Below are 56,974 nucleotides of genomic sequence, written 5' to 3'. Positions count from 1 at the left end.
TTTTCATCATAAAAAAAGCAGTCTGAGAGACTGCTTATATTAGACTGATCAAATTCAGGAAGCTATTTTATTCAGTAAATTTTCTGAACGTTGTTGTTGTTCTGCATTGAATGCCTGCTTGTTTTTTAACAACTCACGTGCAGAATCATAGGCACCTAGTTCAATATATTGCTCTGCAAGCTCTAAATTCAGCTGTGCTTCATCTAGCTGTTGCAGATCAGGAAAAGACTGTGCCAACGGGTCATGAATCGCAATCGTTGCTGACGGTGCAGTAACAGGAGCGATCAGTTCAGGCTGTGCTTCAACTGCTGCAGCTGGTTCTGCAAGGCCAAATGAAAATGCTGTCGTTTCAACTGGCGCAGGTTGTTCAGTTTTTTCAACGCTAGGTTCAAAATTAAAATCTAAGCTTGGCGCCGCTTCTTCTACAGGTGCTTTTTCTTCGACGGGCTGAGATGCAAGCTCTAAATGAGTAAAGTTAAAGTCAAGTTCTGGTTTTGAGTCTTCAACTTTTGTTTCTTCAATGCTTGGTGGTGTTGGTTCTAAGTTGAACGAAAACTCAAGCGGCTGCGGTTGTTCTTTGCTCTCAGGTGTTGCAACTGGAGCAGGAGCTGGTACCGCTTCATCGGTAGGTTTTTGTTCAAAGGAGAAATTAAAGTCTAAAGGTTGAACTTCAGGTGCAGCTTCGACAGGCTGTGCTTCTTCTGCTGGTACAGTATATTCTGATTGCAAGTCATCAAATGATTGTGCAGTAGGTGTTTGAACCAGTGCATCAAAGTCTGCAGTATTGCTTTGAACCTGTGGCTCAGATGTAGGTGTTTGCTGAAAACTATGGGATGCTAAATTAAATTCAATCGAATCAGGCTGTTTATTCTGCTCGTATTCACGATGCTTCGCTTCTGCTGCTTGTGCAATATCTTCCAGTTTTAAGGCATGAATATGTTTGATCAATTGATCAATCGCCAAATCATCTTTTTGCTTTAAATGAATATCCAGTAAAAACAAATACAATTCATGTTGAGAATTGTCTTGTTTTAAAGCTTGATTGATTTGTGCTTCGGCAGATTGAAAATTACCGCTTTGAATTTGTTGTTCAAGCTTTTGGCGCAAACTTTCAGAGATATCTGTCGTGGTAGGAGGGGCATACTCCTGTTCCTCACGGGCTAATGTAGTTCGTGAGGCAGATCGTGTCGCTGCTTTTTTTGTGGTCTTGCTGGCACCTTTTTTCGGTGCAGGATTGGCTTGATTGCTTTCTCGTTTTTTTAAAACGATGGCTACAATCAGTACAATGACCAGCAGTACAATGATTATCGTTGACATGATCTATACCCCTTAAAGATAGTGCCGCTTTTATGCAAATTTATGAGAATATTCTCGTAACCTAGCGTGTTGGCTTTTTAGTGTCCTGTTGCGCTTTCAACTGATCTTGCAGTTCGGCAAGCCGAGCATTTAACAGCTGAATACGTTGTTCCTTCTGACGTAGTGCCAATTCTAACTGTGTTACGTTTCTTTGTAATGTAACGGTTTTTTCTCGTGCTGTCATAACTTTTAATGATAAATCGGCACTGGTTTTTTGCTGTAATGTGTCTTTTTTGGCACTTCCCGTACTGGAATCTTGATTACTCTCAGCCACCAAAGACATTTCAGCTTGTTGTAAACGATATTTGGCTTTTCCTATGGCTGGACGCTGTGTTTGTTCCGCAATTTGATGGGTGTTTTTATTTTGCTGTGCTGACGTTGCCGTAAGATTAAAGTTTAAATGTGAGCCCTGTCTGAGGCGGTTGGCGTTACCGCCAATAAAGGCATGTTCATTTTGTGCTTTGATCTGATTCATGACCTGAGCAACAGGCTGCTGGGTTTGCCCAGAAATACGTTGCGCAATACTCCATAAGGACTCATTGCGTTGCACCACATGCTGTTGCGCTTTGTCATTGTTTGCAGTTGTATCTGCAGCGAGTTTCTTTTTGACCGTTTGAGCTGTTTCTCTGACGGGGGTTGGTGCTTTCGCTTTTTCTTTGCTCTCAATCGGTTTAAGTTCAGTTGCCTTTAGTTCTTCATCCCATGCAGCATCTTGCTTGGTATTGATTGCAGCATTCGCGGTTTGAGTATTTTCCTGTTTGAGCGAGGGAGTTGCTGGCTGCGGTGGTACTTTTTCTGTAACTGGTGTAGCTGACTGTGGCACTGGGGTCGTCGCTGCCGCTGTTGTTGTTTCTACGTTCACGGGTGCAGCGATTGAAACTGCACTAGCTGCTGTTGTTGTACTTGGCTTTGATGTTTCTAAGACTGGCGGCAGAGTAAAAGGTGCATTGAGCAATTTTTCTTGTTTTAAATTCGGTGTCTGCGGGTTTGAGTTCGCAACATTGAAGCGCGTACTTTCTGGTAGGTTTAAGGCAATATCTTTTTCACTGACAATAAATTTAGGGCTGAGTGATTGTTCATTGGCATTCTTTGTAACCGGTGCTTTTGCGATTTGACGCATCGGTTGGCGGATATGCTTTAAATGAGCCGCACCCCCTTCCTGAATTTTTAAAATAATATTTAACTCAGCATCCGTCATGGGACGTGATGAGGTGATGACAATGACACCTTCACCTTGATTATTTCGACGCGTAAAAAAATTCAGGCTAGATGGCGGCTGATGCGCAGCGCCAAGCATCAATAAATCTTCAGGTGTGGCTAAGCTGACGTCTATTTTGGCGTTGGCATCGGCTTGGTGGAAACTCATTTCTGCATAGAGTAGTTCACCAGGTGCAGACTGGATTTGAATTGGATCAAGCGTAATTGCATAAAGGTGTTGCGAAGAAATGATGGCTAAAATGGCAATTTTTAATTTGTTATAAACAGTCATCTCGATCCATGAAAAAGTGATGTTATCGTCTGGAAAAAGTATACATTACCGTGATGTAAATGAATTGTAAATTATTCATCGTTCATCGCAATAAAAAAGCCGATCAAATGTGATCGGCTTTTGATTTTTAGGGATTTTTGCTTAAGCGTTCTTGTATTCGACCAGAATACGAAGCATACGACGTAGAGGCTCAGCCGCGCCCCAAAGCAATTGGTCACCCACAGTAAATGCGCCGAGGTATTCTTTACCCATATTCAGTTTGCGTAAACGGCCAACAGGAACAGTTAAAGTCCCTGTGACTGCAACAGGAGTCAGATCAGTCATTGACGCTTCGCGGGTATTTGGAACCACTTTTGCCCATTGGCTCGAGTTGCGAATCATGTCTTCGATTTCATCCAGCGCAACATCTTTTTTCAATTTCAAGGTAATTGCTTGAGAGTGGCAACGCATTGCACCGATACGAACACAGTGACCATCAATCGGAACGATTTGCTGGTTACCCAAGATCTTGTTGGTTTCAACCTGACCTTTCCATTCTTCTTTCGATTGACCGCTTTCAAGTTGTTTGTCGATATACGGAATCAATGAACCCGCCAATGGCACGCCAAAGTTTGCTTTCGGGAAGCCTTCGCCACGTTGTAATTCTGCGATTTGGCGGTCAATATCAAGAATTGCAGATTTAGGGTCATCCAATAAGGTTTTGGTATTGTTATACAAATAACCCATACCTGTGATCAGCTCACGCATGTTTTGTGCACCTGCACCAGACGCTGCCTGATAAGTCATTGACGTTGCCCATTCCACTAAATTATTTTGGAACAGTGAGCCTAGGCCCATCAACATCAATGAAACGGTACAGTTACCGCCAACGAAGGTTTTAGTACCGTTGACTAAACCATCTTTAATCACGTTTAAGTTGACTGGATCAAGAACGATGATTGCATCATCTGCCATACGCAGCGTAGATGCGGCATCAATCCAATAACCATCCCAACCTTCAGCTTTAAGCTTAGGGAAAACTTCAGAGGTATAATCACCACCTTGGCAGGTTAAAATGACATCCATTTGCTTCAGACTGTTAATGTCTGTTGCATCCATAAGTGCTGGGGCAGTCTTACCACCAAATGAAGGTGCTTCGCCACCTGCATTACTGGTAGAGAAATAGAATGGCTCGATATGAGCAAAATCATTCTCTTCAACCATACGTTGCATGAGGACGGAACCAACCATCCCACGCCAACCGACCAGACCTACTTTCATGTCATTGTGCCTCGGTATGTAAAAATTTTTAAAGGGGTTTGAGTGTATCAAAAGTGCCCACAACTGCAAGCTTTACTGAAATAAAACAGTGCGTTTATTGAGTGGAATAACTTGTTTATATTAGATAGAAAATTGATAAAGCGGGAACTTTATTGTAAATCTATATGATCCCTAAGAGAAAATGAACATGATATGGATTCAGATTTGCGCAGCAGTGGTGATATGGCTTTCATTTTGGTCTTTGATCCCTCGAGATGAATGGTGGTTTAGGGGAGCAGACTTTCCTCGATTACAGATTTTGGCATTGGGCATCATCACATTTTTTATGATGTTATTTGTGCTTTCGGATTGGACTTTGAGTACCGAGTTACTGTTTACGGGTCTGCTGGCTGCAATTGCCTATCAGCTTAAAATGGTATTGCCTTATACCCCGTTATGGCTCAAGCAAGTGAAAAAGGTTAAAAAGGCGCAACTCAATCCAGAGCAACAAATTTCTTTATTGGTGGCAAATGTACTGACACCTAATCACAAATATCACTTGCTGCTTGAACAGATCGAAATTTTAAAGCCGGATTTGGTGCTTACGCTGGAGTCGAATGCTGAATGGCAGCAAGCGTTGAGCCCAATTGAAGCAGATTATCCCTTTCGTGTCCCGGTACCTTTAGAAAATCTATATGGTATGCATCTTTATAGCCGTTTACCCTTAACAGATACTGAAGTTAAATTTATTTTGAGTGATGAAATTCCATCGATTCATACCGCAGTAACTTTAGCTTCTGGCGTGCAAGTGCAACTGTATTGTTTACATCCCAAACCACCGAGTCCAACCGAAGCCAAAGACTCGACTTTAAGAGATGCAGAATTGCTGATTGTGGGGGATCAGATTAAAGATATTGATCAGAGCTGTATCGTCATGGGCGATTTAAATGACGTAGCATGGTCAAGAACAACCCGTTTGTTTCAGCGCATTAGTGGTTTGCTTGATCCACGGGTGGGGCGCTATTTTATGAATACCTTCCATGCGGATTATCCTTTATTAAGATGGTCGCTGGATCATATCTTTCATAGTACTGATTTTGGTTTAGTCAAGATGAAGCGCCTGCCACATATTGGTTCAGATCATTTCCCAGTGTATGTCGTCTTACAAACAGGACGGGTGTTTGAACAGCAGCAACAATCTTTGCAACAGACAGCTGAGGATGAACAAGAAGCCCAAGAAGCGATACAGGATGGCATTGAGAAGGCTGAGCAAGAAGAGAAGGCGGTGACTGATCCTATAGCTCAACCACATAAGTAGCCAATGCAAAACTGATGCGACAGCAGAAGGACTTGTGCAATGACTTTATTTTAAAGTTTAACTAATTAATGTACGTTATTTCGTACATAGATTTAAGTCTGCAACGAATAGTACAGTATCGGTAAAAGGTTTATTCTAAATACATCAGCACAAGGACGCAGGAATGGATTTCCGCTTAAGGATAGCGACGCTGAGATGGAAAAGTCATCATGGATATGATGCATGCGATGGACGCAGGATAATAAAAGTAGTTTGAAAGCACAACCTCATTTGCCCGAGTTTTGCAGGATGCAGAACTCGGGTTTTAATTTTTTAGCCTGATTGTAGATGGCTTATTGTTGTGGCTTTCCGCCAGAGGATGGTTCGTTAAGATCTGGCTTTGATGGTGGTAATTTATGATCTGATTTAGGGATCAGTTGTTGGGTGACTGGAACATGAATGTCTAAAGTTGGGCAACTGCTCCAATGGGTTGGGGCATCGGGCAAATTAGATGAATATTGTGTTGGGTAACGAAGTAATAAAGTGTCATCACCTTGTGGAATTTTAAAATCAAACTCATAGGTTTTAACTTCATAAGGTTGTAAAACCTGCACAGTATATTGCTCTGCCGAACATCTTAAATATTGATCGGGAAGGAGGAGTGCTTTCCCAGACATTGCCCAAAATTGTATTGGATGACATTGAGAAATTTTTTCAAATATATAATTTGGCGTTGTATTTTTAATGTTGATTTGAATGGTTTGTGAGGGAGTACTTTGCTGAGTTCCAGCAATCTGAGGATGCTTTGTCCCTGCATCAATAAAATACATGCTTCGTTGTACGCCAGTGCATTCATCACTTACTGCTTCTGGGAAGGTAACAAAATAATCATATTGTTCTTCCTCATCATCTTTGCCTTTATCGCCAGTGACGGGGGGATTTCCTCCACCAGGCAATGGTTTTTGGGTACCTGAGCCACTGCCACCTAAACTCACGTTGGCAACAGAAAAGTTTTCTCCACAAGCGGTTAAAACAACCACTGAAATGAAAGAAACTGTTGCGAGTAATACGCTTCTCATTGTTATTTATCCTTAAAAATATAAGGCACTTGTAGTTTTATCTGAGTATCGTATTGGTAGACACCAAAGCGAAATTGATAATGTGCATCGTCTTTTTCTTGGTCTTGATCACAATGTTGAATCGCGGCATTTAAGAGTTGTTTTGCCATGTCTTGCCACAGTTCGATACTCAACTTTCGAAGTGCTTCAACTGAATCGGCTGTTAATTTTTCGGCATGTACAGCTTGTTCGAGATGGGTAAAGGGTTTTTCACTAATAAAGTTATCAATTCCTGCAGCCAAATGGTCACTGAGATTGGCTGAAAAGAGCGCTTTACTTTCTTGCATTTGGTTATCAGGGGTAAAGCTATGTTGTTGTAATACGACTTCTTGATCGATTTGCACAACCACACCTAAGCGCTGTAGTTCAAATAAAATCGAGCGTGGATGCTTTTCTGTTGAAATATGTTTGACCAAGGCTTCAAAACTGTTTTCTTCACCAGAAACAGGAATTTGATGGGGGAGATCAAGGGCAATCCAGCGGGCAATGACCCGAGCAGGAACGCTAATCGCAAAATTAGGAGCTTCATTATTGATTTGATTGGCTTGCTGTCTAAAGGCACTGACATCTTTGCGATGCAGTCCTGATAATAAACTCACAGCCGAATCGGTTTTGTTCTGTTTGATTCGTTCTAATTCAACCAAGGCTTGCTCATAAAAAATCGGTTTTAATGCAGCCACAAAATCGGTATAGCCAACACCTGAATGGATTAACCAACGCGCGATATGCTGCATCATTGGATAAATGCTATCCAATGTGGTTTCTGCATCTTGTGGAATCACACCTTGTGTATTCGATGCAGATGATTCGATATTCAGGAAAACTTGATCTGTTGGTTTTACCATTAAAGCACCTTAAGAACGGATTCGATTACGCGATTAGCTGACATAATTTTTAATGCCCCCTTGGAGATGGAAAGGATTCGGCCCCCGTATTATCAATCTTAAAATGAGTAAAAGAAACACTGATAGAGGTATCCAAACTCTCGACACAATGCCACCAGCCTAGGGGAATGAATAAGGCGTCCCCTTCGTTCAGGATACATTCGATTTTGCTGCTGTGGGCAAAATCTGGGAATGACTCAAGGATGTCCGGATGATCAGGATCGGCAATTTTACTAAACACAGCCACATCATTATAGAGATGAGGCGTTTGCATTGCAGGAATCAGCGTGACTTTTTTCCGTCCATAAATTTGCACCAAAATATTATTGGTTAAATCATGATGCAAGGGGGTAAAGGCACCTTTGGGACCAAACCAGATGAAACTACGATCATAAACCTGAGTATGGTCTGTATAGCTATGAAAATGATCAATATCTTGAAATAAAACAGCCAAACTGGATTGACTGGCTTTGGCATTGTTTGCCGTCATATAAAAATTATTGGAATGCTCCGTTTGCTCAATTAAATCCACAAAATCATTCATCAGCATTTTGGTTTTATGTTGAATCGAGTTACGTTCAAATAAAGCATCTTGTTCACGATTGAACTGAACTTCAATTTCTTGTGTACCGACAGCCTGTTTGAAATATTGTGGTGACCATTTGTGTAAAGCAGGCCAATGCTGGATGGCATCTGTCAAAATCACAGCTAAGTTTCGGCTATAATAATGTTGAATAAAATGAGAAAACTCCGGTTTTGAAATTCGCTTAATTTGCTGATAATCAGGATTTAAACGGGCAAAATGATCGAGAGTGTTGAGTAACCAATTGCGTTTTTTGAGCAGGAAATGTTGCTCTTGGGCAATTTGAAAATAAGGATGTTGTTTTAATTGTACCCATTCGAGGGCAATATCAATTTCACTTAAGCCCTGTTTCACCAATGAATAATAAATTTCGGCTTTGCTTACACCATCCAGTACCGCCTGAGCCAACCATTTTTTTTGTTCTGGTGTAAATTTACTGCTGAGTTGCGTCTGCTTTTCTGCTGCGACTTTCTCAAGTGTTTGATAGTGTTGTTCTTCAGCCTGTGTCTGAGCAGAAAAATTTTTATTCAGATCAATCAAACCTTCACGCAGCAAAATGTTCGCCAAATCGACTGGATTACAGCCACGATCTAGATTTTCTTCGAGCCATGTCTGCCATTCTTTCGGTAAAGCATTGAATTGTCTTGCTAAGCTTTCTTGAGCATCCATACCTTCCAACCATCCATAAAAAATGATTTTGACCTTTCGTTATTAATTTACGCATAAACATATTTGCACTCAAGCATAAAAGTGTTAAATTTTCACATACACAATATGTGAAAAATTCACACAGAGGGTGATGCAATGAAAAATATATGGACTCAACTAGCACTTAGCGTAACTTGCGCAATCTTGGTTGGCTGTGGATCTGATAATGATCGGGATCCAACCCCAACGCCTACGCCGACACCACCAACCCCAACACCACCTACACCTACGCCGCCAACTCCAACACCACCGACCCCAACACCGCCTACGCCAACACCGCCCACTCCAACCCCAGTTGTGGCTGATCGTTTTGTGGGGTCTTGGTTGGGAGGATTCTGTCATAAGGGAGCACGAACCAATTTAACGGTACATAAAGCGTCCGAAAACAGTGTTCGCTTTACTATTGAAACCCGTCAATTTGAAAAAGAGGATTGTACCGGTGCTGTGATTAAAAATTACGATGTTGCATCGGATGATGCACTGATTAGCGAGATTGCAGCGACTGAAACCAGTGGTACAACCACGGCAAATCGAGTGAAATATAGTGATCGCTATCGACCAAATGGGATTGCTTCAGCTTATGCCTTTAAAGGCGATGGCATGTGTGCAGTGAGTGAAACAGCGAGTATCAAAGATATTCAAACGTATATGGACTCAGTCGATCCATCTAAAGTTGTTACTTGTTATACCCGTACCAATGTCGAAGGCTATAGCTTATTGAAACCGACTGTGAGTAAAGCAACGGCAAGTTATCGTTTACTCGATAATCAAACGTCTTGGGCCAATTTCTTGGCGCAAGCCAATGAGCAGGGGAGTCAAGGTTTTGCCTTAGCGGGTAGTTCTTTGGATGTGAAAAAAGCCAATAGTGATTTCCCTGAACCTAAAAACTTATATATCAAAAACAATGCTTCAACCGATACCTATAGCTATAAAATTGCAGATATCACCACCAATGTGATTGCAAATAGATATGTGCTCAAATTAGCTGAAATGAAAAAGCAAGGTGAGTCTGGCTTTGTTTATAAATCGTTCTTGAGCGAGGATCCAAGCAATACCTATAAATATTTATTTGTGAAAAATGATAAGAAACCCGCAACCTATACTTATGACAATCGCTTTTTAACCAATAAAACCAGAGCAAGTATTCTTGCTGCATTTAATGAGCTCGGTGCACAAGGTTGTAAATTAATCTTTGCGGGTGAAGACTTCACAACCAATGGTACCAAGAATGACATGTATTACATCCCAACTTGTGTAAATAGCAGTACCCATAATGGGACCTATAGCTATCGTTATGTTGAGATGCCAAAAACAGAAGCAGGGTTCTATGATGACAACCCAACTAAGCTGGATTTATTACTTAAGCAACAAGCGGCTGAAGGTTATCACCTGATTGATAAAGATAATGCGATTGGGTTCTTTAATACCAAAGGCTATTTATTTGAACGTGATAGTGAAAGTACAGCAAACATTGAATCAAAAGTCTTTAAAGAAGATGCGATTTATAAGCTTGATCTACCGAGCGAGATTCAAAACCGTTTACAAGATCAAGGTAACTTAGGTTGGTTCATTAATGTTAAATTGGGCTCAGTGTATAGCAATACCCCAACTTATTTTGATTTAAATACGGGTGTGATTTTCCCGAACTAATGGTTGTTATTTTTTAGTAAACAGCCGCTTTATTGATAAATAAGGCGGCTTTTTTAGCTTAATAAACTTTGTCGTAACCTTCGGCACGGGTTTTAAAACGGCGATGGAACCACATCCATTGTGTCGGGGCGATACGAAGTTGAGCTTCAATAATATTATTTACCCGAATCGCATCATTGACTTCATCTTCGCTTGGCATATTGTCCACAACTGGCTCAATCAGTACTTTATATTGTGGATTGCGAACATCACCATAGCGATAGAAATATAAGGGAATTGCAACTGCTTTCGAGATTTTGAGTAAACGACGATGTGCAGTCACGGTAGCCGCTGGAACACCAAAGAAGGGCGCCATCACGCCTTGTTTTAAACCAAAGTCCTGATCGGGGCTATACCAAATCGCACCGCCATCTTTGAGGCGACGGATCAAACCACGCATATCATCGTGGTCAATTTGATGTTGATAAATGGTGGCACGGCAGCGATAAATCAGCATATCCAGCAGTGGATTGTTTTGTGGGCGATAGACCACATCGGGTTCGAAATATTGAGCACAAATATAACCGCCCGCATCCAGTAAGGTACTGTGTGTGCCCAGTAATAATACGCCTTTGCCTTGTGCTTTTGCATCGGTGATGTGTTCTAAGCCTTCAATACTATGGCGACCTTTAAACCACTTCGGGCAGTACCACGCATTGAGGGTTTCAAATACACCAAGCATCATATCGACAAACACTTGTTTGGCTTGAGCCTCAACCTCAGCAGGCGACCATTCAGGGAAACACAGCTCTAAATTCCGCAGCGTGGTTTTACGGCGTGATTTAAGCAAGCGCCAACATAAGGCTGCCAGACCATGGGCCAAACGCCACTGAATTGCCCAAGGTAAGACGGCCAATAACATTAAGAAGGTAATGGCGATCCAGATTTTCCAATATTTGGGCAATAAAAAAGCCCATTGAAACTCGCCAGGGATATAAGGCTGTTTTTGACTCATAAATTCGAAAAATGAATAACGTTGAATTTTGCAGCAGTGTAGCATGAAGTGTATCGTGACTTTAAATGTCGTATTAAATGAAGTTTGTTTTTATAAATGTCTATCTAAAATAGAAGGAGAAAAGATTGAAAAGCATAAATATTATAAAAGCTGATATTACTCAATTGGTCGTAGATGCGATCATTAATGCAGCGAATACTTCACTATTAGGCGGTGGTGGCGTCGATGGTGCAATTCATCGTCAAGGAGGGGCTGCGATTTTGGCTGATTGTCAGAAGATTCGTGCTAAGCAAGGAGGTTGTGCTGTTGGAGAAGCGGTCGTGACCACGGCTGGGAATTTACCTGCAAAATATGTGATTCATACAGTTGGACCAACATGGGTAGATGGACAACATCAGGAAGCCAAATTACTCGAAAATGCATATCGGAATTGCTTTAAATTGGCAGAGAAGTTGAAATTAGAGTGTGTTGCCTTTCCAAATATTTCAACAGGAATCTATCGGTTCCCTAAGCAACTCGCTGCTCAAATTGCCTTAACCACAATCAGTAAAGAGTTAAATCGTAGCCAGTCTGTAAAAGAAGTAATTTTTGTTTGTTTTGATGATGAAAACTTTAATATTTACCAGAAGCTTAAAGAAGATTTTAATTTGAACTGAATTGAGTATCTGAAGTAGGAGCATTTACCCTCGAAAGGATAAATGCTCAATCAACTTAGTTGCCTTTCGACATATTTTCTAAAATGTCCCAACGTTCCAGCTTTTCTAGCAATACTTCTTCAATTTCAGCTAGGCGTTGGCTGGCTGCAGTTGCTGCATTGGCATCACTGACAAACCATGAACCATCCGCCAATTTCGCGGACAACTCTGCTTGCTCGGTTTCCAGTTTCTCAATTTCAGCAGGCAGTTGCTCAAGCTCACGTTGATCTTTATAACTGAGCTTGACCTTCTTTGGTGTTGATGCTGCGGCAGCCGCTGCTTCAGCTTTGGCTTGTGCTTTTTTCACATCACTTTTCTGATCAACGACTTTTTGGTCAGGACGTTGTTCCAAGTAATCTTGATAGCCGCCGATGTATTCATCAATCTGACCTTTACCATCGAATACCCATGTCGAGGTCACGACATTGTCCATAAAGGCACGGTCATGCGAGATCAACAGCAAAGTACCTTTATAGTCAGACAGCATTTCTTCAAGCAACTCAAGTGTCACCATATCCAAGTCATTGGTTGGCTCATCCATCACGATCAAGTTTGAGGGCTTGAGTAACAATTTTGCTAACAGGATACGGTTTCTCTCGCCACCAGAAAGGGCTTTTACTGGCGTGCGCGCACGTTCTGGCGAGAATAAAAAGTCTTGTAGATAACTATAGATATGACGACGGTTACCATTCACATCGACAAAGTCAGAACCTTCAGACACGTTGGCCATCACGGTTTTTTCCAAGTCGAGTGCATTACGCAACTGGTCAAAATAAGCCACTTCCAGTTGAGTACCGGTTTTCACAGACCCGTCGTGTTCGATCTCGCCTAAAATGGCTTTGATCAAGGTGGTTTTACCGACACCGTTGTCACCGACTAAACCGATACGGTCGCCACGTAACACAATTGCAGAAAAATCATTAATCAGTACTTTGCTGTCGTAGCCGACACTTAAGTTTTCGATCTCGAACACCAACTTACCAGAGCGGTTGGCTTCTTGCGTTGCCATGCTGACTTTGCCCTGTTGTGAACGACGTGCTTTAGACTGTTCACGTAAGTCTTTTAAGGCACGGACACGGCCTTCGTTACGGGTACGACGTGCTTTAATGCCTTGACGAATCCAAGCCTCTTCTTCCGCTAACTTTTTATCAAATAAAGCATTTTGTTTTTCTTCGGCTTCCATTTGCTGCGCTTTCAGTTCGAGATAGCGCGAATAGTTACCTTCATAGCCTCGCAAAATACCTCGGTCAAGTTCGACAATGCGGGTCGCAATACTATCGACAAATGAGCGGTCATGCGAAATAAACAATAAAGTGAGATTGTTTTGATCGAGCAGGAATTTTTCTAGCCATTCGATACTTTCAACGTCCAAATGGTTGGTTGGTTCGTCCAGTAACAGCACATCTGGTTGAGTGAGCAGAGCACGCGCCAACAGTACACGGCGTTTACGGCCACCTGATAAATCGGCTAGATCAGCATTGGGATCAAGTCCCATTTTACTCAGAATCGAGTTGACCTTGTTTTCTAATGCCCAACCATCCAACTGATCGAGTTTGTGCTGTAGCATGCCCATGCGGTCACAAGCGTCCATATCACCCAAGACACAGGCATCACTCGCTTCATGGTATTCTTTCAACACAACGGCTGCTTCACCTGCACCATCGGCAACGATGTCGGCGACTTTGCCTGAGTCCATTGGCACATCTTGGGCTAACATTGAAACAGTTAAACCATTTTGAATCGAAACTTCACCGTTATCAGGTAACAAGCTTCCCTCAATCAGTTTTAATAAAGTAGACTTACCTTCTCCATTACGACCAATTAAACAGACTCGCTCGCCACGTTCTAGGTTAAAGTTCGCGCCGTCGAGTAAGGCAGGTCCGCCAAATGCGAGATGGACATCCCTTAAAGTAATATAGGCCATAATGTTTCCTAAGAGTTCAGATGAGGTCTGAAATGACTAAACCACAAAATTTTGATAATCACGCGTCATTCTCCGCACCCATTGAAGATTTGCAAGTCCGAATTGCATTTTTAGATGATTTAGTTGAACAATTGAATCAGCAACTCGCAATTCAAACGCAGGAAATTGCTGATTTAAAAAAACAAATGCAATTTTTATATCGTCGAGTTGAATCTTCAGATTTATCCGAAGGAATTGCAGCTTTTGATCCGATAAATGATAAACCACCGCATTATTAATAAATTCTCCAGCAAATGCTGAGTTGCATTACTGGAAGATCGATGTTGAATAAGCGCGTTTAAAAGCCATGTAAGACAATTTTACCTTTGGTGGTGCCGCTTTCAATTTGTTGATGTACACGTTTCAGGTTTTCTGCATTGATAGGTGAAAGGATCTGGTTCACTGTGGTTCTAATTTTCCCCGCATCAACTAAGGCGGCGACCTGATTCAAAAGTTGGCTCTGTTGGATCATATCTTCAGTCTGATACATGGAGCGCGTGAACATAAATTCCCAATGGACTGAGACAGATTTGGATTTAAAGACTTTTATGTCGAGTTGTTCTGGATCATCAATTAATCCGAAATGTCCCTGTGCTGCAATCAGTTCTGCAATATCAGCAAGATGTTGATCGGTTTGTGTGGTTGAAAACACATATAAAGGTGCACTTAAGCCGAGTTGCTGAATTTGTGGCGCTAAAGCTTGGCGATGATCCAAGACATAATCAGCACCCAACTGTTTTACCCATTCAGATGTCTCCGGTCGAGATGCGGTACTGATAATCGTAAGATTGGTTAATTGTTTGAGCAACTGAAGGGTAATTGAACCCACCCCACCAGCACCGCCAATGACAAGGATCGAAGTGTTCTCAGCGGCAGCGCGAGGAACTTGTAAGCGATCAAACAGCATTTCCCATGCGGTAAGTGCAGTCAAAGGCAGTGCCGCTGCTTCGCTTGCATCAAGTGATTGGGGTGCATGCCCGACAATACGTTCGTCAACCAATTGTAATTCACTATTACTGCCTTGTCGGTTGAGTGCACCTGCATACCAGACGTGGTCACCGATGTTGAATTGAGTGACGTGTTCGCCAATCGCTTCAACAATTCCAACGGCATCCCAGCCTAAAACCTTCCATTGATTAGCTTCAGCATTTTTATTGTTTCGGATTTTGGTATCGACTGGATTGACCGAAACCGCTTGTACGCGCACAAGTAGGTCGTGCCCTTGTGCCGTTGGTGCGTCGATTTCAATGTCAACGAGTGCATCTGCTGATGTAATGGCACCCGCATGTTGATAGGCCACAGCTTTCATGATGATGTTTCCTTTGGATTGGATTTCACTTGATTCAGGTTTCAGCATAACCTAAGCTTAATTTTAGTGACTACAGACAAATAACGCTCATAGTGTCAAAAAGGGTACTGTAAAATGGCAAAAATGCGACATTCCAGTTTTGATTGTTCTCCAGGCTGTTCGGTTGAAGCTGCCATCAGTTTGATTGACGGTAAGTGGAAATGCGTGATTCTCTGGCATTTATTCAAAGAAGGTACTTTGCGTTTCAATGAAATTCGCAAGCGTGTCCCAAGTATTACCCAGAGAATGCTGACCAATCAGCTGCGTGAACTCGAACAGGATGGCATTTTGCATCGAGAGGTTTATCCTCAGGTCCCGCCAAAAGTTGAATATTGCTTAACAGATTTAGGTCGTAGTCTGGAACAGATTATTGTTGCATTAAAGGATTGGGGCGATAGACATCTGGACCAATTCGGAAAACTCGCGCTTGCTGAATAAAATAAGTGGTTGACAGCATTTTAATTTTTCGCCTTTTGGCTGTATGAAAAAGGTATGTTTTACAGCTTAGTTTGAATCTAGATTATTTTTTACGTTGTAACTTGCCTTTTGGATTCAACTTATGTAACGCTAATAAAAGGAAGTTTTGGGCGACTTTATGAGTAATATTGGAATTTGGATCACGGTAGCGATTGTACTGTTTGTACTAGGCTCGATTTTTGGCTTGCGCGTCAGCCCACGAGAAAAGGCATTGGGAATGATGCGTGATCAGGCTCGTAAAATGGGATTACATCCACGCTTAATTGCCGCGCCAGAATGGACCAAGATTCCAATGGCATCGGAAAAACGTGCCAGCATGGTGGCTTATTATAGTGTGCTGATTCCAGATGCCCGTTTAGCTTTGATGCGTGCGCGGGTTGTGGATGGCAAGCTTCAGGTGGTGCAAGGTGATCAGAAATTTAATGATTTAACCATTGCATTAAAAGGAGTTTATGCTATTGATATGCAGGCAAACTGTGTCGGGCTGTATTGGGATGAAGAAACGGACCTGAAAGCCACACAGCTTGAAGATATGAAAGCTTATTTACATGAACTAGCACAGCGCTAATTTACTGATTAAACATAGGAAAAACGATTTATTATGGCGAAAACTCCACGCTCTGCTTCAGAAAGCACAGCAGCTCCCGCATCTGCTGCAAAGAAACGTGCCTTAGTGATTGTGGAGTCGCCTGCAAAAGCGAAAACAATTAATAAATATTTGGGTTCACAATATGTGGTGAAGTCATCGGTCGGTCATGTGCGTGACTTACCGACAGGAGGCGGGGCGAAATCCACAGAAAAGAAGCCCGCAACCCGTGCCAAACTCACAGATCAACAGAAAGCTGAAAAAGCTCAGTCTGCACTAATTAATCGTATGGGTGTCGATCCAGAACATGATTGGATTGCCCATTATGAAGTGCTTCCAGGCAAAGAACATGTGGTTGCCGAACTAAAAAAACTTGCCAAAGATGCTGATGCAATCTATCTCGCAACGGATTTGGATAGAGAAGGGGAAGCAATTGCTTGGCATTTAAGAGAAGTGATTGGTGGGGATGATAGTCGCTATCATCGTGTGGTGTTTAACGAAATTACCAAGAATGCCATTCAAGAAGCATTTAAACAGCCAACACGACTTGATTTAAACCGTGTTAATGCTCAACAGGCGCGTCGTTTCCTTGACCGTGTGGTGGGCTTTATGGTGTCGCCATTACTATGGGAAAAGATTGCCCGTGGTTTATCGGCAGGACGCGTGCAGTCGGTTGCTGTGAAACTGGTGGTTGAACGTGAACGTGAAATCCGTGCCTTTATCCCAGAAGAGTACTGGCAAGTTTTTGCAGATACCATTTCTAAGAAAGAAGACATACGCTTAGAAGCGGTTAAGCAAGCAGGTAAAACACTTAAACTCAAAAATAAAGCCGAAACTGATGCCTTACTCAGCGTATTGAAAGATGCTGAATATAAAGTGGCATTGCGTGAAGATAAACCAACCAAAGTTAATCCAAGTGCACCGTATATCACTTCAACCTTACAACAAGCGGCGAGTACGCGTTTAGGTTTCTCGGTAAAGAAAACCATGATGCTGGCGCAGCGTTTGTATGAAGGTGGTTTCATTACCTATATGCGTACCGACTCAACCTTTTTGAGTGATGACGCTGTAAATATGGTGCGTAACCATATTCAACAAAATTTTGGTGAAAAATATGTCCCTGCCAAGCCAAATCGCTATGGCAATAAAGCGGGTGCACAAGAAGCCCATGAAGCCATTCGTCCATCTGATGTTGGCTTGACGGGGGATAAACTTGCGGGTGTAGAACGTGATGCACAGCGTTTATATGATTTGATTTGGCGTCAATTTGTAGCCTGTCAAATGACACCAGCAGAATATTTATCATCAACCTTAACTGTTGAAGCGTCAAATGTTGAGTTGAAAGCTAAAGGCCGTACACTGGTATTTGATGGCTTTACCCGTGTCCGTGGTGCCAATAAATCGGATGATGATATTTTATTGCCTGCGGTGAAAGTCGGTGAAGTGCTCAAGTTAGAAAAGCTTGATCCGAGCCAGCATTTTACCAAACCACCTGCACGCTTTACTGAAGCATCTTTGGTCAAAGAATTAGAGAAGAAAGGCATTGGTCGTCCATCGACCTATGCTGCGATTATTTCAACCATTCAAGAACGTGGTTATGTCAAACTGGAAAACCGTCGTCTCTTTGCCGAGAAGATGGGTGAGATCGTCACTGACCGTTTGGATGAAAGTTTTAATAACCTAATGAATTATGCCTTTACCGCTGATTTAGAAGGTCAATTAGACCGAGTCGCCATGGGTGAACGGAACTGGAAAGAGTTACTGGATGCGTTCTACGGGGACTTTAAAAAGCGTTTAACCAATGCACAGGGTGAAAGCGGTATGCGCCGTAATCAACCTGTCGAAGTTGCCGATGTCTCTTGTCCTGAATGTTCACGTCCGATGCAGGTGCGTACCGGAACAACGGGGGTATTCTTAGGATGTTCAGGTTATAACTTGCCGCCGAAAGAGCGTTGTAAAGGCACACTCAACTTAACACCAGTCGAGTCTTTGGCTGCTTTGTCTGATGATGATGGTGCTGAAACTGCGGACTTGATGTCGAAACATCGTTGTCCTAAATGCGGCACCGCAATGGACAGTTATGTGGTTGACGGTGGTCGTAAGTTGCATGTCTGTGGTAATAACCCAGATTGTGATGGCTACGAAGTTGAAGAAGGCGAATTCAAGATCAAGGGCTATGATGGTCCGACCATTCCATGTGATAAATGTGATGGTGAAATGCAGTTAAAGACTGGGCGTTTTGGTCCATACTTCGCTTGTTCAAGCTGTGACAATACCCGTAAAGTATTGAAGAGCGGTCAACCTGCGCCGCCACGTGTTGATCCAATCAAAATGGAACACTTACGTTCAGCCAAGCATGATGATTTCTTCGTGTTACGTGATGGTGCAGCAGGTCTATTCTTGGCAGCCAGTAAATTTCCGAAAATCCGTGAAACGCGCGCGCCGAAAGTGGCTGAATTACGCAGCGTTGCCGAGCAGCTTGATCCAAAATATCAGTTCTTGTTAGAAGCACCTGATGTCGATCCAGAAGGTAATCCAACGGTGGTGAAATTTAGCCGTAAGAACCAAGCACAGTATGTGGGTTCTGAAACCGCTGAAGGTAAGCAAACCAAGTGGAGTCTGGTATTCCAAGATGGAAAATGGGTAGAAGCTTAATTATTTAAGCGTTAAGAAAATGCTGGCGATTGCTGGCATTTTTATTGAATAAAGAAAAACAACAATGATTCTGGGGTGGGTAAAGTTCATGTGGAAAAATATTCGAGTCGCCTGTTTGCTGTTGGTGTTATTGATCGTTGCAGTCAATGCGTACCGTGATCAAAATCAGGATTGGAATCAGCCGATTAATGTATTGCTACATCCAATTAATGCCGATGGTTTACCTACAACACAGCAGTATATTCAACAATTACAGCAAGATGACTTTACCGAGGTTAAACAATATTTAGAAAAAAACAGCCAGCAATATCGGGGGAAAAGTAGTTATTTTATGATCCAGATTGGACGTGAGTTACAACAAACCCCACCGAAAATGGCTGAGCAAGCGAATATTTTGGATAATATTCTATGGAGTTTAAAGTTCCGGTTCTATGCATGGAAACAGCATGAGTCGATTGATGGTTCACCAAGCCTAACGTTATATCTGAATTATTATGATCCGAAACTAAGTCGGGAACTCAAGCACTCAACTGCGCTGGAACGTGGACGCATTGGTTCAGTTAATCTATTTGCCTCGGCTAAACAGACACAGCAAAACAATGTGGTATTGGTACATGAGCTACTGCATGGTTTTGGCGCGACCGATAAATATAATTTGAATACTGGTGAGCCAATTTTTCCGATTGGCTATGCACAGGCAGATAAACAGCCACTCTATCCACAAACCGAAGCTGAAATTATGGGTGGACGGATTCCATTGTCCGAACACAAAAGTAAAATGCCAAACGATTTAGAGCAAACCGTGATCAGTGTGCTGACCGCACAAGAAATCGGCTGGATTAAATAAATTGTGGATAAGTTTCGACTTATCCATATCTTTAAATAATAATGATGCACCTTAAATAGATCAAAGAACCCTCCAACTTTCTGACATTCCGTCATTAATTTTCAACATGCCTTATACAGAACTCCGCGAAGAACACGATCAATATAGAGATATAACATTGATGATAAAAGAGTAAATAATGATGAAAACAGTGGGTAACGATCTAATTCGCAATCAACTGCATGCTGATCGTAAATGGTATCTGCTCTTAGGCGTATTATTGGTTATTTTTGGCTTGGTTCTTTTAGCAGCTTTACCCTTTGCAACATTATCTGCTGTGTTGTTGTTCGGTGTGTTGATGATGTTGGGGGGTATCTTGCATTTTGTAGCTGCATTTATGGTATTTAAAGGGGGTACACGTTGGTTATGGGCCTTGTTTGGTGTGCTGTATTTGGTAGCGGGTTACTTTGCTTTTACCACACCCGTGATTACTGCCGTGGTACTCACCAGTTTCTTAGCGATTGCATTAATTATTGCGGGGATGATCCGTAGCGTGAATGCCTTTATCCTTAGACCAATTTCAGGTTGGGGATGGGTGCTGTTTTCAGGCATATTAACCCTATTAACCGGGATTCTGATCTTGTCATCACCTGATTCACCGTTCTGGGTGTTGGGGATGTTTCTTGCGATTGATATTTTATTCCAAGGGATTAACTATTTGACCTTTGCAGGGGCGATTAAACAGTTACCGCATAGTTCAACCACAGTTTAAGTGATGATGTGAAACAAAAGCGCATGTATTTAGATGCGCTTTTGTTTTTGTAGCGGAAAACATCTCTACCGCCTTAGTCTGCTAAAATAGCGTTTCATTTCTAATTGACCGATTGTATGACGCTTGCCAAGCTAATTGATGAACTGAATCCACAACAAAAACAAGCAGCCACAACGACAGCACAAAACTGTCTGGTCTTGGCAGGAGCAGGTTGTGGTAAAACCAAAACCATCGTGGCAAGAGCAGCATATTTAATTGATCAGGGCGTGCCGGCGCAGCAGATCCAGATTCCGACCTTTACCCGACGTTCAGCCAGTGAAATCGTGACACGGGTTGAGCAGCATATGGGGACGCAGGCCAAGGGCTTACGTGCTTCAACTTTTCATACGTTTTGTATGTATCTATTACGTCGTAATCCGCGTGCTTTTGGCCTGACTCAGTTCAGTATTATTGATCGTGATGATCAATTATTGATGTTCCGCTTACTGCGTGGCAAAGATAAGGGTAATGTATTGCCGAAGGCTGCGGAGTTATGTGATCTGTATTCTTATGCGCGGAATACTAAAACCAAACTCTCGGATGCTTTGGTTGAACAACTGCCCCAAGCGGTTGAGTACAAAGCTCAAATTACCGAGCTGATGAAAGCCTATGAGCAGCGCAAGCAAGAACGAAATTTTCTGGATTACGATGACATCTTGGCGATTGTTGCAGTACATCTACAGAATTCACCTGAATTGGTGAAGTGGGTGACTGGCTTTTGTTCGGCGCTATTGGTCGATGAAATGCAGGATACCAACCCGTTGCAATGGGCTTTATTACAGCCATTGGTGGGTAAGGTCAAACTGTTTTGTGTCGGAGATGATGCACAATCCATTTATGGCTTCCGTGGTGCCGATTTTGAAAATATTCATCACTTTAAAGAACGTGTGCCTGATGCCGAAGTGCTGACTTTGGAAATGAATTATCGTTCTACTCAGGGTATTTTGGATTTATCCAATTGGTTGCTGGATCAAAGCCAAATTGAGTATGACAAACATCTACAGGCTTATCGGGGCAAAGGTTTAAAGCCACAACTGCATATCCTGAGTAACGAGTTTGAAGAAGCCAATTGGATTATTCAGGATTTGAATCGTCGCCATAGGCAAGGTGCAGCTTGGGCAGAACATATGGTGCTGCTGCGCTCAGGTTTTAGTGGGCGCTATTTGGAAGGTGCATTGATTGCAGCCAATATCCCTTATCGTTTTGTGGGTGGGGTAAAACTGCTTGAGTCTGCACATGTGAAAGATGTATTGAGCTTACTTCGGGTCAGCGTTAACCCACAAGATGATTTAGCCTGGATGCGTTTCCTGACGCTTTGGGACGGTGTGGGCGATGTGGGTGCCAGTAAATTGGCGCAAGAACTGATTCAACTGCCAGATATTGAAGCACGTTGTCAGCGATTAGAGCGCCATGGCAAAGTACCACAACAAGCAATTCTGATTTTGATGCAACTGGATGTGTTGCAGCAGCATGTTGAAGCCTGTATCGGTTTGGCACTGGATGCTTTGAATGAGCAATTGGAAAATAACTATAAAACCAAAGATTGGACACGTCGTATTAAAGACTTTGATCTAGTTAAGCAACTGGCACGCAAACATAGCTCACTCGGAGAGTTTTTGGAGGAATATGTGCTTGATCCAATTTCAGTGTCGGAAATTGATAAAACCCCAGATCAGGATCTGGTCACACTGATTACCATTCACTCAGCCAAAGGGGCGGAACAAAAAGTCTGTTATGTCCCACATGTCTCTCCAAACCAGTACCCACATGCACGCGCACAAGGGGATTTTGATGATGTTGAAGAAGAGCGCCGTGTCCTATATGTTGCTTTAACGCGGGCTGAAGATGAGTTGATTTTGACCAAACAGAATTTAAATCTCTGGTCACATGATCAGTATGATGAACTGGGCCGAAAAATAGAAAGCTACTTCCTCAATGATTTGCCCCAACATTTAGTCGAGACTCAGATCCATCGAGATGTTCCACGTGCTTATGCACAAGCCAACCGTTCGCGTTCAACTGCAATCAATTTAGGTTTTGGCATTGATTTCGATTAGACTAAGCAGATTCAATTTCTTGATTCATGTTGTTGTGGGGTAAATACAGCACCGTCCTGTGACAGAATGAATCATCTTTTAGGTTTTAGCATGAAAATTTTAGTTCGTAATTTAGATCGCAGCGTGACCGATGCAGAGATTCTCGATTTATTCAAAGCCTATGGCAAAGTCGAGTCTTGTGTCGTGGTCAAAGATGCTGAAACTGGTAAATCCAAAGGTTTTGGCTTTGTTGAAATGCCAAATCCACGTGAAGCGATCAAAGCGGTGAAAGGTCTAAATACCTTGAAAGTCAAAGGTTATGGGATTCGTGTGAAAATAGCGGAAGATAACGCCTAAGCCCAGATGTCCACGCAATATACGGCTTTATCGATTGTTGCGCCGAGTGCTGAGCGGATTGTACAAGGACTAAAAACCCTTGAGATTCGCTCATGGCGTCCTGAGACATTGCCCTTAAAAGATGTGGTGATTGTCGAAAACCAAAATTTTTTGTTGCAGGATGGCGATGAAGAATCCGGTTTGGCCGTTGCCTTGGTCGATATTGAAACCGTGCATGCTTGGCGAGTGGATGAGGTTGAAGCCGCTTGTGCATCGCATTGGGCTGAAGGCTATTTCTCTTGGGCGATTGCCAATGTCCGCCCATTCGACCAACCAGTTCAAGTCATGGCGAAGCGAAAACTTTATCTGCTTGAGTTGGACCTTGAGTAACTTGTCTCCGCCTTATTTACCCCATGTTTGTCCCCAACCCTGACACGGGTTGATGAAATAGCCATAGATATTGTTGATTTCTTGTTGGTCGATTAAGCCATTATGATCTTGATCAAGTGCTTTAAAAATTTTCATTCGTTTGGGGTCAATTGCGAATACTTGTTTCTGCCAAACAACGGGTTGGTCTTTTAAATGAATTAGTTGCTTCCATTCATTTTGATCAATCATTTGATCACGATTGAGATCGTAATCGGCATAGAGCTTTTCCCAGTCTAAACCAGCGGGTTCGCAGCTATAAGCGATGGGAATGGACATACAGCATATTAAGCTCAGTATGGCTTGTTGAATATGACGCATGGACAGGCTCAAAAGATATTGATTTTATCATTAAAGCATTTAATCTTAAGCTATCCAAGCGAAAGGATCTTGAAGGAAAATATTATGTCTCGTGTTGCTCGTTATCATGCTGATCGCACCAATCAAAAACTGTATTTTGCTCGTCTCGCATGTCAACAAGCGGAGCAAACTGAACATATTCAGCAGGCACAGGCTTATCGTGAGGCAGCAGTGTTTCATTTGCACGGCGCAATTTTAGCTTTCTTACAGGAATTGGTCCGTTATTACCGTCTCAATGATTTACAGCCTACCTTTAAGTCGATTGAAGAACATATGGCGGATAAAGGGCAGGTTTCACCTGAAGTGTTGGTGTTACAGCAACTGGCAAAAGATGGTTTTGTGGCAGAGTTAAAGCGTGCATACCGTATGTGTCAATACGCCCCTGAGCCAACAGCACCCGAACCTGAAAATGAAACTTCTTCAAACCTGATCATCAAGGTCACTCAAAGCCCGCAGGCGTGGTTACCTGATGCTAAAATTCTACGTGAATGGCACCGTGAGTTAAGTCATTTAATTGATGGTTTTCGTAATGAAATGGTGGAGTTCTAAGTCAAATCTTGAAGATGACTTGAAATCTTTGCCAACAGTACTTATATAAATAAGACGTGAGCGCAAAATACTTTGCCACCATGTTGAAGCATGGAGAAAATTTATGTCAATGCAACAGTTAAAAGAATTATTTGGTAATCAAGAAGCCGTTCTTGAATTGGTTCAACTCGAAGGTGGTGAGCTTGCTTTGCGCAATGCGGGTTCTGAAGAACATGAACCTTTAGTCAAGATTCAGTTTAGTGACGAAGTAAAAGCAATTCTAGGCGATCAGACCCCAACGGTTGCACAACACATGATTCAGGCAGCTTTGTTTGGTCTGTTAGAAAAACAGATGAATCAGTGGCAAGCAGAAGTGCTAGATGAACAGCCGACGCATTTAAGCTAATCTCAAACACAAAAAAGCGTACTTGAAGTACGCTTTTTTGTGTTTTCAAACCAGTTAATGAGCTTCAGACTGATGTGCCAATTCGATTTGGCTTAGGATATGATGACTCATATTCTTGGCCATTTCTTCTTTGGCGTAGAACACTTCACCAATATTTTCTTCACGAATTACCACAGCTTCTTCTTTGCTTTCTGCACAGATCAAGACCTGAATTTCAGGGTTGAGTTGTTTGGAAATATCCACAATACGGTGAATATCTAAAATATCCATCGGTGAAATCACCAGTAAGCGGGCATGTTGAATATGTGCTTGAATCAACACATTCGGTTCAGTCGCTTCACCACTCACAGCAGCAATGCCTTGAGCACGTAGTTTTTCTACGATTTCGCGATTTTCTTCCGCAATCACGACTTTTATGTTTTGCTGCATCAGATTTTCACTGATACGACGTCCAACGCCACCATAGCCGATAATCACCACCTGATCACGCAGGTAAGCCTGATCAACCTCATCTGGCAACATGGCCAGTGGGTCACCACTACGTTCTAACATACGCGCCAAATGCGAGCGCTCACGAATCCAGCGTTGTACTGGCTCAATCGCAGAGAACACAAATGAGTTGAGGGTAATCGAGAACAATGCACCTGCAAGAATCAAGTTTTGTGCATCAGGCGTCAATAAACCTAACGATAAGCCGAGTGTTGCCAAGATAAAGGAAAACTCACCAATTTGCGCCAAACTGGCGCCTACGGTTAAGGCGGTATTGATTGGGTAACGGAAGAACAGCACCAGTGCCATTGCAGCAAGTGTTTTGCCGACCATGATGATGGCAACCACGGCTAAAATACGTAATGGTTCTTCAACGAGGATACTTGGGTCAAACAGCATGCCGACCGAAACAAAGAACAAAATCGAGAAGATTTCACGTAAGGGGAGGGTTTCTTCTTCGGCACGGTGACTAAAGTCGGACTCTTTTACCACCATCCCTGCGAAGAATGCACCAAGTGCCATTGATACCCCAAACACGGCATAAGAGCCATAAGCAATCGATACCGCGGCGGCAACGACAGTCAGGGTGAACAGCTCACGTGAACCTAAACGTGCCACGAATTGCATGATCATTGGTACTAAACGTTTACCAATAATCAGCATAAAGGCGATAAAACCAGTGACTTTAAGTAGAGTAATGCCGATGGTAATCCAGATACTTTGTGAGGTATCGGTACCTGGCAATGCCTGACCGCCGAGCAACACGGCTGTTGCAGGTAGCAGTACCAAGGCCAAAACCATGACCAAATCTTCAACCAAAAGCCAGCCGACCGCAATTTTTCCGTTGACGGAATCAAGTAAACCGCGATCACCTAATGCTTTCAGGAGCACTACGGTGCTGGCACACGATAAGCTTAGGCCGAAGATCAGCGCTGCCCCGAAACTCCAACCCCAGAACATGGATACTGCAATACCAAGTAAAGTTGCGACCGCAATTTGTAAAATTGCACCAGGAAGGGCGATACGGCGTACTTGCAGTAAATCTTTAAGCGAAAAATGCATCCCCACGCCAAACATGAGGAACATCACCCCGAGTTCGGCTAACTGATTGGCAAGTTGAATATCGCCGACCACACCAGGCGTATTTGGACTAATAATAATGCCTGCAACTAAATAACCAATCAAAGGAGGTAAGCGTAAACGAGCTGCGATATAGCCAAAAATAAGGGCCATACCAAAACCAACAGCAAGTAATATAATTAAATCAACATCATGTGGCATTTGAGTTCCTTAATCGTTGCGGTTAAGGTAGAAATAAATGAGCATAAAGCATGCCAAGAAAACAACAAATAAAGTGTAACAACTAAAATCGAATTTGTTGATGACAATTTTTTTATTTATCAAAAAAAATCATGTAAATCGCTTTCCCATTTTTATATAGGCTTTTTTAGGCAAAAAAAACGACTTCAAATGAAGCCGTTTTTCTTAAAGAACTAAAATTATTTAATTTTAGCTTCTTTGAAAATGACGTGTTGACGGATTTTTGGATCAAATTTTTTGATTTCCATTTTTTCCGGCATAGTACGTTTGTTCTTAGTAGTGGTATAGAAATAACCAGTACCAGCTGTAGAAACGAGGCGAATCTTATCACGCATTGTTCAGACTCCTTAGATCTTTTGACCTTGAGCACGGAGATCAGCAACAACTTTCTCGATACCCAATTTATCAATAATACGCATACCTTTAGTGGTTAGACGAAGACGTACAAAACGCTTTTCGCTTTCTAACCAAAAACGGTGGTGGTGCAGGTTCGGCTCGAACCGGCGTTTGGTTTTGTTGTTTGCGTGCGATACGTTGTTACCAACGATAGGACGCTTGCCGGTAACTTGGCAAACCTTAGACATGGTGAACTCCATTGCTAGTTTATACAGCACAATTTCGTGCAACTAGCCATTCAAGTAAACGGATGAAATCATTCAAGGGGCGTTTTATACCAAAAATACGATTAAAAGACAAGCGAATTTGGTAAAAACAAGGCATGAACTGGTGTGATAGCTCATGCCTTAACCAGCTTAGCGAAATAGTGTTTTCAAAAGCAGTTTGTGCGTTGCTTTATTATACGGCGGAAGGATGAATTTTAAACTGTAAAGTTTAGGGCTGACAGGATTCGACATCATTGAACGTTCATGCGAGAAGCTAAAGAAGCCTTCTTTACCATGGTATTTACCCATACCAGATGCACCAATACCACCAAATGGCAGGTCATCCTGTGCCACATGGGTCAACGTCTGGTTAATGCCGAAGTGCCCTGAGTGAGTGCGGCTGGCAACATAGTCCGCACGTGCACTATCAATATCGAAGTAATAGAACGCCAATGGACGTGGGCGGCTATTGATGAATTGCAGCGCATCTTCAATATGTTCATACTCTAAAATAGGCAAAATTGGACCGAAGATTTCATTACGCATGATCTCCATCTCTGTCGTCACACCTGTTAATAAGGTTGGTGCAATTTTACGAACCTCAGTTAAAGACTCATTCTTGGCATTCAGTTCAACAATCGTCGCGCCTTGATCGCGAGCATCTTCCAAATAGCCTTGCAGACGGTTGTACTGCTTGTCATTCACAATTGAAGTGTAGTCTTTATTGTCACGCAAAGTCGGATACATGGTGGTCGCAAAGTCATTATAGTGCTTGGTGAACTCTGCTGTTTTGCCTTTAGGCAAGAACATATAGTCAGGTGCAACACAAGTTTGACCTGCATTCCAGAGTTTGCCCACCGCAATACGTTGTGCCACATCACGAATGTTCATGGCTGAATGAACCAGTGCAGGGGATTTGCCACCTAATTCTAAAATCACTGGGACAAGATTCTCTGCTGCCGCAGCCATCACAGTTTTACCCACCGAGGTTGAACCTGTGAAAATCATTTTATCGAATGCCAGATGGCTGAATGCATCTGAAATCACACCACCGCCGTTAACAACAGCGACCAATTCTTGAGGAAAGGCTTCAGCCAATGCATTTTCAAGAACATAACCAAAGTTAGATGATGCACTTGAGATTTTGATCATGGCATGGTTACCCGCTGCCAAGGCACAGATCAGTGGGCCAACAGAAAGTAATAAAGGATAGTTCCACGGCGCAATCACCCCAATAACACCGAGTGGCTGATATTCTACCCACCCTTTTGCTGGTTGGTGTAACATGCTGATATGGCGTTTAGATGGTTTCATCCATTCAGTTAGGTTCTTGCTATAGTATTTAATATGCTCTAGACAAGTCAGAACTTCGCCGATTTTGGTTTCCATTATGGCGCGATTGCCGTAGTCTTGACTAATTGCGTTAGCAAATTGATCTTGATATTTTACCAAGATATTTTTAAGTCGGGCTAAGCGTTCAATACGTTCTTTGGCGCTTGGAACAGGATGACGTTGGTAAGCTGCTTTTTGCTGTTCAAGCAAATCATGCAGCCGTTTTACATCAACATGAGGTGTCATAGCGGTTGTTTTTGTTTGACTGTTCATAGGAGTAGACCAAAAGAAAGCTTATTATTTTTTAATTTTTAGAGTAAATACTCTAAAGTGTCAAGTCGCTTTATAGGTTTGTTTTATAACCTATTGATAATGTTATAGATGGTTAAACTCAATGTCGCACGCTAAACCGAACAAAACAAAAGATAGAATTTTGCAAATCAGTTTGCAGCTGTTTAATGAGCGTGGAGAACGTTCGGTCACAACCAATCACATTGCGGCTGAGTTGGGGATTAGCCCTGGCAATCTGTATTATCACTTCCGTAATAAACAGGAAATTATTAAGGAACTGGCGCAACAGTATCAGGCGGAAACCTTGGAAATGTTGGCCTTGCCAACCGACCGTCCTTTAAATGCCAACGATAAAATCAGTTATTTCCAAGTGCTGAGTAACCAGCTTTGGGCCTACCGCTTTATTCACCGTGATGTTTATCATCTGGTTGAAAATAATGAAGACTTTCGCAAAATCTATCCACGTTTTGCTGGGCAGGTGATGCAGCAAGGGCAAAAAATTTATCGTGCCTTCGTCGATGCGGGTCTGATGAAAATGACCGATTCAGAAATTGAAGCCTTGATTATTAACTTGTGGATTGTGCTGACCAACTGGACCAACTTCTTATATATGTCGGGGCATATCAGCGATAACAATCGTCTGGAAGAAAAGTGGGTTTGGCAGGCTTTACGCCAAATGGTGTTTCTGGAAGGTCCGTATTTAATGGGTGAAAGTCGCCAAACCTATGAGCAATTACTGAAATCACTGGGACCATCAGATTTGTTTGCCAGCTTATCGAATCTTAAAAATGATGATGAATAGATCGACAGCAGCTATTTAGTCAACCGCAAAAAAGGGTTAGAATGCTCGGCTTGATTTTAATTTGATTCGAATAAGTGATATTAACCAAATGAACACGACTACAGCCCACACAGCACGATTACTGATTACTTGTGAAGACAAGCCGGGGATTGTGCAAGCCGTATCGAGCTTTTTGTATCATCAGGGAGCAAACATTACCGCACTTGATCAGTACGCAACAGAAGCTCAAGGCGGGCGTTATTTCATGCGTGTTGAGTTTGAGCTTGATCATTTGCAATCGCGTAAAGAAGCATTGATGCAGACGTTTGCTGCGAATGTGGCGGAACGCTACAACATGCAATGGAAATTGAATTTCGTTGGTGAATTGAAAAAAGTCGGTATTCTGGTTTCTAAAGTCGATCATGCGTTATTAGAGTTGTTATGGCGTCATGCGCGTGGTTCTTTGCCGTGTGAAATTACCCAAGTGATTTCTAATCATCCGGATTTGCGTGAATCGGTTGAGAACTTTGGTATTCCGTTCCATGTGGTGCCAGTGAATAAAGACAATAAAGTCGAAGCTTATGCACAGATTAATGAGATGATGCAAGGCAATGACCTGTTGATCTTGGCGCGTTATATGCAGATTCTCAGTGAAGATTTTGTGTCGCAATGGGAAATGAAGATCATCAATATTCACCACTCATTCTTACCAGCTTTCGTGGGCGCGAATCCGTATAAGCAAGCCTATGAGAAAGGGGTGAAGTTGATTGGGGCGACTGCACATTATGTGACGGCTGATCTGGATCAAGGCCCAATCATCGAGCAAGATGTTGAGCGTGTGAGTCACGATTATAACGTCGAGCAATTGCGCGAGTTGGGTGAGGATGTTGAGCGCAATGTCTTGGCACGTGCAGTCAAATGGCACTTGGAAGATCGTATCATTGTTGATGGCAACAAAACCGTAGTTTTCTAAGAAACGCTCTTGTTCCATTGCATAAAAAGGACATGCCGTCAGGCATGTTTTTTTATGCCTATTTTTCAAAGCTTAGCAAATATACAAGAAAAAATGGTTGCAAATGAAAACACTTCTCATTTATTATTACGGCACTTTCATTGTTCTATCCGATGAGTGAAATCGATTTTTTGAAGGTTTGACCATCTATTAGGTACTTAGATTCTTATGAGTCAATCTCCTGCTACATTCAACACGCCACACCCGATGAAAAAGAAAATCATCGCTGCTTTAGTTGCAGTTGTGATTGGACATGTAGGCGTTCTGTGGGCGGTGAGCCACATGAAAACGATTGAGTTAAGACCAATCGAGAAAGAGCCGCTTAAGGTGAAGTTCGTTAAAATTAAAGAACCACCAAAACCTGAACCACCGAAACCGAAAGAACAGCCAAAACCTGAACCTAAAAAAGAAGTGAAGGAAGTTAAAGTTGTTGAAAAACCTTTACCTCCACCGAAAAAAATTGAAAAAGTTCAACAGGTGAAAGAAGCACCAAAACCAGTGTTGCAAAAAACTGAACCTAAAGTTGAACCAAAAGTTGAAACGACAGTGGTTACGACTAAAGTGACCGAAAAAGTTGTAGAAAAACCACAACCTGTTCAGGAAGTTACGAAACCACAGCCTGCTGCTGACCCATCACCGAAACGTGTATCGATTGGCGGTTCTGGCGTTCAGTGGAGTCGTTCACCAAAATTATCTGTAACAGCCAAAGATCTGGATAACCAAACACGTTCAGTAATGGTACTGATTGAAGCGGATGAAAAAGGTAAAATTACCAATGCACGTATTACCCGCAGCAGTGGTCTACCGAATTTAGATGAAAAAGTTTTACGTGCTGTCAGAAGTGCGAAATTTAAACCGTATATGGAAAATGGTGTTGCTTACCCGATTCGAGCAGAGCAGCCGTTTGATCTTAGTCCTTAATAAATTTGAGTCCTTGCGACAGATTAAATCAGGAGTTCGTATATGAACTTTTCAGTTTATTGGCAACATGCAGATGCAGTAAGCAAAACACTGTATTTCATCCTTTTAGCAATGTCGATTGCGACGTGGACTATTTTCATTCTGCGCCTATTAGGAACACGCCAATTAAAACAACAAGCTTATACTCAACTTGTTCAAGCTTTGGCTACGCTTAAATCAAAGTTACAGCCGTTATCGTTTGAACAACGTAAAGCTGTCGCTGAGCAAGCATTGCTTCGCCAAATCTCTGCTGAAAAATCTCAAGCAGAAAAAGGTGTTTCAGTGCTTGGAACAATCGCCTCATTAGCACCGTTTGTGGGTTTATTCGGTACAGTATGGGGGATTTTCCATGCGCTTGTTGCCGTGGGTAAAAGCGGACAAGCTGGATTGGCTCAGGTGGCAACACCAGTAGGCGAAGCCTTGATCATGACCGGTCTTGGTCTTGCTGTGGCGATTCCTGCAGTTATGGCTTATAACATTTGTGTACGTTTCAACCGTGGCTTGGCACATGATTTACAAGATCAAGCCCATAGTCTGTTAATCGATACCATGTTGCAGCAAGAAACAGCGGCAAAAACAGAAACTAAAGCGACTCAACAAAGTTTAGTTGGAGGTCAAGCTTAAGATGGGCTTTCAATTGGGTGAAGACCACGACAGTGGCATGAATGAGATGAATCTCATTCCTCTGATCGATATTATGTTGGTATTGATGATTATCTTTTTAGTCACAGCAACGGTTGCTAACCCATCAATTCCACTAAGTTTACCAAAGACGACTGCTGAAATTGTCGATCCACCGCCAAAAGCGATTACGATTAGTATTAATGAGAAAGGTGAGGTGGCTTGGGATGCGCAGATTATTAGCTTAGACGAGCTAGAGAAACGTTTCCAAGAAGCGGGTCAAGCAGAGACGAAACCGACGGTACAGTTACGTGCAGATAAAGAATCCAAATATGATACGGTTGCACAAGTCATGTCTCGTGCCAGTGAAGCAGGTTTAAGTGATATTGCGTTCGTCAGTGAAAACTAAGACAGCACGCGATACCAAGAAAAAAGCAACTCATTGAGTTGCTTTTTTTGTGCTTAGGCATCTTTGAGTAGATCAAGATATTTGGCACGTAATTTAGACAGCTTAGGCGGGATGCTAAAGTTGCAGTAGCCTTGTGAGGGATTACGTGCAAAGAAGTTCTGATGATACTCTTCTGCAGGGTAGAAGGTCGGTACTGGGCTGAGCTCAGTGACGATATTCAGTCCTTCATCTTCCAGACTGTGGATGACTTGTTCAGCTTGCTGCTTTTGCTCTTCATTGAAGTAATACACCACAGAGCGATATTGCGTGCCAATATCATTGCCTTGACGATTGAGCGTAGTTGGGTCATGCGTGGTAAAGAACACGTTTAACAGTTGGGTATAGCTGATCTGTTGCTCATCAAAATCAATCAGAACCACTTCAGCATGTTGAGTCGTACCTTGGCAGACCTGTTCATAAGTCGGGTTTTGACTAATTCCACCTGCATAACCACTCACCACCTTCTCTACACCTTTAAGTTGTAGAAATACGGCTTCGACACACCAAAAACATCCACCACCAAATAGTGCTTGTTGCATAAAACTCCCCAATTTTTAATTTTAAGAATGTTACTAAAGTAAACGAAGTGCTCACAAAGTAAAAGCCCGTGTTTGCAACGAGCTTTTACTTTTTTGTGATCTATAAATTACGGAAGTGGCTGAATCACCGTGACGAAACTCAGCAGAACTTTGCCTGATGCGTCCATGAATTTAAGCTCATGGCCTTTGAGTTCATAGTTGGTGGTGCTTGCCAATGCATTGCTATATTGACGTGAGAGCGCACTGTTATCTTGTCCAATACACGCCATCATGGTTGAAGCAATTGGGCCGAGGCGTAAGATAGAACCTTGGCTTTCAAAGCTACCTTGAATTTGGTTGCAGCCATCTGCACCAAAGAAACGTTTGCCTTTGGCATCAAATTGAATTGCAGGGCGCTTGCCAGAAAGATCATTGCTTTTGACCTCGACACCATTGATATGAGTAGCAATCCAGTTACGGCCATAGAGGTTGATGCTTTCTTTTTGAGACGCGTTCGGTGAAGTCTGAAGAGATTCGGTGGCTGCACAACCCGTCATTGCTACGGCGATTGCCAAAGTACATGTTGTTAAAAAAGGTTTTAACATAAAATTTAAGTCCAAATCATTGTGTTTCTATGCTCAGTATTAGAGTAAAACAACATGGAGTGGAGCAGGATATTGCGTATCCTTTTGTAAATGTTCAGGTGTTTTTAATAAAATGAGTGGAAAAATCACTCAGTCTTGGGAAGGCCTGTACGAATGACATCCGAAAAATATTCACTGCTTTGGTTCGGCTGTTGTTCATATTGTTCGGCACGTGGATTGATGTGTGCCAAGCGATACCATTCATTCATGCTGTAATTTTGATTGAGGGCTTTTAGATCGTAGAGATAGTTCGGTAAATAACCTGAGGCCAATAGGCGGTAATCTTTGGGTAAGCGCTGCGGATTAATTGCCTGAACCATATCAAAGACCAGTGTGGTGCAGTTACTGGTCAGCGTGTTATACCATTTGGCTTCTGCACGGAGTTCATCTGCTTTATGCAGATATTCAATAAACAGGGCTTTGCGCTCAGTTGCAGGCATTCTAATCGGGAATAAATAGACTTGTTCATGACGAACATTACTGCGCGTATAGATCAGATCCTTTTCATCGGAAGCGACTAAACTGAGTTCGTATTTACGGAAAAAGCCACCAATTGCAGAAAAGTCTTCGCCTTTTTCCTTACGGATTTCAATCGAGAACACCAACGGTTTTTGATCAGAAAAATCGAAACTCACTAAGGTGTGGGCAATTTGTGGACCCATCCAGTAGGAGGTAATGACATTGATGCCCGTAATTTTATTCAGATCAATGCTGCGATCTTCCCAATGAATGTCATAACTGCCATCGGCATGCCAGTCAAAATTTCGCACATTATGCAGCTTGACCAGATCCCCATTCTTTTCATAACTCAGTTGTTCTGCAACTTCAGGATTCCAATCCCGATCTTGTCTTGCCTCTAAGGAAAAATACCAGACTAAGGCGCACGCAAAGGCGACACAATAAATAATGATATCGGTGCGGCGACTCACTAGATGGCCGCTGACATAGACGCCAATTAAGCTGAGTGCGAACAGACTCCACAGAATAATACTGACTCGGCTAAAGAAGGTGCCGAGTGGCTGTTGAATCCATAAGGCTAGAAAGAGCCAGACACTTGAAAGAACCACGAATAAAGTAAATAGGCTATGTAAAAGCCCGACGCCTAAAGCGATGAAAAACTCTCGTGATCCAATATTATGCATGGCCGATGCAATCCATTTTTATTTTTGATAGGTGGCAAACTCAAAAGCGATACCAGACTTTTCATCAGTATGTTGCTCTGCGTTTACTTTACGAAAATCTTCACTGATTTTTGGATAGTGTGCATCGCCTTGAACATCCAGATCCACATGAGTTAACTCGAGGCGGTCGGCAATAGCCAGTGTCTGAGTAAAGATCTCTCCACCTCCAATAATAAATAAGGCGGCTTTTTCTGAATGTTGCACGTCTGTAAGTGCGGCATTGAGTGCATCTTCGATACTATGTGCGATCTTAACCCCGTCAAAATGCCATTCAGGGTCACGCGTGATCACCCAATTGACACGATTCGGTAAGGTACGTCCCATCGATTCAAGGGTTTTACGCCCCATAATCACCACACCACCTTGGGTGATGGCTTTAAAGTGTTTCAGGTCAGCCGAGATATGCCACGGCAAAGCATTGCCTTTACCGATACAGTGATTTTTATCCATTGCGACTACGTGGACAACTTCAGTGCCTTGCCATGCCATTTTATATGCTCTCTAATGATCTATTTAAACTGCGACGGGTGCTTTGATTGCAGGGTGCGATTCATAACCAACAATCTCAATATCTTCAAATTTAAAATCGAAGATATCGGTAATCTCAGGATTGAGTTTTAACTGACACAACGGTAATGGTTCACGGCTCAGCTGTAACTGCGCCTGTTCAAAGTGATTGGCATATAAATGCGTATCGCCACCTGTCCAGACAAAGTCACCGACACCTAAACCACAGACTTGTGCAATCATATGAGTCAGCAGGGCATAGCTGGCAATATTAAAGGGTACACCTAAAAATACGTCAGCACTGCGTTGATAGAGCTGGCATGACAGTTTATTGTCTTGTACAAAAAACTGGAACAAGGTATGGCAAGGTGGTAAGGCGACCTTACCTGCTTCATTCGGGTTCCAGCCAGACACGATCAAACGGCGGGAATTGGGATTGGTCTTGATTTCATTGATCAACCATTTGATCTGATCAAAACCATTTTGCCGATAGCTGCCATCTTCATTTTGAGTCGCGCCAAAGTTACGCCATTGATGACCATAGACGGGGCCAAGTTCACCTTCTGGACGACCAAAACGTGCTGTTTGTTCTGCGGTAGCCCATTCATCCCAAATGGAAACTTTATTGTCTTTGAGATACTGAACATTGGTATCGCCTTTAAGGAACCAAAGCAACTCAATCACAATCGAACGAAAGTGGACTTTCTTGGTGGTGAGCAGTGGAAAGCCTTTGGAAAGATCAAAACGCATCTGATGACCAAATACTGAACGTGTACCTGTGCCTGTGCGGTCACCCTTGTCGCCGCCATTGTCAAGGATATGTTGTAAAAGGTCTAAATATGTACGCATTGTCATTCCTACCGCAGATTTTGCCTGGGCTCATCTTATCAGAATTTATGTCAGAAATAATGCTGCAATTGAGCGTCAGTTATTGTCGCAGAAGGATGTTTAACCGCTATCTGAATTTATTTACTTGTTTTATATTGCATTCTATAAATAAGTAGAGGGATAACCAACAGAATGAATTTTAAACCAGAAACTTTGCCGAACAGTGTGCAGCCATACCTAGAAAAAATCTCGGCGACTGTTCTGCCAACCGTCACCATGCAACTGACCTCCAGTGATGAATTAACTTTATGGCAAAGTAAAATTGGGGGAGTGCCTTATTTGCCTTTGGATGTGACGTATCCAGTCGACTCGAATGGCAATCCGTTGGCTTTATTGGCGCAATTAAATTTTGCTGAAATCCCCAAGTTACCTGATTTTCCCAATCAGGGAATTTTACAGTTCTACATCGCGGCTGATGATTTGTACGGGATGAACTTTGATGACCAACAGCAGCAATCGGGTTTTAAAGTGTTGTACTTTGATCAAGTGCTTGAGGATGCATCACAATTAAAACAAGACTTCTCTGAAGTTCAGTTGGGCGAAGATGATTATTTGCCATTTACAGGGCAATACGCGATTGAATTTAATCTCACTTCTCAGCCAATTAGCCTTGGTGATTTTGCCTTTGCACCGAAGATTTTAGGGGTTGAAGATATTTATGACTTTGAAGATCAATTTGAAGGTGGCGATTTCGAAGATGATTTTATCGAACCTTATGATGAAGTTGCTTCGGCGAGTGGGCATCGTTTAGGTGGCTATCCGTATTTTACCCAAACTGATCCACGTCAATATAATGAAAAAGTTCAAGATTATGTGCTGCTTTTTCAGTTGGATACCGATGATGCGGAAAACGAGATTATGTGGGGTGATTCAGGTGTAGGGAATTTCTTTATTCATCCAGAAGATCTAAAGAAACGAGACTTTTCCAAAGTGTTGTATAACTGGGATTGTTGTTAAATAAAAAAAGCGGATGATTTCTCATCCGCTTTTTTTTCTGAGTGTTAAATCTTATTCAGTAACAAAAGTAACTTTGCCATCTTCCAAAGATTTAACACGTGCTAACGACTCAACACGATAGCCTTTTTCCAGCAATACATCACGGCCTGGCTGGAATGATTTTTCAATCACGATACCGACACCAACCACTTCAGCTTTGGCTTGATGAATCAAGTCGATTAAGCCTAGTGCTGCCTGACCATTGGCCAAGAAGTCATCAATTACTAGCGCTTTATCGCTTGAACTGATGTGCTTGTTGGAAATCGCAATGGTACTTTCAGTTTGTTTGGTAAACGAGAACACTTTAGAACGGTAAAGGTCGTCTTTCAATGTTAATGACTGATATTTGCGCGCAAAAATAACAGGAACGCCAAGTTCTAATCCTGCCATGATTGCAGGTGCAATACCTGAAGCTTCGATGGTAATAATTTTAGTAATACCTGCATCTTTAAAGCGAGCGGCAAACTCTTTACCAATCAGCTGCATTAACACAGGATCGATTTGGTGGTTTAAGAAAGCATCAACTTTCAAAACCTGATCAGATAGAACGATACCTTCATTTAAGATTTTCTGTTCTAAAGCGTACACGGGAGAATCCTCTAAACGGATGCTTGTTCAAGCAAAGGCATATTTTAAAAAGCATCAAAAAAAATGCAAGCCAAAATTGACCAGATGCTTAGTTTGTTTTACCTGAATAGCCTGTTAAAAGCAGACCGTATGATGATTTACCATCGTTATGCGCCATTTTGACGGGTAAATAGTCAAGTTTTGGTGCTAACCAGAATACGGTATTGCGTTCAGGTTTATCATGCTGCATCACCACTTTAATGGCACTGAATGTTCCATAAGGGGTTTTGACATTTTCAGTGCCTTGTTTCACAAAGCGACGTTCATCCAATGCTTTGGCATCTGCAATCAGATATTTGGTCTTCAATGCATTACTTTTTAAATCTTCACGGATTTGCAATTCTGCATTGAGTTCATCCAAGGCACCGGCTTGCCATGCAAATGAACGAGCCGTGTCATCTTTTTTGGTGTTCACAACCTTACTATTCGGATTGAAGTTAATACTCATGGTATTGTTGTGAATCAAGATTTTACTGCTACGACTAAATTTCTGTGAGTTGATTTTGTTGTCAGCAAAACTAAATTGACTGGTTTCAGATGCAGAAGCAATACCACCTGCTTTGGCACTGAATTGATAGGTCCAGTTGTTACCTTGTTGAGAAAGGGTACGTGTTGCTGAACCTAGGTTTTTATTGTTGTAGCTGAATTGATAGCTGGCTTGGAAAGGCGCCATTGCCAAGGCATGACTAGAGATGCTCGCACTGAAAATGGCAGCCGAAGTAAGACCTAATACTTTCAATAATTTCTTTGTCATAACACTATATCCTTTGAGCAATACTGAATTGAATCGCTCATTTATCATTACGATTTAAAGATATTATGCCTGTAGATTATGAAGAAAAGATCAGGTTTTTTACTAAGCGCTTGTTAATTTTTCGTATAAATCATGAAGATGTGTGTTTTAGGTAGCATCTCATGACAAGCGGCATGCTACCTCAATTTAAACGTATTTATTTTTTACGGTCTTTTTGCTGAATCGGAGTGACTTCGCTGTCGTTGAGATCGTCTTCTTCAAACTCATCTTCATTGGAAGGCGATAAAATTGCGGCGAGATTGACATTGCCCCAAACAATCAGCTCCGCAGGGCGGACCCGTGCACGATTGACATGTACTTTACTTAAAGTTTCGATAATGCTGGCTTTTTTACCTAACCAACGATTTAAATCGAGATACAGTAAATCATCTTGAACTTTGACCACTTCAAAATGTTCTAAGATTTTACCAAGCGGATCTTCTTCACGGAATTTCTGGTAATACCAGATCGCCACATAAAAGCCCCATTTTTGAAAGATATTTTTGAATTTAGCTTCAATTACTTGGGTATTGCTGATTTGCTCGAACACCATCAGTTGTACATTTTGATTCATTTCCATTTGAATCAACTTTAAATCCACTGATAAGGTGGTGTGCAGGCCTTTCACATCAAGTGTGGTGTATAAGCGTAACCAACCATCATAAAGGTCGGCGTGAAGGTCTTGCATAATGCCGACATTTTCGGTGACATAACGTTCCATGGTGGCATTCACAAAAACTTGTGAAAGTGAAAATTCTCTTTCTTCTTCGATGAATTCTTCTGCTTTTTGGTAAACTTTACGTAGACGTTTAACAACGGATGAAATTAGCGTTTGCATAAAAGTTGTTCCAGAAAGTGAATTGATAAGTACAGCAATGCCACAATCTTTGTATTCACTAAAAAAATAAAAATAAATTTCTGACTTGCAGTGTAGCAAAATTAATTGCTACATTTTCATAAAATGATGGTATGGAAACACTGTAACTATAAGTGGATCACATTTTTGTAAAAATTTGAATATTGGTTGGGTTTTTATACGGTGCTACCGTTGGGGATGGGACATTTTTTGTCGCTTAAATGCCATGTTGAATAAAATAAATTTTCGTTCAGAACTGTCTCCTTATTGGTGGCAAGATCCAATTTTTGTCGGGGCTGTGGCTCTGGCGATGCTGCTGCATGGCGCTGTACTGGCGATTCAATTTACCATGCCATCACCCTCTGACACCTCCACCAAAGAAATTGCGGTCACCGTTCGTCCAAGTACAGAAAAAGTTAAAGATGCAGACTTTTTGGCGCAAGCGGATCAAAAAGGTTCAGGTGACTTCCGCGAAGCACATCGGATGTCGAGTGATTTGCCCGCACCGATGCAAGCCGATGCGACCACAGGTGAAAAAGAGTTAGAAAGTCTGGAAAAAATTCAGCAAAAGCGTGAACTCAAATTTGAAGAAAAAGTGCTCATGACGGTTTTGAGTTGGCAAAAACAGGCAGAACAAAGCGAACGTAAAAAGACCTTGGATGATCTACAAAGTCAGTTTCAAGCCAAAGCTGCCATGGTGGCGAGCTTAGAAGCGCAATATTTACAACGCCAACAAAATTTTAGCCGTAAACAACGCATTAAAACGGTTGATGGGATTCAGGCTAAACAAGACGCGTCTGCTGCTTACTTAGATAAATTTCGCCAAAAAGTCGAGTTATACGGGAATCGCTATTATCCCGATCAAGCCAAACAACAACGCTTGGCGGGTGAAGTACGCTTGATGGTGATTTTGAATGCTGAAGGAGGAATCCGAGCGATTCGTCTCATTGAAAGTTCTGGGCATGCAATCTTGGATGAGGCAGCCAAAGCATCGGTTCGCCGTGGTGCACCTTTTGGCGCATTTGATGCCAACATGAAAAAAGAAATCTCTGAGTTACGCATCATTCGGACATGGCGTTTTGATCCGGTCGATGCTGAATTTGAAGTGCACTAATTAAGGTGTACTTCTTATTGGGGAATAATAATGAATAAAATAGAAATTAAATATTTATAAAAATCATTTAATTATTTTTTAAAAATCTTAAATATATTTTTAAATTCAATAAAAACAGTTAACTAAATTTATTGCTTAAAACTTGAATTGATAATAAAAACAATTATCATTTGCAATGTGTTTTTAGTTAACTCTCCTTTTGAAAATGAATGCATCCTTCTTAAAATTTATCGGGGGAATGAGATGCATGTTTTCAAGACCGCTCCCTTGCAATAAGGACATATTTCATGCATCAACCTTCAACTTTAAACCTGTTTAAAGCCCGCCCACTGGTCTTGGCAATGGCTGCAATCCTGTTACCTACATGGGTATTTGCAGAAGACGACGCTAAAGAAAATGCAAAATTGCCAACGATTACAGTAAAAGCAGAACAAGGGACTTTGGCTGTAACGGAAGGAAAGAAAAGTTATACCGCTAAAAGTACCAATACCTCGACCAAACTCAATTTATCGCTTCGAGAAACGCCTCAATCGGTCAAAGTTCTCACCCGTGAGTATTTGGATGATGCCAATATTACATCGTTTCAGGATTTGTTAAATAACGTTACAGGCGTGACTGTGAATCAGTGGGATGAACGTCAGTACCCAACAGCGCGTGGTTTTGATGTCGATTATTACCTGTTTGATGGTGTTCCAAGCAATGTAGGGATGGACGCCAATGATCCTGATTTAACCATGTACGATCGGGTTGAACTGGTTAAAGGCGCGAATGGTTTGATGACAGGTGCTGGGAATCCTGCAATTGCAATTAACATGATTCGAAAACATGCCAATGCGAAAGAGTTGACAGGGAATGTCAGCACTTCTTTGGGCTCATGGAATGCATGGTCAAGTTCAGCAGATATTTCAACACCATTAAATGCCGATGGCAGTGTCCGTGGTCGTATCGTCGTGAAGCACGAGGATACGGATTCTTATATGGATAGCTACGAAAAAACCAATAATGTTGTCTACGCGGTTGTGGATGCAGATATTACGGATAAGACTTACCTTTCAGTCGGTGCAGGCTATCAGAATCTAGAGCGAGATGGGGTTCGTTGGGGAGGACTACCTGCATTTTACACGGATGGTACGCGAACTAATTTCGATCGGTCTAAATCGGTGAGTTCGGATTGGACATACTGGAATACCGATACCACCACGGCGTTTGCGACATTGAAACAGAATCTATTCAACGATATCAATTTAAATGTGAACTACGCTTATCGAGAAGTAAAACAAGACACGGCTTTGCTCTATTCATGGGGTAAGTTGGATAGAGCAACCAACACACTCGACTCTTTCATGACCTGGTCTGATGCCACCCAGACTAAAGAAAATAATATTGATACTTATCTCTCAGCGCCCTTTACTTTGGGTGGTTTAAAGCAGGAAATTGTTGCAGGTTTTATGTATAACCAAAGCAAGAAAGATAAGTGGTACTCAGGAACGCCTCCGATTGCCTCAGGTGCTGTGCTCGATTTTGATCATCCAAATATTCCATTAATTGGTGCAATTCAGAATAATAACTTGTATCAACCTCCAAATAAAACCACACAAACAGGCGCTTATCTTGCAGGCAAGTTCAGCTTATTGGAGCCATTGAAGTTAATTACAGGCGTGCGTTTATCAAACTGGAAGTATGAAAGTGATAATGGTGAAGGTAATCGGGAATTTAATAATGAAGTCACGCCGTATGCAGGCTTAGTTTTTGATTTTCTGGATCAATACTCTTGGTATGCCAGTTATACCAGTATCTTTAAGCCAGAAGATAAACGAGATGCAAATCGCCAATATCTTGATCCAAGAGAAGGGAAAAGCTATGAAACTGGCTTAAAAGGTGAGTTTTTAGACGGTAAATTGAATGCAGCTTTATCGGTATTTAAAACCCAGCAGGATAATGTTGCAGAAGAGATTGATGGTGTTTTTGTACCTGATGTCAATGGTAACCCAACGACTGAAAAAGCCTACCGTAGTGTAGATGGCGTTGAAAGCAAAGGGGTTGAGTTTGAATTAGATGGGGAAATTAGAGACAACTGGAACCTGAGTTTCGGTGTTGCACATTTCAATGCCAAAGATGCAAAAGGGAATGAAGTTCAAACTATGTCTTCAAGAACCAGTGCCAATCTCTTTACCAAATACACGCTGGATAAATGGAGTGTTGGTGGTGGGCTAAACTATAAGAGTAAATTTTATACTGGAGAAGGTAGCCAACGAATTAATCAAGATGCGTATGCTTTAGCAAACTTAATGGTGGGCTATGATATTGATTCAAATATCAAAGCACAGATTAATTTGAATAATGTATTTGATAAAAAATATTATTCAGGCATCGGGAATAACAGTATGGTTTATGGATCACCTCGCAATGTCACTTTGACGCTACGTTATCAGTTCTAAACAATAAGAAATAAAAAACGGCTGCATTCAGCCGTTTTTTTATTGAGTATGTGGATAAGTTTGCGCTTATTCACAAGCCATTTTGGTTTGAATAAGCACGTTCAACTGTACAGATTTCCACACTAAAATCCTGATACCATTTTTCTTTACCCAAACGCTGGGCAACCAAATGTTCTGCATCGCGTTGCCAAAGTTTGATATCTTCAAGACTGTTCCAGTAAGACAGTGCTATTTCAAAACCATTTTCACTACACGCTTCAAGCTTGATGCAGTTAAATTGGTTCAAGGCTTTATTTCTCAGCTTTTGTACCATTTCTGAATACGTCGCATCAAGTTGTTTGATGGTGGCTTTAAAAATAACGATATACATAGGACCTTGGATTAGCTTTCATCGGCTTGGTAAGGATTGGCGATACCCAATTTTTTCAGAATCTCAATTTCTAAAGCTTCCATTTCTTCAGCTTCAGTTTCACTGGTTTCATGGTCGAAGCCAAGCAAATGTAGAACGCCGTGAACCAGTAAATGGGTGAAATGGTCGCTTGGTGTTTTTTGTTGTTCTGCCGCTTCTTGTAAAACCACGGGAATACAAATCACCAAGTCACCTAAAGGTTCTGCATCGAGTAAGCTGAGCATTTCCTCAGGAATATCACTTGGGAAAGACAGCACATTGGTCGGTTTGTCTTTTTCGCGGTATTGCAGATTGAGTTCATGGCTTTCAGCTAGATCAACACAGGCAATCCCGATTTCACAATTGGCATCAAAACCGACATGGCGTAGTGCAGTTTCGATATTTTTTTTGATTTGACCACGTTTGAGTGGCAATTCCGCAGCTTGAAAGTCTTGTTGAAGACTTAAATTGATTTTCAAAGTAGATCCTTAAAATCGTCCCCTTAAGATGCGACTAAAGCATTTTAAGGGGAGTGGGGGGATTTTCTAAATGTGTTGCGCATCTGCCGCAGAATCATTTTCTGCGATCAGTGCTTCTTGTTTGGCTTTGCGTTCGGCACGGGCTTCAGCAGACAAGCGTTGCTGTTCACTGTCCCAACCTTCGTAAGCTTCAACAATTTTTTGTACCAATTGATGTCGAACCACATCACGTGAATGGAAACGGGTGATATGAATCTCATGGACATTTTCAAGTACACGTAATGCTTGTGCTAAGCCTGACTGTTGTCCACGAGGTAAGTCAACCTGTGTCACATCACCCGTAATCACGGCACGTGAACCAAAACCTAAACGGGTCAGGAACATCTTCATCTGTTCAGGTGTGGTGTTTTGTGCTTCATCTAAAATGACGAATGAGTGATTCAGGGTACGTCCGCGCATGTAGGCCAGCGGAGCAACTTCAATCACTTGGCGTTCAATCAGTTTAGCTACTTTTTCAAAGCCCAGCATTTCATACAGGGCATCGTAAAGTGGACGTAAGTAGGGATCGATTTTTTGAGTGAGGTCACCGGGTAAGAAACCGAGTTTTTCACCGGCTTCAACCGCAGGACGAACCAGCAAGATTCGCTGAATTTCATTACGTTCCAGCATATCAACCGCGGCAGCAACCGCTAGATAGGTTTTACCTGTCCCTGCTGGGCCAATACCGAAGGAAATATCACTTTGTAAAATACGTTGCACATAGCGTTTTTGATTGGCGCCACGTGGGTTAATTCGCCCTTTACGGGTCTGTAACCAAACACTGTCGAGGCCTGTATGTTCTTGATCTGAATCATCCATCAATTCACGGTCCGTCTGTGAACCTTGGATCATCAAATGAATCACATCGGCACTAATTTGTGAGGAAATTTCTGATTCTTGATAGAGCCGTTGCAATAGTGCTTCGGCTCTTTCGACCGCTTCTATATCACCATCGAGATAAAAGGCATCGCCACGGTGAGTAATTTTGACATCTAAACGTTGTTCGATTTGTTTTAAATGCCCGTTATACGCACCGAGCATGCTTTTCAAACGTTCCAATTGAATCTCAGGGAACGTTACTGTACGTCGAATCGCTGCAGTCAAGATAAACCCTTTTTGTTGCTCTGTAGGAATACCCTTACATTACGCCACGTCAGGTTCAAGATTCAAGAGTTCTCCGTAAACTAAATTTAAAGTTTTAATTTCCGTGATCTCAATCTCTGCGAAACGCCCAATCCACGCGGCATCACCGATAAAAGTAACCAAACGTGTATTATCCGCTGTACCAATTAAAACATTCGGATCTTTATCCGAAACCTTCTCAATTAACACACGTTCAATTTTACCGAGCATGGCATCCGTTTTATCAATACTCGAACGTTTAATCACTTCTTGTACTTGCGCCAAACGATCTTTTTTCACTTGCTCAGGGGTACTGTCTGGTAAGTCAGATGCAGGTGTGCCTGGACGCTTCGAATAGACAAAACTATAAGAGTGATCGAAATCTAGATCTTTAATGAATTGTAGGGTTTCAGCAAAGTGTGCATCTGTTTCGCCAGGGAAACCGATAATGAAGTCGCTGGATAAATGCATATCTGGACGGACTTTACGTAACTTGGCAATTTTATCGATGTAGACATCAATGGTGTGGTTACGTTTCATGGCTTGTAATACATCGTTTGAACCACTTTGTACTGGCAGATGCAAGTGCGAAACCATTTGTGGTAAATCACGGTAGCATTGGATTAGATCGTCAGAAAACTCAAGTGGATGAGACGTGGTATAACGCAAACGACCAATACCTGGAATTTCTGCGACTAGGCGGAGTAACTCAGGGAAAGTGCAAATCCCTCCCTCGAAGGTTTCACCACGATAACCATTCACGTTTTGACCGAGTAAGCTGATCTCACGCACACCTTTTTCAGCGAGGCCAGCGATTTCTGCCAACACATCATCCAACGGACGAGACACTTCTTCGCCACGGGTATAAGGGACCACACAGAATGAGCAGTACTTCGAGCAACCTTCCATGATGGAAACGAATGCTTTGAAGCCTTCGACACGTGGTTCTGGCAAAAAGTCAAACTTTTCAATATCTGGGAAAGAAATATCAACCAATTTGATTTTTTCTTTCTTTGGTTTTTCAATTTGAGCGTGATGCTGATCTAGCATTTGTGGTAAACGGTGCAGTGTTTGTGGACCAAAGATCATATCTACATAAGGTGCACGTTTTTGGATATTGTCACCTTCTTGCGATGCAACACAACCGCCCACACCAATGATGAGATCTGGGTTTTGTTCTTTCAGTTTGCGCCAGCGGCCTAAACCACTAAATACCTTCTCTTGTGCTTTTTCACGAATCGAGCAGGTATTCATCAGCAGGATGTCTGCTTCGTTTGGATTGTCAGTGAGCACATAGCCATGTGAATCACCTAACAAATCTGCCATACGATGACTGTCATACTCATTCATCTGACACCCTTGAGTTTCAATAAACAATTTCTTGATTGAAACATCAGCGGTGTGCATTGGCTGGGTAACAGTGTTTTCTGAAGCAGCTTTTACAGCACTGGGAATGAATGTTTGAACCGTCATGCAGGCTCCTAAACAAGGTGGATTTAAATAAACGGCGGATTATAGCAGCATTTTAAACGGAACGCAGAGAATAAAAAACTGACAAAAATGGACAGTTTGTGAATAAAATTGTGTGAATTTTAATGAATATGAATCAGTAATTTACATAACACAACAATAGTGGAAGGCGAGACTTATTACACTATAATGGCAGCGCAAAATTGGGCATAGATATTGATGAAGATGAAAAAGCAGCGTGATTTTAGAACAACCGTAACTCCAAAATTGAATAACAAGAAGAGCTTCCGTTGTTTTATTGCAATGGGTGGAATGATCGCATGTTCGTCTGTCTATGCTTTAGATGAACAGTTTAATGATGCTTTGCGTGCTGCCAATGCAAGCAATACTGCTTTACTCGACCAATACCAATATGAAATGCAAAATGATGCTTTGGGCTACTACCCTGAATATTGGAAATTGAATACCAATCTGGGCTTTCAACCTGCGTCTTCAATTATTAGCTTTGCACAACGTTATCCACAATCCGCGATGGCGGAAAAACTCTCTGCCGATTACGTGGAAGAAAAAGTCAAACTCGGAAGCTTTGCTGATGCCAAGCCTGTACTGAGTTATGTCACCAATCCAGATCAAGAAGAAAGCTGTGCCGTTGCCCAAGTTCGTGCAAAAACAGGTGATAGTCTGGTTTTTGCAGAATATAAAGATATTTGGCTGACCACTAATTCCCAGCCAGAATCATGTAATGGCTTGGGTCGATTGATGTTGTCTAGTCCACTGATGACCGCGCAAGACCGTCAGCAGCGTTTATGGGGGCAATTGCGTGCAGGTCAGTCTGGCCCAGCGATTGCGACCGCTCAAACCATGGGCTTGAATCTTTCTTTAGCGCAGTTCAATCAAATTCAGGCCAATCCGTTGGGTTATTTGTGGAGTGCACCAAAAGCAAATGATGCAGATTATGCTTATTTGATCTTTGCCTTAGGGCGGGTGGCAGATAGTGACTTAACCAATGCCTTGGGCAATGTGCAGCGCGCTGTTCAAGATGTACCAAAACCTGTACAACAATATTTATATCGCACCATTGGTTATGTTGGTGGTACGACTGTGATGAAAAATGGCTTTAATCGTGAAGTGCTCAATGCTTTTGATCAAAGTTATGGTTATCCATTCAGTCCAGAAGAAGCTGAAATTTATGCACGCCAAGCAATTCGCTTCGGGGCTTGGGAAAGTTTGATTCGTGCGATTGATGCGATGTCTGTGACGCAAAAGCAGGAAGATCGTTGGCAATATTGGTTGGCACGTGCCTCGGAACAGCGTTCAGATGGTGGCTCTAAACAGGCGGCACAACAGATCTATCGCAAATTGGCACAAGCTGGCGATGACTACCATAACTTGTTGGCGAAAGATCGCCTCGGTGAACGTTATAATCATCAGCCTTATAATGAGCAGCCTAGTACTCAGGATATTCAACGCCTGAATCAAAATATCCATTTTAGACGTGCGTTTGCATTAAGAGATGTCAATGCGCCTGCCAACTATACCAATCGTGAATGGAACTGGGCAGTTCGTCAGGCGTATTTACAACACGACGATGGTCTGCTTTTAGCAGCAGCGAAACGTGCGCATGATGTCGGTTGGTATGATCGTGCAATTTATGCAGCGGATCGGACCACCTCTCGTCATAACGATACCTATCGTTACGCGACACCGCATCGCAGTAATGTGACCAGCCATAGTTACAATGCAGGTATTGATCCTGCGTGGGCCTATGGTTTAATGCGCCAAGAAAGCCGTTTTGTCACTTCTGCACGTTCCCATGTGGGAGCGGGTGGTTTAATGCAGATTATGCCCAACACGGCAAAATTGATCGCAAGACAAATGGGTGAGACTTATAATCCTGCGGCATTAAGTGAGATGAATACCAATATTCGATACGGGACTTATTATCTCTCAATGATTCAAAGTCAATTGAGTGGTAATGCGGTATTGGCAACAGCAGGGTATAACGCGGGTCCAAATCGTGCACGCCGTTGGCAGCCTGATGCTCAAAATATGGCAGCAGATCAGTACACTGAAACCATTCCATTATTGGAAACACGTGACTATGTTAAACATGTCATGACCAACGCTACACATTATGGTGTGGTATTAGGGCAGGGGTCGCAATCGTTAGAAAAACGAATGAGCACGATTCCTGTACGTAGTGGGCCTTAAGACACACCAAGATGTTTAAGTGAAACAATGAAGTTTTTGCATTTGATGAAACCAATCGAATTACTCAAAGGGCAGTTGATGAGATCGCTACAAGCGGTGGCTTGTTATTTGGTCTTGTCTTTTGCTACGCCATTACATGCTGCGAGTAATCCAGATGTTGCAGGCTATGTCATGCATGTGCAAATGACACCTGCTGCATGCTCTTTCGATTCATCAAGGCAAAAACAACGTAAATGTCTGGAAGGCTATTCGCTGACGATTGCGAGCTTGTTACCTGAAGTAGCGCCCAACCGAGATTGCTCAACTAAAACATCTGCCAAATTGTCGCCATTACAAGCCAAGGTGGTGGCGCGCGTCATGCCTGATGAAAATGCACGTGTGCAGTTATGGCAAGATGTGGGTGGCTGTATGCCAATGAATGCCAGTCAATATTTTAGAACCATTATTAACTTCGCGGAGCGTTTAAAAATCCCTGCGGATTTGACCAGCCCGAATACCATTGAAGTGCAAAAAGAAAGCTTAAGACAGCAATTTACCAAGCTCAATCCGTCGTTGCCGCCAAATGGTATACGTTTTACTTGCCAGTCATCGAGATTTGATTCGGTCTTGACTGAAATACGCGTCTGTTATCAGAAAAATGGTCAATATAAACAATGTGCAAGTCATATTGTGACAGGCTGCCCAAGTGAATTTACAATTAAAGGCAGTTACTAGGTATTTACCTAGTTTGATTTGTATTTTCTATTAGACTTTCGTTGAAATTCATTCTCTTTTACATGCATCTGTATTCGCTTTAGAGTACAATCTTTGCCGTTTATGATAATTCGATTGAATAATAATAGCGTTCAATCGTGCAAACGCATCTCATTGGAGAATATCACATGAAGCAACCCGTTCGTGTTGCCGTTACAGGCGCTGCTGGTCAAATTGGTTATAGCTTATTATTCCGTATCGCAAGCGGAGAAATGTTAGGTAAAGATCAACCAGTAATTTTGCAATTGCTTGAAGTTCCTTTTGAGAAAGCTCAACAAGCGCTTAAAGGCGTGATGATGGAACTTGATGACTGTGCTTTCCCATTATTGGCAGGCATGATCGGGACTGATGATCCTAAAGTTGCATTTAAAGATGCTGACTATGCGTTATTAGTTGGTTCTCGCCCACGTGGTCCTGGTATGGAACGTGCTGACTTGTTGAAAGTGAATGGCGAAATCTTTATCGGTCAAGGCCAAGCACTCAACGAAGTTGCTAGCCGTGACGTTAAAGTATTGGTTGTTGGTAACCCAGCAAACACCAATGCTTACATCGCTATGAAATCTGCTCCAGATCTTCCAGCGAAAAACTTCACAGCAATGTTACGTCTTGACCACAACCGTGCATTGACTCAACTTGCTCAAAAAGCAGGTGTTGCAGTTTCTGACATCGAAGACATGACTGTTTGGGGTAACCACTCTCCAACAATGTACGCGGACTACCGTTTTGCAACTGCAAATGGCGTAAGCTTAAAAGACAAAATCAACGATGCAGCATGGAACAAAGATGTGTTCCTTCCAACTGTTGGTAAACGTGGTGCTGCGATTATCGAAGCGCGTGGTTTGTCTTCAGCTGCTTCAGCTGCAAATGCTGCAATCGATCACATGCGTGACTGGGCGTTGGGCACTAACGGCAAATGGGTAACGATGGGTATTCCATCTGACGGTTCTTATGGTATTCCAGAAGGCGTAATGTTCGGTTTCCCTGTTACGACTGAAAACGGTGAATACAAAATCGTTCAAGGCTTAGAAATTGACGAGTTCAGCCGTGAACGTATCAACTTCACGCTGAACGAGCTTGAAGAAGAGCGTGCAGCAATTGCTGACATGGTAAAATAATTTATCTTTTTGATAAATTGAAAGCACTCTCCTAGAGAGTGCTTTTTTTATGCCAATAAACACAAAAAACAACAAGAAAATATAGACCTATCGCTGCATGCCAAGGTGGTTTGCTGTTAGATTATTTCGATAAAGGACATGATTTGGAGAATAACAATGTTTGAACAGCAACCGACACTTGAGCTTTTATTCGAACAACTCGGGCTTGGGGCTGATGAGGCAGCAATCGAAAACTTTGTGAAAACCCACCAACTGAGTGCTGATCAAAAACTGCATGAAGCTGAATTTTGGAGTGCAGGGCAGCGTGATTTTCTCAAAAGCCACTGGGATAAAGATGATGAGTGGGCGATTGTGATTGATGAGCTGAATCAGCAATTACATGTGGATAGCACTAGATAATTCATTCGCCCAATTAAAAATAAAGCTCACATTAGTGAGCTTTATTTCGAATGAGGGTTTTAAACCATTCTTCTTGATGCGCAAAAACAAAGGCTGGATGTTGTTGCAATAATTCTAAATCATGCTCTAGACAAGACACGTATTTTTTTAACCAGTGTCGTGTGAGTGCGAGTTCTTGTTTGGCAGCCGAAGCATAAGCCAAGAAGAAGTAAATGTCTAAATGCTCATGATGTGCCAAAGGTTTTAAAATCTGTTGGGTAATCAAGGCAAAGCGTTGTTCTTTAGTCAACTCAAAATAAATCATGTAGGCTTTGGCTAAATACAACGACAAATTTAAATATAAACTCAGTGGCATTTCGTCATATTCAATGCGAGCCTGCTCAAGTAATACGATGGCTTCTTGCAAGAAATGTAACTGTTCCTGACGAACATGACTGAGCATGACCAGTTGTAAACGCAGGTCTGCACGTTCTAAAGCAAGTTCAGGCGTATTGCCCTCTAAAAAGCGCTGGTCAGTTTCACCAATTCGAGCAACCACTTGTTTAGTTTCATTTGACATTCATTGATCCAAAATCGTCAGTTATGCGTGATATATAAGGTTGTTTTTAGTAATTTAAAGGTCTTAGTTCTGATTCCAAATAGAACTGCCACTGCGTAACCATGCGGTGATCGATAAACGCTGCTGTTTGGAAAGCAGGACTTCGTGCAAGACGTCACTTTGAAAAATAGCCAGACGATTCGGTTGCGGTTGGATGATATGCCATTGATCATGCTTATCCTGCAATCGTAATTGACCACCCCAATCCTCTTGCCAGTTTTCATGCAAATAGAACACGGTTGAAATCATGCGGTCATTCTTCTGCTGCGGATTATCTCGATGCAAAGCATAAAATTCTCCTGCGTTATAACAGGCAAAATGGGCCTCAACTTCTTTAATACCCAAATAGAAGGCCTGATTCAACGCTTGCGATAAATGCTCTAGCGTCTGTAGATGTTGTTGTGCAATCGGCAGTTGTCCATCAATCCATAGAATATGATCACTGCGGATATGGCTGACCACGCCATTTTGTATCCCTGCTGCTCTGAATTCGGCAAGATGAGCGCTACATTCATGTGCAAGTGCTTGTACATATTCATCTGAATAGACTTGATCAATCAAGGCAAAACCAAAGTCATTTAAATCATTCAGCACTTGGTCCAAATTCCAAGATTGAAGATTAAAGGCTTGGGGGAGAGAGGTTGCTTGCATAGCACTCCAGTGACATCGGTTTGATTACAGGACAATTTTAGACGATCACATCAACGCTAAAGAATACTTTTTTCTTTCATGTTAAACTATCTGCTGAATTGAGGAATAAATTGTCAACATGAATTACCGTCACCATTTCCATGCGGGTAACTTTGCCGATGTTATGAAGCATGTACTTTTGCTTCAACTGCTCGCTCGTTTAAATGCTAAAGATAAACCTTATCGATATATCGATACCCATGGTGGTGCAGGTAAATATGATTTATCTACGTCGGAAGCACAAAAATCAGGTGAATTCTTAACGGGTATCCATCGTTTGGTCAAGCTTGACGATTCGATTAAACGTAATGCGCCTGAAGGTGTCAAACAATATCTTAAAATTGTTGAAGATATGCGTGCAGGTTCGGGTAAAGGTGCTTATCCAGGTTCACCTTGGTTTGCGCTTGAAGCCCTGCGTGATATTGATAAAGCGACTATATTTGAAATGCAGCGTGATGTGTTTCAACAATTGTATTTTAATATTCGTGATAAACGTGCGGGCTTGCATGAGCGCGATTTCTATGAAGGCCTGATGGGTGTCATTCCGCCGAAAGAAAAGCGCGGATTGGTCATGATTGACCCACCTTATGAAATTGAGCGTAAAGATTTCCCGCAACTGGTTGAAATACTCCAAGCCGCACATAAAAAATGGCCAACAGGTGTATTTGCAGTGTGGTATCCAATCAAAGATCGCGCCATGATTGAACGTTTTGAAAAGAAAATGATGAAAACGGGTATTCGCCGTCAGCTCATTTGTGAAATTTGTGTGTGGCCAGATGATACCCCAGTCGGATTGAATGGTTGTGGCTTATTGGTGATTAACCCACCTTGGAAGTTCTCAGAAGATGCGGATCAAGCATTACAATGGTTATTTCCACATTTGCGCATGAGTGAAAATGGTGGACATGCTGCAGTGCGTTGGTTGGTGGGTGAATAACCCATCAACGTCCAAATATTCTCGAGGAATTGAAAATAATGACAAATTCTCTTAAACCTGATTCTGATTTGAACAAAGAAGATCATTCTTTTGATGGAATCACTTTTGAAGTAGAAGAAGAAGAGCATACGCACGAAGGACAAAAAGTGAAACGCCGTGGCATTTATTTATGGCCGAATTTAATTACAACAGCCGCACTTCTTTCTGGTTTTTATTCAATTATTGCCAGTATGAATGGAAACTTTAATCAAGCGATCTATGCCATTTTCTTGGCTGCATTGCTTGATGGTCTGGATGGACGAGTGGCTCGTGCAATTGGTGCGCAAAGTGCATTTGGTGAGCAATACGATTCGCTTTCTGACTTGTTGGCGTTTGGTGTTGCACCCGCTATTTTGATGTATAGCTGGAGCTTGCATGATCTTGGACGTATTGGTTTAGCTTGTTGCTTTATCTATACGGCTTGTGCAGCTTTCCGTCTAGCGCGTTTCAATGTACAAATTGGTGTAGTGGATAAGCGCTATTTTATTGGTATTGCTAGTCCACTTGCGGCTGTGACCGTGATTTCATTGGTATGGGTGGGACGTGATTATCCATTTATCTTTGATTTGAATGATATTGTGATTCAGGTGATTAACTCAGTGGTCATGGTTGCCGTGGGTTTACTGATGATTTCCAACATCAAATACTATTCATTTAAACAAATGGATCGTAAGCGTGTACCTTTCGTCGTGATGTTACCTGTGGTCTTGATTTTTGCTGCAATCACGTACAACATTCCAGTAGGAATACTGATTGTCTGTATCATCTACGTCCTTTCAGGATTTGTGACGACACTATTTGCCAAAAAGAATGATGCCAAAATAACAACTTAAAATATGGAGGTTCAGTATGCCAATATTGATGAATAACAATCAATTAAAGCAGCTGAACCTCAATAAGTCAGATGCTTTAACGTTTCATCCGCCTAAAGGTTTATTTAAGATCGTCTATCAGGCTTTGATCTTGCCGAACTTACCTGAACCGTTTCATTATTTAAATTTCATTAGCCTGATTGGACAGCCCCGCATCCCCATTTGCTATAACGCCAGTGCCATTACCACGACGGCAATTGATACTGCGACAGTTTTAGTTGCCAGCAGTTTATCTACAGTCGGCCATCTCAAAAGTTATAGCGCTAAAGAGCAGTGTCAATTAGAACAAGATCGTTATCAGTTTTTAGATGTGGATCATATTCAGGTTGATTTCCCCAATTATTATTTTAAGCGTGATGATGAAGAACTCAGTTGCCAACTCAAAGTGAATATTGGCACCGACATTGAAAACCATTCAGCTTTGCAATGGGGGGTGGGGGATTATTGGTATGTGCGTTGCCAATGTGAAGGTGAGATCACCTATAAAAAACAATACTATCAAATTGAGGCACAAGGGATTTTAAAACATGCCAGAGCCATCTATTTGCCTTTTATTGCCTTTCACTTTTTTACCTACCAAGTTATTCAGGTCAATGCAGACCTTCAGATCATCTTGTCTGAACTTAGAAATCAATGGAATAACATTGTTTTTTCCAGAATTGAAATTCAGTCGAATGAACAAAATTCTGTGCTTTATGATCATCAAGTCATTTTTGACGTTACCCGCGTTTATCCAAAAGTACAGACACCCAATGGGCGTGACATGTATTTGCCACGTGCTTTTGTTTGGCAATATTCGGAAAAAGATGAGGTGCTATTTCAATTGCAGGCGCAGAGTCGAGGGGATTATAAATTTGGTTTGGCTGCAGGCTATGTGGGTAGCTTTCATTATCAGCTCTTATGGGAAAATGACAGTTATGAAGGTACAGGATATTGCGAATATATCGATTGCAGGCCTTTACACTGGCAAGAAAAAAATAAAACTGAGCAAATAATCGACCAAACTGCACATTTTCAGCCATATTTGTGTAAAAAATAAGCGGTCGAAGCAATAATTTAAATAAATTTGAAAAAGGGGGTTGTGTTGTGTTGTGAATGCTGTAGAATGCACATCCATCGGCGGTGATGCAGATAAAAACTTGTTGAGAAACAAGGATTTGGCTGGAAAGGTTAGGTTCTTGGGTTGATTGATAAGTTTGCTAAATATCTAAATTACCTGTTGACTTTTAAGAAATTGAGAGTAATATAGCCGACCTAGCTTGATGATGACGAATCATCGAGAAGATCATTAAGAGAATAGAAGAACAACTTGTGTGGATTTTTACTAGTTAATCAATCGAAAATATTTCATTGATTGAAGAGTAGAAATTTCTCGAAGTTTATTTGAGCGAATTTTTAGTCAGAAAATTGATGAGCCAAGATTTGTAGCCATAAGCTACTAATGATTTTAAACTGAAGAGTTTGATCATGGCTCAGATTGAACGCTGGCGGCAGGCTTAACACATGCAAGTCGAGCGGAGTGATGGTGCTTGCACTATCACTTAGCGGCGGACGGGTGAGTAATGCTTAGGAATCTGCCATTTAGTGGGGGACAACATTCCGAAAGGAATGCTAATACCGCATACGTCCTACGGGAGAAAGCAGGGGATCTTCGGACCTTGCGCTAAATGATGAGCCTAAGTCGGATTAGCTAGTTGGTGGGGTAAAGGCCTACCAAGGCGACGATCTGTAGCGGGTCTGAGAGGATGATCCGCCACACTGGGACTGAGACACGGCCCAGACTCCTACGGGAGGCAGCAGTGGGGAATATTGGACAATGGGCGGAAGCCTGATCCAGCCATGCCGCGTGTGTGAAGAAGGCCTTTTGGTTGTAAAGCACTTTAAGCGAGGAGGAGGCTACCTGGATTAATACTCTAGGATAGTGGACGTTACTCGCAGAATAAGCACCGGCTAACTCTGTGCCAGCAGCCGCGGTAATACAGAGGGTGCGAGCGTTAATCGGATTTACTGGGCGTAAAGCGTGCGTAGGCGGCTTTTTAAGTCGGATGTGAAATCCCCGAGCTTAACTTGGGAATTGCATTCGATACTGGGAAGCTAGAGTATGGGAGAGGATGGTAGAATTCCAGGTGTAGCGGTGAAATGCGTAGAGATCTGGAGGAATACCGATGGCGAAGGCAGCCATCTGGCCTAATACTGACGCTGAGGTACGAAAGCATGGGGAGCAAACAGGATTAGATACCCTGGTAGTCCATGCCGTAAACGATGTCTACTAGCCGTTGGGGCCTTTGAGGCTTTAGTGGCGCAGCTAACGCGATAAGTAGACCGCCTGGGGAGTACGGTCGCAAGACTAAAACTCAAATGAATTGACGGGGGCCCGCACAAGCGGTGGAGCATGTGGTTTAATTCGATGCAACGCGAAGAACCTTACCTGGTCTTGACATAGTAAGAACTTTCCAGAGATGGATTGGTGCCTTCGGGAACTTACATACAGGTGCTGCATGGCTGTCGTCAGCTCGTGTCGTGAGATGTTGGGTTAAGTCCCGCAACGAGCGCAACCCTTTTCCTTATTTGCCAGCGGGTTAAGCCGGGAACTTTAAGGATACTGCCAGTGACAAACTGGAGGAAGGCGGGGACGACGTCAAGTCATCATGGCCCTTACGACCAGGGCTACAC

General features: G+C 42.2%; 58 protein-coding genes and 1 rRNA gene (2 of these 59 running past the window's edge). 30 read left to right on the top strand and 29 right to left on the bottom strand.

Annotated features, from left to right (window positions below; translation table 11 throughout):
• From F993_RS05220 to asd, 4 genes are all read right to left on the bottom strand, one after another.
• On the bottom strand, positions 1 to 10 hold the beginning of the coding sequence (locus F993_RS05220) for an asparaginase domain-containing protein (protein WP_004656032.1). 959 nt of this gene lie to the left of the window's left edge; the window shows 10 of its 969 coding nt (coding positions 1-10); the start codon lies at positions 8 to 10; the stop codon falls past the left edge of the window.
• A gap of 44 nt (positions 11 to 54) precedes the next feature.
• Positions 55 to 1,317: a hypothetical protein gene (locus F993_RS05225; protein ID WP_004656030.1), complete on the bottom strand. Its 1,263-nt coding sequence runs from the start codon at positions 1,315 to 1,317 to the stop codon at positions 55 to 57.
• A 61-nt stretch (positions 1,318 to 1,378) separates the two neighbouring features.
• The gene (locus tag F993_RS05230) at positions 1,379 to 2,845 is read right to left on the bottom strand and encodes a FimV/HubP-related protein (RefSeq protein WP_004656027.1); all 1,467 of its coding nucleotides are present in this window, start codon (positions 2,843 to 2,845) and stop codon (positions 1,379 to 1,381) included.
• 141 nt (positions 2,846 to 2,986) lie between these two features.
• On the bottom strand, positions 2,987 to 4,105 hold the full coding sequence (asd, locus tag F993_RS05235) for an aspartate-semialdehyde dehydrogenase (protein ID WP_004656025.1): 1,119 nt from the start codon (positions 4,103 to 4,105) through the stop codon (positions 2,987 to 2,989).
• A gap of 187 nt (positions 4,106 to 4,292) precedes the next feature.
• Between asd and F993_RS05240 the strand changes: the two genes are divergently transcribed.
• Positions 4,293 to 5,402, top strand: coding sequence for an endonuclease/exonuclease/phosphatase family protein (locus F993_RS05240; protein WP_004656023.1), 1,110 nt, complete (start codon positions 4,293 to 4,295; stop codon positions 5,400 to 5,402).
• Between the two features lie 332 nt (positions 5,403 to 5,734).
• Here F993_RS05240 and F993_RS05245 read toward each other — a convergent pair whose 3' ends face one another.
• From F993_RS05245 to F993_RS05255, 3 genes are read right to left on the bottom strand one after another with little or no spacing between them, the layout of a single operon-like run.
• Positions 5,735 to 6,460, bottom strand: coding sequence for a hypothetical protein (locus F993_RS05245; protein WP_004656021.1), 726 nt, complete (start codon positions 6,458 to 6,460; stop codon positions 5,735 to 5,737).
• A 2-nt stretch (positions 6,461 to 6,462) separates the two neighbouring features.
• Positions 6,463 to 7,344: a DUF6502 family protein gene (locus F993_RS05250; protein ID WP_004656019.1), complete on the bottom strand. Its 882-nt coding sequence runs from the start codon at positions 7,342 to 7,344 to the stop codon at positions 6,463 to 6,465.
• Positions 7,345 to 7,393: 49 nt separating this feature from the next.
• On the bottom strand, positions 7,394 to 8,635 hold the full coding sequence (locus F993_RS05255) for a cupin-like domain-containing protein (RefSeq protein WP_004656017.1): 1,242 nt from the start codon (positions 8,633 to 8,635) through the stop codon (positions 7,394 to 7,396).
• Between the two features lie 135 nt (positions 8,636 to 8,770).
• Here F993_RS05255 and F993_RS05260 point away from each other — a divergent pair, with 135 nt between their 5' ends.
• On the top strand, positions 8,771 to 10,324 hold the full coding sequence (locus F993_RS05260; protein ID WP_004656015.1) for a PT dipeptide repeat lipoprotein: 1,554 nt from the start codon (positions 8,771 to 8,773) through the stop codon (positions 10,322 to 10,324).
• 58 nt (positions 10,325 to 10,382) lie between these two features.
• On the opposite strand, the gene F993_RS05265 is transcribed toward F993_RS05260, so the two are convergent.
• Positions 10,383 to 11,318 carry an LpxL/LpxP family acyltransferase gene (locus tag F993_RS05265; protein WP_032812533.1) on the bottom strand — a complete coding sequence of 312 codons (936 nt, stop codon included), beginning with the start codon at positions 11,316 to 11,318 and terminating at the stop codon, positions 10,383 to 10,385.
• Between the two features lie 125 nt (positions 11,319 to 11,443).
• On the opposite strand from F993_RS05265, the gene F993_RS05270 reads away from it, so the two are divergent.
• Positions 11,444 to 11,974: an O-acetyl-ADP-ribose deacetylase gene (locus F993_RS05270; protein WP_004656011.1), complete on the top strand. Its 531-nt coding sequence runs from the start codon at positions 11,444 to 11,446 to the stop codon at positions 11,972 to 11,974.
• 55 nt (positions 11,975 to 12,029) lie between these two features.
• On the opposite strand, the gene F993_RS05275 is transcribed toward F993_RS05270, so the two are convergent.
• On the bottom strand, positions 12,030 to 13,937 hold the full coding sequence (locus F993_RS05275) for an ATP-binding cassette domain-containing protein (protein ID WP_004656009.1): 1,908 nt from the start codon (positions 13,935 to 13,937) through the stop codon (positions 12,030 to 12,032).
• Positions 13,938 to 13,969: 32 nt separating this feature from the next.
• On the opposite strand from F993_RS05275, the gene F993_RS05280 reads away from it, so the two are divergent.
• Complete coding sequence (locus F993_RS05280) at positions 13,970 to 14,215, top strand: SlyX family protein (protein ID WP_004656007.1); 246 nt, start codon at positions 13,970 to 13,972, stop codon at positions 14,213 to 14,215.
• Between the two features lie 59 nt (positions 14,216 to 14,274).
• Here the strand turns inward: F993_RS05280 and F993_RS05285 are convergent, their stop codons facing one another.
• Entirely contained in the window at positions 14,275 to 15,285 is a 1,011-nt protein-coding gene (locus F993_RS05285; RefSeq protein ID WP_004656005.1) for a zinc-binding alcohol dehydrogenase family protein, read from the bottom strand.
• Positions 15,286 to 15,399: 114 nt separating this feature from the next.
• Here F993_RS05285 and F993_RS05290 point away from each other — a divergent pair, with 114 nt between their 5' ends.
• From F993_RS05290 to F993_RS05325, 8 genes are all read left to right on the top strand, one after another.
• Positions 15,400 to 15,762 carry a winged helix-turn-helix transcriptional regulator gene (locus F993_RS05290; RefSeq protein ID WP_004656004.1) on the top strand — a complete coding sequence of 121 codons (363 nt, stop codon included), beginning with the start codon at positions 15,400 to 15,402 and terminating at the stop codon, positions 15,760 to 15,762.
• A gap of 157 nt (positions 15,763 to 15,919) precedes the next feature.
• A complete protein-coding gene (locus tag F993_RS05295) occupies positions 15,920 to 16,369 on the top strand; it encodes a hypothetical protein (protein WP_004656002.1) in 450 nt (149 codons plus the stop codon).
• Between the two features lie 33 nt (positions 16,370 to 16,402).
• Positions 16,403 to 19,042 carry a type I DNA topoisomerase gene (gene topA, locus F993_RS05300; RefSeq protein WP_004656000.1) on the top strand — a complete coding sequence of 880 codons (2,640 nt, stop codon included), beginning with the start codon at positions 16,403 to 16,405 and terminating at the stop codon, positions 19,040 to 19,042.
• Positions 19,043 to 19,130: 88 nt separating this feature from the next.
• Positions 19,131 to 19,889 carry a hypothetical protein gene (locus tag F993_RS05305; protein WP_004655998.1) on the top strand — a complete coding sequence of 253 codons (759 nt, stop codon included), beginning with the start codon at positions 19,131 to 19,133 and terminating at the stop codon, positions 19,887 to 19,889.
• A gap of 178 nt (positions 19,890 to 20,067) precedes the next feature.
• Positions 20,068 to 20,640 carry an HdeD family acid-resistance protein gene (locus F993_RS05310; protein WP_004655996.1) on the top strand — a complete coding sequence of 191 codons (573 nt, stop codon included), beginning with the start codon at positions 20,068 to 20,070 and terminating at the stop codon, positions 20,638 to 20,640.
• Between the two features lie 116 nt (positions 20,641 to 20,756).
• Positions 20,757 to 22,736 carry an ATP-dependent helicase gene (locus F993_RS05315; RefSeq protein ID WP_004655994.1) on the top strand — a complete coding sequence of 660 codons (1,980 nt, stop codon included), beginning with the start codon at positions 20,757 to 20,759 and terminating at the stop codon, positions 22,734 to 22,736.
• Between the two features lie 90 nt (positions 22,737 to 22,826).
• Positions 22,827 to 23,072 (top strand): RNA recognition motif domain-containing protein, encoded by a 246-nt coding sequence (locus tag F993_RS05320; RefSeq protein WP_004655993.1) that lies wholly within the window; start codon positions 22,827 to 22,829, stop codon positions 23,070 to 23,072.
• Between the two features lie 6 nt (positions 23,073 to 23,078).
• Entirely contained in the window at positions 23,079 to 23,441 is a 363-nt protein-coding gene (locus F993_RS05325) for an ASCH domain-containing protein (RefSeq protein ID WP_004655991.1), read from the top strand.
• A gap of 12 nt (positions 23,442 to 23,453) precedes the next feature.
• Here F993_RS05325 and F993_RS05330 read toward each other — a convergent pair whose 3' ends face one another.
• Complete coding sequence (locus F993_RS05330) at positions 23,454 to 23,798, bottom strand: EF-hand domain-containing protein (protein WP_004655989.1); 345 nt, start codon at positions 23,796 to 23,798, stop codon at positions 23,454 to 23,456.
• An 84-nt stretch (positions 23,799 to 23,882) separates the two neighbouring features.
• Between F993_RS05330 and F993_RS05335 the strand changes: the two genes are divergently transcribed.
• Together F993_RS05335 and F993_RS05340 are read left to right on the top strand one after the other, a co-directional pair.
• Positions 23,883 to 24,386 carry a DUF6586 family protein gene (locus F993_RS05335; RefSeq protein WP_004655987.1) on the top strand — a complete coding sequence of 168 codons (504 nt, stop codon included), beginning with the start codon at positions 23,883 to 23,885 and terminating at the stop codon, positions 24,384 to 24,386.
• Positions 24,387 to 24,489: 103 nt separating this feature from the next.
• Entirely contained in the window at positions 24,490 to 24,771 is a 282-nt protein-coding gene (locus F993_RS05340; protein ID WP_004655985.1) for a hypothetical protein, read from the top strand.
• A gap of 54 nt (positions 24,772 to 24,825) precedes the next feature.
• Here the strand turns inward: F993_RS05340 and F993_RS05345 are convergent, their stop codons facing one another.
• From F993_RS05345 to F993_RS05360, 4 genes are all read right to left on the bottom strand, one after another.
• A complete protein-coding gene (locus F993_RS05345; RefSeq protein ID WP_004655983.1) occupies positions 24,826 to 26,541 on the bottom strand; it encodes a cation:proton antiporter in 1,716 nt (571 codons plus the stop codon).
• A 218-nt stretch (positions 26,542 to 26,759) separates the two neighbouring features.
• Positions 26,760 to 26,915, bottom strand: coding sequence for a 50S ribosomal protein L33 (gene rpmG / locus F993_RS05350; protein ID WP_003654787.1), 156 nt, complete (start codon positions 26,913 to 26,915; stop codon positions 26,760 to 26,762).
• A gap of 12 nt (positions 26,916 to 26,927) precedes the next feature.
• A complete protein-coding gene (gene rpmB, locus F993_RS05355) occupies positions 26,928 to 27,164 on the bottom strand; it encodes a 50S ribosomal protein L28 (RefSeq protein ID WP_004649871.1) in 237 nt (78 codons plus the stop codon).
• Between the two features lie 168 nt (positions 27,165 to 27,332).
• Entirely contained in the window at positions 27,333 to 28,787 is a 1,455-nt protein-coding gene (locus F993_RS05360; RefSeq protein ID WP_004655982.1) for a coniferyl aldehyde dehydrogenase, read from the bottom strand.
• A gap of 121 nt (positions 28,788 to 28,908) precedes the next feature.
• Between F993_RS05360 and F993_RS05365 the strand changes: the two genes are divergently transcribed.
• From F993_RS05365 to F993_RS05385, 5 genes are all read left to right on the top strand, one after another.
• Positions 28,909 to 29,607, top strand: coding sequence for a TetR/AcrR family transcriptional regulator (locus F993_RS05365; protein ID WP_004655980.1), 699 nt, complete (start codon positions 28,909 to 28,911; stop codon positions 29,605 to 29,607).
• 88 nt (positions 29,608 to 29,695) lie between these two features.
• Positions 29,696 to 30,559: a formyltetrahydrofolate deformylase gene (gene purU / locus F993_RS05370; protein WP_004655977.1), complete on the top strand. Its 864-nt coding sequence runs from the start codon at positions 29,696 to 29,698 to the stop codon at positions 30,557 to 30,559.
• A 207-nt stretch (positions 30,560 to 30,766) separates the two neighbouring features.
• Positions 30,767 to 31,519 (top strand): energy transducer TonB, encoded by a 753-nt coding sequence (locus F993_RS05375; RefSeq protein ID WP_004655973.1) that lies wholly within the window; start codon positions 30,767 to 30,769, stop codon positions 31,517 to 31,519.
• 42 nt (positions 31,520 to 31,561) lie between these two features.
• Positions 31,562 to 32,182, top strand: a complete 621-nt coding sequence (locus F993_RS05380; RefSeq protein ID WP_004655971.1) for a MotA/TolQ/ExbB proton channel family protein — start codon at positions 31,562 to 31,564, stop codon at positions 32,180 to 32,182.
• Position 32,183: 1 nt separating this feature from the next.
• Positions 32,184 to 32,588 (top strand): ExbD/TolR family protein, encoded by a 405-nt coding sequence (locus tag F993_RS05385; RefSeq protein WP_004655970.1) that lies wholly within the window; start codon positions 32,184 to 32,186, stop codon positions 32,586 to 32,588.
• A 53-nt stretch (positions 32,589 to 32,641) separates the two neighbouring features.
• Here F993_RS05385 and msrA read toward each other — a convergent pair whose 3' ends face one another.
• From msrA to thyA, 5 genes are all read right to left on the bottom strand, one after another.
• Positions 32,642 to 33,166: a peptide-methionine (S)-S-oxide reductase MsrA gene (gene msrA, locus F993_RS05390; protein ID WP_004655968.1), complete on the bottom strand. Its 525-nt coding sequence runs from the start codon at positions 33,164 to 33,166 to the stop codon at positions 32,642 to 32,644.
• A 107-nt stretch (positions 33,167 to 33,273) separates the two neighbouring features.
• Entirely contained in the window at positions 33,274 to 33,750 is a 477-nt protein-coding gene (locus F993_RS05395; RefSeq protein ID WP_004655966.1) for an META domain-containing protein, read from the bottom strand.
• Positions 33,751 to 33,875: 125 nt separating this feature from the next.
• Entirely contained in the window at positions 33,876 to 34,931 is a 1,056-nt protein-coding gene (locus F993_RS05400; RefSeq protein WP_004655965.1) for an Lnb N-terminal periplasmic domain-containing protein, read from the bottom strand.
• 18 nt (positions 34,932 to 34,949) lie between these two features.
• A complete protein-coding gene (locus tag F993_RS05405; RefSeq protein WP_004655964.1) occupies positions 34,950 to 35,459 on the bottom strand; it encodes a dihydrofolate reductase in 510 nt (169 codons plus the stop codon).
• A gap of 24 nt (positions 35,460 to 35,483) precedes the next feature.
• The gene (gene thyA, locus F993_RS05410; protein ID WP_004655962.1) at positions 35,484 to 36,326 is read right to left on the bottom strand and encodes a thymidylate synthase; all 843 of its coding nucleotides are present in this window, start codon (positions 36,324 to 36,326) and stop codon (positions 35,484 to 35,486) included.
• A gap of 171 nt (positions 36,327 to 36,497) precedes the next feature.
• Between thyA and F993_RS05415 the strand changes: the two genes are divergently transcribed.
• On the top strand, positions 36,498 to 37,322 hold the full coding sequence (locus F993_RS05415) for a YwqG family protein (RefSeq protein WP_004655960.1): 825 nt from the start codon (positions 36,498 to 36,500) through the stop codon (positions 37,320 to 37,322).
• Between the two features lie 51 nt (positions 37,323 to 37,373).
• Here the strand turns inward: F993_RS05415 and F993_RS05420 are convergent, their stop codons facing one another.
• The 3 genes from F993_RS05420 to F993_RS05430 form a co-directional block, all read right to left on the bottom strand.
• A complete protein-coding gene (locus F993_RS05420) occupies positions 37,374 to 37,949 on the bottom strand; it encodes a xanthine phosphoribosyltransferase (RefSeq protein ID WP_004655958.1) in 576 nt (191 codons plus the stop codon).
• 88 nt (positions 37,950 to 38,037) lie between these two features.
• Positions 38,038 to 38,742 (bottom strand): DUF3108 domain-containing protein, encoded by a 705-nt coding sequence (locus F993_RS05425; RefSeq protein WP_004655956.1) that lies wholly within the window; start codon positions 38,740 to 38,742, stop codon positions 38,038 to 38,040.
• 196 nt (positions 38,743 to 38,938) lie between these two features.
• The gene (locus tag F993_RS05430; protein WP_004655955.1) at positions 38,939 to 39,619 is read right to left on the bottom strand and encodes a hypothetical protein; all 681 of its coding nucleotides are present in this window, start codon (positions 39,617 to 39,619) and stop codon (positions 38,939 to 38,941) included.
• 244 nt (positions 39,620 to 39,863) lie between these two features.
• Between F993_RS05430 and F993_RS05435 the strand changes: the two genes are divergently transcribed.
• Complete coding sequence (locus F993_RS05435) at positions 39,864 to 40,751, top strand: energy transducer TonB (RefSeq protein ID WP_004655953.1); 888 nt, start codon at positions 39,864 to 39,866, stop codon at positions 40,749 to 40,751.
• Positions 40,752 to 41,038: 287 nt separating this feature from the next.
• On the top strand, positions 41,039 to 43,189 hold the full coding sequence (locus F993_RS05440; RefSeq protein WP_004655949.1) for a TonB-dependent siderophore receptor: 2,151 nt from the start codon (positions 41,039 to 41,041) through the stop codon (positions 43,187 to 43,189).
• A 70-nt stretch (positions 43,190 to 43,259) separates the two neighbouring features.
• Here F993_RS05440 and F993_RS05445 read toward each other — a convergent pair whose 3' ends face one another.
• The 4 genes from F993_RS05445 to miaB all read right to left on the bottom strand — a co-directional run bounded on the left by F993_RS05445 (position 43,260) and on the right by miaB (position 46,690).
• Positions 43,260 to 43,559, bottom strand: a complete 300-nt coding sequence (locus F993_RS05445) for an antibiotic biosynthesis monooxygenase family protein (RefSeq protein WP_004655948.1) — start codon at positions 43,557 to 43,559, stop codon at positions 43,260 to 43,262.
• 11 nt (positions 43,560 to 43,570) lie between these two features.
• Positions 43,571 to 44,056 carry an rRNA maturation RNase YbeY gene (gene ybeY, locus F993_RS05450; protein WP_004655947.1) on the bottom strand — a complete coding sequence of 162 codons (486 nt, stop codon included), beginning with the start codon at positions 44,054 to 44,056 and terminating at the stop codon, positions 43,571 to 43,573.
• Positions 44,057 to 44,122: 66 nt separating this feature from the next.
• Complete coding sequence (locus F993_RS05455) at positions 44,123 to 45,199, bottom strand: PhoH family protein (protein ID WP_004655946.1); 1,077 nt, start codon at positions 45,197 to 45,199, stop codon at positions 44,123 to 44,125.
• Positions 45,200 to 45,238: 39 nt separating this feature from the next.
• Positions 45,239 to 46,690, bottom strand: a complete 1,452-nt coding sequence (gene miaB / locus F993_RS05460; RefSeq protein WP_004655945.1) for a tRNA (N6-isopentenyl adenosine(37)-C2)-methylthiotransferase MiaB — start codon at positions 46,688 to 46,690, stop codon at positions 45,239 to 45,241.
• A 300-nt stretch (positions 46,691 to 46,990) separates the two neighbouring features.
• On the opposite strand from miaB, the gene F993_RS05465 reads away from it, so the two are divergent.
• The 4 genes from F993_RS05465 to F993_RS05480 all read left to right on the top strand — a co-directional run bounded on the left by F993_RS05465 (position 46,991) and on the right by F993_RS05480 (position 51,165).
• Positions 46,991 to 48,898, top strand: a complete 1,908-nt coding sequence (locus tag F993_RS05465) for a lytic transglycosylase domain-containing protein (protein WP_171066075.1) — start codon at positions 46,991 to 46,993, stop codon at positions 48,896 to 48,898.
• Between the two features lie 45 nt (positions 48,899 to 48,943).
• Entirely contained in the window at positions 48,944 to 49,612 is a 669-nt protein-coding gene (locus F993_RS05470) for a ribonuclease T2 family protein (protein WP_004655943.1), read from the top strand.
• Between the two features lie 167 nt (positions 49,613 to 49,779).
• Complete coding sequence (locus F993_RS05475) at positions 49,780 to 50,766, top strand: malate dehydrogenase (protein ID WP_004655942.1); 987 nt, start codon at positions 49,780 to 49,782, stop codon at positions 50,764 to 50,766.
• 156 nt (positions 50,767 to 50,922) lie between these two features.
• A complete protein-coding gene (locus F993_RS05480) occupies positions 50,923 to 51,165 on the top strand; it encodes a DUF2789 family protein (RefSeq protein ID WP_004655941.1) in 243 nt (80 codons plus the stop codon).
• Between the two features lie 31 nt (positions 51,166 to 51,196).
• Here the strand turns inward: F993_RS05480 and F993_RS05485 are convergent, their stop codons facing one another.
• The gene (locus F993_RS05485; RefSeq protein ID WP_004655940.1) at positions 51,197 to 51,724 is read right to left on the bottom strand and encodes a hypothetical protein; all 528 of its coding nucleotides are present in this window, start codon (positions 51,722 to 51,724) and stop codon (positions 51,197 to 51,199) included.
• 63 nt (positions 51,725 to 51,787) lie between these two features.
• Complete coding sequence (locus F993_RS05490; RefSeq protein WP_004655939.1) at positions 51,788 to 52,414, bottom strand: 2OG-Fe(II) oxygenase; 627 nt, start codon at positions 52,412 to 52,414, stop codon at positions 51,788 to 51,790.
• A gap of 118 nt (positions 52,415 to 52,532) precedes the next feature.
• On the opposite strand from F993_RS05490, the gene F993_RS05495 reads away from it, so the two are divergent.
• From F993_RS05495 to F993_RS05510, 4 genes are all read left to right on the top strand, one after another.
• A complete protein-coding gene (locus F993_RS05495; protein ID WP_004655938.1) occupies positions 52,533 to 53,390 on the top strand; it encodes a 23S rRNA (adenine(2030)-N(6))-methyltransferase RlmJ in 858 nt (285 codons plus the stop codon).
• 38 nt (positions 53,391 to 53,428) lie between these two features.
• Positions 53,429 to 54,262 (top strand): CDP-diacylglycerol--serine O-phosphatidyltransferase, encoded by an 834-nt coding sequence (gene pssA, locus F993_RS05500; RefSeq protein ID WP_004655937.1) that lies wholly within the window; start codon positions 53,429 to 53,431, stop codon positions 54,260 to 54,262.
• A 16-nt stretch (positions 54,263 to 54,278) separates the two neighbouring features.
• Positions 54,279 to 55,340 (top strand): DUF6670 family protein, encoded by a 1,062-nt coding sequence (locus tag F993_RS05505; RefSeq protein ID WP_004655936.1) that lies wholly within the window; start codon positions 54,279 to 54,281, stop codon positions 55,338 to 55,340.
• A 410-nt stretch (positions 55,341 to 55,750) separates the two neighbouring features.
• Positions 55,751 to 56,974 (top strand): 16S ribosomal RNA (locus tag F993_RS05510) (it continues 314 nt past the right edge of the window).

Origin of the sequence: Acinetobacter proteolyticus, assembly GCF_000367945.1 — a bacterium.
GTDB classification, from domain to species: Bacteria; Pseudomonadota; Gammaproteobacteria; order Pseudomonadales; family Moraxellaceae; genus Acinetobacter; species Acinetobacter proteolyticus.
The sequence above is the reverse complement of the archived record's forward strand: the minus strand, read 5'-3'. Positions and strand labels throughout refer to the sequence as shown.

What these genes read in the sequence shown, in the direction of transcription:
- F993_RS05225 (WP_004656030.1), bottom strand. Translation starts at nt 1,317, where the DNA reads ATGTCAACGATAATCATTGTACTGCTGGTCATTGTACTGATTGTAGCC.
- F993_RS05230 (WP_004656027.1), bottom strand. Translation starts at nt 2,845, where the DNA reads ATGACTGTTTATAACAAATTAAAAATTGCCATTTTAGCCATCATTTCT.
- asd (WP_004656025.1), bottom strand. Translation starts at nt 4,105, where the DNA reads ATGAAAGTAGGTCTGGTCGGTTGGCGTGGGATGGTTGGTTCCGTCCTC.
- F993_RS05240 (WP_004656023.1), top strand. Translation starts at nt 4,293, where the DNA reads ATGATATGGATTCAGATTTGCGCAGCAGTGGTGATATGGCTTTCATTT.
- F993_RS05245 (WP_004656021.1), bottom strand. Translation starts at nt 6,460, where the DNA reads ATGAGAAGCGTATTACTCGCAACAGTTTCTTTCATTTCAGTGGTTGTT.
- F993_RS05250 (WP_004656019.1), bottom strand. Translation starts at nt 7,344, where the DNA reads ATGGTAAAACCAACAGATCAAGTTTTCCTGAATATCGAATCATCTGCA.
- F993_RS05255 (WP_004656017.1), bottom strand. Translation starts at nt 8,635, where the DNA reads ATGGATGCTCAAGAAAGCTTAGCAAGACAATTCAATGCTTTACCGAAA.
- F993_RS05260 (WP_004656015.1), top strand. Translation starts at nt 8,771, where the DNA reads ATGAAAAATATATGGACTCAACTAGCACTTAGCGTAACTTGCGCAATC.
- F993_RS05265 (WP_032812533.1), bottom strand. Translation starts at nt 11,318, where the DNA reads ATGAGTCAAAAACAGCCTTATATCCCTGGCGAGTTTCAATGGGCTTTT.
- F993_RS05275 (WP_004656009.1), bottom strand. Translation starts at nt 13,937, where the DNA reads ATGGCCTATATTACTTTAAGGGATGTCCATCTCGCATTTGGCGGACCT.
- F993_RS05280 (WP_004656007.1), top strand. Translation starts at nt 13,970, where the DNA reads ATGACTAAACCACAAAATTTTGATAATCACGCGTCATTCTCCGCACCC.
- F993_RS05285 (WP_004656005.1), bottom strand. Translation starts at nt 15,285, where the DNA reads ATGAAAGCTGTGGCCTATCAACATGCGGGTGCCATTACATCAGCAGAT.
- F993_RS05290 (WP_004656004.1), top strand. Translation starts at nt 15,400, where the DNA reads ATGGCAAAAATGCGACATTCCAGTTTTGATTGTTCTCCAGGCTGTTCG.
- F993_RS05295 (WP_004656002.1), top strand. Translation starts at nt 15,920, where the DNA reads ATGAGTAATATTGGAATTTGGATCACGGTAGCGATTGTACTGTTTGTA.
- topA (WP_004656000.1), top strand. Translation starts at nt 16,403, where the DNA reads ATGGCGAAAACTCCACGCTCTGCTTCAGAAAGCACAGCAGCTCCCGCA.
- F993_RS05305 (WP_004655998.1), top strand. Translation starts at nt 19,131, where the DNA reads ATGTGGAAAAATATTCGAGTCGCCTGTTTGCTGTTGGTGTTATTGATC.
- F993_RS05310 (WP_004655996.1), top strand. Translation starts at nt 20,068, where the DNA reads ATGATGAAAACAGTGGGTAACGATCTAATTCGCAATCAACTGCATGCT.
- F993_RS05315 (WP_004655994.1), top strand. Translation starts at nt 20,757, where the DNA reads ATGACGCTTGCCAAGCTAATTGATGAACTGAATCCACAACAAAAACAA.
- F993_RS05320 (WP_004655993.1), top strand. Translation starts at nt 22,827, where the DNA reads ATGAAAATTTTAGTTCGTAATTTAGATCGCAGCGTGACCGATGCAGAG.
- F993_RS05325 (WP_004655991.1), top strand. Translation starts at nt 23,079, where the DNA reads ATGTCCACGCAATATACGGCTTTATCGATTGTTGCGCCGAGTGCTGAG.
- F993_RS05330 (WP_004655989.1), bottom strand. Translation starts at nt 23,798, where the DNA reads ATGCGTCATATTCAACAAGCCATACTGAGCTTAATATGCTGTATGTCC.
- F993_RS05335 (WP_004655987.1), top strand. Translation starts at nt 23,883, where the DNA reads ATGTCTCGTGTTGCTCGTTATCATGCTGATCGCACCAATCAAAAACTG.
- F993_RS05340 (WP_004655985.1), top strand. Translation starts at nt 24,490, where the DNA reads ATGTCAATGCAACAGTTAAAAGAATTATTTGGTAATCAAGAAGCCGTT.
- F993_RS05345 (WP_004655983.1), bottom strand. Translation starts at nt 26,541, where the DNA reads ATGCCACATGATGTTGATTTAATTATATTACTTGCTGTTGGTTTTGGT.
- rpmG (WP_003654787.1), bottom strand. Translation starts at nt 26,915, where the DNA reads ATGCGTGATAAGATTCGCCTCGTTTCTACAGCTGGTACTGGTTATTTC.
- rpmB (WP_004649871.1), bottom strand. Translation starts at nt 27,164, where the DNA reads ATGTCTAAGGTTTGCCAAGTTACCGGCAAGCGTCCTATCGTTGGTAAC.
- F993_RS05360 (WP_004655982.1), bottom strand. Translation starts at nt 28,787, where the DNA reads ATGAACAGTCAAACAAAAACAACCGCTATGACACCTCATGTTGATGTA.
- F993_RS05365 (WP_004655980.1), top strand. Translation starts at nt 28,909, where the DNA reads ATGTCGCACGCTAAACCGAACAAAACAAAAGATAGAATTTTGCAAATC.
- purU (WP_004655977.1), top strand. Translation starts at nt 29,696, where the DNA reads ATGAACACGACTACAGCCCACACAGCACGATTACTGATTACTTGTGAA.
- F993_RS05375 (WP_004655973.1), top strand. Translation starts at nt 30,767, where the DNA reads ATGAGTCAATCTCCTGCTACATTCAACACGCCACACCCGATGAAAAAG.
- F993_RS05380 (WP_004655971.1), top strand. Translation starts at nt 31,562, where the DNA reads ATGAACTTTTCAGTTTATTGGCAACATGCAGATGCAGTAAGCAAAACA.
- F993_RS05385 (WP_004655970.1), top strand. Translation starts at nt 32,184, where the DNA reads ATGGGCTTTCAATTGGGTGAAGACCACGACAGTGGCATGAATGAGATG.
- msrA (WP_004655968.1), bottom strand. Translation starts at nt 33,166, where the DNA reads ATGCAACAAGCACTATTTGGTGGTGGATGTTTTTGGTGTGTCGAAGCC.
- F993_RS05395 (WP_004655966.1), bottom strand. Translation starts at nt 33,750, where the DNA reads ATGTTAAAACCTTTTTTAACAACATGTACTTTGGCAATCGCCGTAGCA.
- F993_RS05400 (WP_004655965.1), bottom strand. Translation starts at nt 34,931, where the DNA reads ATGCATAATATTGGATCACGAGAGTTTTTCATCGCTTTAGGCGTCGGG.
- F993_RS05405 (WP_004655964.1), bottom strand. Translation starts at nt 35,459, where the DNA reads ATGGCATGGCAAGGCACTGAAGTTGTCCACGTAGTCGCAATGGATAAA.
- thyA (WP_004655962.1), bottom strand. Translation starts at nt 36,326, where the DNA reads ATGCGTACATATTTAGACCTTTTACAACATATCCTTGACAATGGCGGC.
- F993_RS05415 (WP_004655960.1), top strand. Translation starts at nt 36,498, where the DNA reads ATGAATTTTAAACCAGAAACTTTGCCGAACAGTGTGCAGCCATACCTA.
- F993_RS05425 (WP_004655956.1), bottom strand. Translation starts at nt 38,742, where the DNA reads ATGACAAAGAAATTATTGAAAGTATTAGGTCTTACTTCGGCTGCCATT.
- F993_RS05430 (WP_004655955.1), bottom strand. Translation starts at nt 39,619, where the DNA reads ATGCAAACGCTAATTTCATCCGTTGTTAAACGTCTACGTAAAGTTTAC.
- F993_RS05435 (WP_004655953.1), top strand. Translation starts at nt 39,864, where the DNA reads ATGTTGAATAAAATAAATTTTCGTTCAGAACTGTCTCCTTATTGGTGG.
- F993_RS05440 (WP_004655949.1), top strand. Translation starts at nt 41,039, where the DNA reads ATGCATCAACCTTCAACTTTAAACCTGTTTAAAGCCCGCCCACTGGTC.
- F993_RS05445 (WP_004655948.1), bottom strand. Translation starts at nt 43,559, where the DNA reads ATGTATATCGTTATTTTTAAAGCCACCATCAAACAACTTGATGCGACG.
- miaB (WP_004655945.1), bottom strand. Translation starts at nt 46,690, where the DNA reads ATGACGGTTCAAACATTCATTCCCAGTGCTGTAAAAGCTGCTTCAGAA.
- F993_RS05465 (WP_171066075.1), top strand. Translation starts at nt 46,991, where the DNA reads ATGGGTGGAATGATCGCATGTTCGTCTGTCTATGCTTTAGATGAACAG.
- F993_RS05470 (WP_004655943.1), top strand. Translation starts at nt 48,944, where the DNA reads ATGAAACCAATCGAATTACTCAAAGGGCAGTTGATGAGATCGCTACAA.
- F993_RS05475 (WP_004655942.1), top strand. Translation starts at nt 49,780, where the DNA reads ATGAAGCAACCCGTTCGTGTTGCCGTTACAGGCGCTGCTGGTCAAATT.
- F993_RS05480 (WP_004655941.1), top strand. Translation starts at nt 50,923, where the DNA reads ATGTTTGAACAGCAACCGACACTTGAGCTTTTATTCGAACAACTCGGG.
- F993_RS05485 (WP_004655940.1), bottom strand. Translation starts at nt 51,724, where the DNA reads ATGTCAAATGAAACTAAACAAGTGGTTGCTCGAATTGGTGAAACTGAC.
- F993_RS05490 (WP_004655939.1), bottom strand. Translation starts at nt 52,414, where the DNA reads ATGCAAGCAACCTCTCTCCCCCAAGCCTTTAATCTTCAATCTTGGAAT.
- F993_RS05495 (WP_004655938.1), top strand. Translation starts at nt 52,533, where the DNA reads ATGAATTACCGTCACCATTTCCATGCGGGTAACTTTGCCGATGTTATG.
- pssA (WP_004655937.1), top strand. Translation starts at nt 53,429, where the DNA reads ATGACAAATTCTCTTAAACCTGATTCTGATTTGAACAAAGAAGATCAT.
- F993_RS05505 (WP_004655936.1), top strand. Translation starts at nt 54,279, where the DNA reads ATGCCAATATTGATGAATAACAATCAATTAAAGCAGCTGAACCTCAAT.